The 57,671-nt window shown below is 65.0% G+C and carries 49 protein-coding genes and 1 tRNA gene (2 of these 50 only partly in view); 22 read left to right on the top strand and 28 right to left on the bottom strand.

Annotated elements, in window-relative coordinates; genetic code table 11:
- Positions 1-863: the 3' portion of a transglutaminase N-terminal domain-containing protein gene (locus tag HNS03_RS03945; protein WP_367193258.1), read on the top strand. It extends 7 nt beyond the left edge of the window; 863 of the gene's 870 nt are visible here — the last part of the coding sequence; its start codon lies off the left edge, out of view; the stop codon is at positions 861-863.
- Between the two features lie 41 nt (positions 864-904).
- On the opposite strand, the gene HNS03_RS03940 is transcribed toward HNS03_RS03945, so the two are convergent.
- From HNS03_RS03940 to HNS03_RS03925, 4 genes are all read right to left on the bottom strand, one after another.
- Entirely contained in the window at positions 905-3,208 is a 2,304-nt protein-coding gene (locus HNS03_RS03940; protein WP_367193257.1) for a 3-hydroxyacyl-CoA dehydrogenase/enoyl-CoA hydratase family protein, read from the bottom strand.
- Positions 3,208-4,344, bottom strand: coding sequence for an acetyl-CoA C-acyltransferase (locus HNS03_RS03935; RefSeq protein WP_367193256.1), 1,137 nt, complete (start codon positions 4,342-4,344; stop codon positions 3,208-3,210). Before HNS03_RS03935 ends, HNS03_RS03940 begins: the two co-directional genes overlap by 1 nt.
- Before the next feature lie 22 nt (positions 4,345-4,366).
- Positions 4,367-5,149 (bottom strand): enoyl-CoA hydratase/isomerase family protein, encoded by a 783-nt coding sequence (locus HNS03_RS03930; RefSeq protein WP_367193254.1) that lies wholly within the window; start codon positions 5,147-5,149, stop codon positions 4,367-4,369.
- Positions 5,150-5,255: 106 nt separating this feature from the next.
- The gene (locus HNS03_RS03925; RefSeq protein WP_367193252.1) at positions 5,256-5,894 is read right to left on the bottom strand and encodes a TetR/AcrR family transcriptional regulator; all 639 of its coding nucleotides are present in this window, start codon (positions 5,892-5,894) and stop codon (positions 5,256-5,258) included.
- 335 nt (positions 5,895-6,229) lie between these two features.
- Here HNS03_RS03925 and lexA point away from each other — a divergent pair, with 335 nt between their 5' ends.
- Positions 6,230-6,946, top strand: coding sequence for a transcriptional repressor LexA (gene lexA / locus HNS03_RS03920; RefSeq protein WP_367193250.1), 717 nt, complete (start codon positions 6,230-6,232; stop codon positions 6,944-6,946).
- 258 nt (positions 6,947-7,204) lie between these two features.
- Here the strand turns inward: lexA and HNS03_RS03915 are convergent, their stop codons facing one another.
- Positions 7,205-9,481, bottom strand: coding sequence for a ComEC/Rec2 family competence protein (locus HNS03_RS03915; protein WP_367193249.1), 2,277 nt, complete (start codon positions 9,479-9,481; stop codon positions 7,205-7,207).
- Positions 9,482-9,598: 117 nt separating this feature from the next.
- On the opposite strand from HNS03_RS03915, the gene gltX reads away from it, so the two are divergent.
- The 3 genes from gltX (at position 9,599) to mscL (ending at position 13,200) form a co-directional block, all read left to right on the top strand.
- Positions 9,599-11,032 (top strand): glutamate--tRNA ligase, encoded by a 1,434-nt coding sequence (gltX, locus tag HNS03_RS03910; RefSeq protein ID WP_367193247.1) that lies wholly within the window; start codon positions 9,599-9,601, stop codon positions 11,030-11,032.
- 271 nt (positions 11,033-11,303) lie between these two features.
- Entirely contained in the window at positions 11,304-12,599 is a 1,296-nt protein-coding gene (gene gltA / locus HNS03_RS03905) for a citrate synthase (protein WP_367193245.1), read from the top strand.
- A gap of 160 nt (positions 12,600-12,759) precedes the next feature.
- Positions 12,760-13,200 (top strand): large conductance mechanosensitive channel protein MscL, encoded by a 441-nt coding sequence (gene mscL / locus HNS03_RS03900; RefSeq protein WP_367193244.1) that lies wholly within the window; start codon positions 12,760-12,762, stop codon positions 13,198-13,200.
- A 28-nt stretch (positions 13,201-13,228) separates the two neighbouring features.
- Here the strand turns inward: mscL and lpxB are convergent, their stop codons facing one another.
- The 18 genes from lpxB to proS form a co-directional block, all read right to left on the bottom strand.
- Entirely contained in the window at positions 13,229-14,416 is a 1,188-nt protein-coding gene (gene lpxB, locus HNS03_RS03895; protein ID WP_367193243.1) for a lipid-A-disaccharide synthase, read from the bottom strand.
- Positions 14,417-14,509: 93 nt separating this feature from the next.
- A complete protein-coding gene (locus HNS03_RS03890; protein WP_367193241.1) occupies positions 14,510-15,385 on the bottom strand; it encodes an LpxI family protein in 876 nt (291 codons plus the stop codon).
- Positions 15,382-16,182, bottom strand: a complete 801-nt coding sequence (lpxA, locus tag HNS03_RS03885; RefSeq protein WP_367193240.1) for an acyl-ACP--UDP-N-acetylglucosamine O-acyltransferase — start codon at positions 16,180-16,182, stop codon at positions 15,382-15,384. The genes HNS03_RS03890 and lpxA overlap by 4 nt, the downstream gene beginning before the upstream one ends.
- 5 nt (positions 16,183-16,187) lie before the next feature.
- Complete coding sequence (gene fabZ / locus HNS03_RS03880; protein ID WP_367193238.1) at positions 16,188-16,652, bottom strand: 3-hydroxyacyl-ACP dehydratase FabZ; 465 nt, start codon at positions 16,650-16,652, stop codon at positions 16,188-16,190.
- The gene (gene lpxD / locus HNS03_RS03875) at positions 16,649-17,737 is read right to left on the bottom strand and encodes a UDP-3-O-(3-hydroxymyristoyl)glucosamine N-acyltransferase (RefSeq protein ID WP_367193236.1); all 1,089 of its coding nucleotides are present in this window, start codon (positions 17,735-17,737) and stop codon (positions 16,649-16,651) included. The genes fabZ and lpxD overlap by 4 nt, the downstream gene beginning before the upstream one ends.
- A gap of 192 nt (positions 17,738-17,929) precedes the next feature.
- A complete protein-coding gene (bamA, locus tag HNS03_RS03870; protein ID WP_367193235.1) occupies positions 17,930-20,290 on the bottom strand; it encodes an outer membrane protein assembly factor BamA in 2,361 nt (786 codons plus the stop codon).
- Between the two features lie 416 nt (positions 20,291-20,706).
- The gene (rseP, locus tag HNS03_RS03865) at positions 20,707-21,843 is read right to left on the bottom strand and encodes an RIP metalloprotease RseP (RefSeq protein ID WP_367193233.1); all 1,137 of its coding nucleotides are present in this window, start codon (positions 21,841-21,843) and stop codon (positions 20,707-20,709) included.
- A 192-nt stretch (positions 21,844-22,035) separates the two neighbouring features.
- Positions 22,036-23,223, bottom strand: coding sequence for a 1-deoxy-D-xylulose-5-phosphate reductoisomerase (locus HNS03_RS03860; RefSeq protein ID WP_367193231.1), 1,188 nt, complete (start codon positions 23,221-23,223; stop codon positions 22,036-22,038).
- On the bottom strand, positions 23,220-24,101 hold the full coding sequence (locus HNS03_RS03855; protein WP_367193229.1) for a phosphatidate cytidylyltransferase: 882 nt from the start codon (positions 24,099-24,101) through the stop codon (positions 23,220-23,222). Before HNS03_RS03855 ends, HNS03_RS03860 begins: the two co-directional genes overlap by 4 nt.
- Before the next feature lie 2 nt (positions 24,102-24,103).
- Positions 24,104-24,874: an isoprenyl transferase gene (locus HNS03_RS03850; protein WP_367193228.1), complete on the bottom strand. Its 771-nt coding sequence runs from the start codon at positions 24,872-24,874 to the stop codon at positions 24,104-24,106.
- A gap of 171 nt (positions 24,875-25,045) precedes the next feature.
- Complete coding sequence (gene frr, locus HNS03_RS03845) at positions 25,046-25,609, bottom strand: ribosome recycling factor (protein WP_367193226.1); 564 nt, start codon at positions 25,607-25,609, stop codon at positions 25,046-25,048.
- A 40-nt stretch (positions 25,610-25,649) separates the two neighbouring features.
- Entirely contained in the window at positions 25,650-26,387 is a 738-nt protein-coding gene (gene pyrH / locus HNS03_RS03840; RefSeq protein ID WP_367193225.1) for a UMP kinase, read from the bottom strand.
- A gap of 219 nt (positions 26,388-26,606) precedes the next feature.
- Positions 26,607-27,530 (bottom strand): translation elongation factor Ts, encoded by a 924-nt coding sequence (gene tsf / locus HNS03_RS03835; protein ID WP_367193223.1) that lies wholly within the window; start codon positions 27,528-27,530, stop codon positions 26,607-26,609.
- Positions 27,531-28,148: 618 nt separating this feature from the next.
- Positions 28,149-28,994 carry a 30S ribosomal protein S2 gene (gene rpsB / locus HNS03_RS03830; protein WP_367193222.1) on the bottom strand — a complete coding sequence of 282 codons (846 nt, stop codon included), beginning with the start codon at positions 28,992-28,994 and terminating at the stop codon, positions 28,149-28,151.
- Positions 28,995-29,411: 417 nt separating this feature from the next.
- Entirely contained in the window at positions 29,412-32,858 is a 3,447-nt protein-coding gene (dnaE, locus tag HNS03_RS03825) for a DNA polymerase III subunit alpha (protein ID WP_367193220.1), read from the bottom strand.
- 550 nt (positions 32,859-33,408) lie between these two features.
- A complete protein-coding gene (locus HNS03_RS03820; RefSeq protein WP_367193219.1) occupies positions 33,409-34,110 on the bottom strand; it encodes an ABC transporter ATP-binding protein in 702 nt (233 codons plus the stop codon).
- Positions 34,107-35,384 carry a lipoprotein-releasing ABC transporter permease subunit gene (locus HNS03_RS03815; protein WP_367193218.1) on the bottom strand — a complete coding sequence of 426 codons (1,278 nt, stop codon included), beginning with the start codon at positions 35,382-35,384 and terminating at the stop codon, positions 34,107-34,109. The genes HNS03_RS03820 and HNS03_RS03815 overlap by 4 nt, the downstream gene beginning before the upstream one ends.
- Positions 35,377-36,705 carry a proline--tRNA ligase gene (proS, locus tag HNS03_RS03810; protein ID WP_367193216.1) on the bottom strand — a complete coding sequence of 443 codons (1,329 nt, stop codon included), beginning with the start codon at positions 36,703-36,705 and terminating at the stop codon, positions 35,377-35,379. Before proS ends, HNS03_RS03815 begins: the two co-directional genes overlap by 8 nt.
- Before the next feature lie 489 nt (positions 36,706-37,194).
- Here proS and sfsA point away from each other — a divergent pair, with 489 nt between their 5' ends.
- The 7 genes from sfsA (at position 37,195) to HNS03_RS03775 (ending at position 44,108) form a co-directional block, all read left to right on the top strand.
- Positions 37,195-37,947 (top strand): DNA/RNA nuclease SfsA, encoded by a 753-nt coding sequence (gene sfsA / locus HNS03_RS03805; protein WP_367193214.1) that lies wholly within the window; start codon positions 37,195-37,197, stop codon positions 37,945-37,947.
- A 132-nt stretch (positions 37,948-38,079) separates the two neighbouring features.
- A complete protein-coding gene (gene map / locus HNS03_RS03800; protein WP_367193212.1) occupies positions 38,080-38,913 on the top strand; it encodes a type I methionyl aminopeptidase in 834 nt (277 codons plus the stop codon).
- A 16-nt stretch (positions 38,914-38,929) separates the two neighbouring features.
- Complete coding sequence (gene radC, locus HNS03_RS03795; protein ID WP_367193210.1) at positions 38,930-39,643, top strand: DNA repair protein RadC; 714 nt, start codon at positions 38,930-38,932, stop codon at positions 39,641-39,643.
- Between the two features lie 139 nt (positions 39,644-39,782).
- On the top strand, positions 39,783-41,315 hold the full coding sequence (locus HNS03_RS03790) for a circularly permuted type 2 ATP-grasp protein (protein ID WP_367193208.1): 1,533 nt from the start codon (positions 39,783-39,785) through the stop codon (positions 41,313-41,315).
- Positions 41,316-41,319: 4 nt separating this feature from the next.
- Positions 41,320-42,261 carry an alpha-E domain-containing protein gene (locus HNS03_RS03785; protein WP_367193278.1) on the top strand — a complete coding sequence of 314 codons (942 nt, stop codon included), beginning with the start codon at positions 41,320-41,322 and terminating at the stop codon, positions 42,259-42,261.
- A gap of 10 nt (positions 42,262-42,271) precedes the next feature.
- Positions 42,272-43,096 (top strand): transglutaminase N-terminal domain-containing protein, encoded by an 825-nt coding sequence (locus tag HNS03_RS03780; protein ID WP_367193207.1) that lies wholly within the window; start codon positions 42,272-42,274, stop codon positions 43,094-43,096.
- A 244-nt stretch (positions 43,097-43,340) separates the two neighbouring features.
- Complete coding sequence (locus HNS03_RS03775) at positions 43,341-44,108, top strand: peptidase (protein ID WP_367193205.1); 768 nt, start codon at positions 43,341-43,343, stop codon at positions 44,106-44,108.
- A gap of 151 nt (positions 44,109-44,259) precedes the next feature.
- On the opposite strand, the gene HNS03_RS03770 is transcribed toward HNS03_RS03775, so the two are convergent.
- Both HNS03_RS03770 and hemH read right to left on the bottom strand, forming a co-directional pair.
- Entirely contained in the window at positions 44,260-44,508 is a 249-nt protein-coding gene (locus tag HNS03_RS03770) for an NfeD family protein (RefSeq protein WP_367193204.1), read from the bottom strand.
- Between the two features lie 119 nt (positions 44,509-44,627).
- Positions 44,628-45,665 carry a ferrochelatase gene (gene hemH / locus HNS03_RS03765; protein ID WP_367193202.1) on the bottom strand — a complete coding sequence of 346 codons (1,038 nt, stop codon included), beginning with the start codon at positions 45,663-45,665 and terminating at the stop codon, positions 44,628-44,630.
- Between the two features lie 196 nt (positions 45,666-45,861).
- Here hemH and HNS03_RS03760 point away from each other — a divergent pair, with 196 nt between their 5' ends.
- Positions 45,862-47,388 (top strand): bifunctional UDP-sugar hydrolase/5'-nucleotidase, encoded by a 1,527-nt coding sequence (locus HNS03_RS03760; RefSeq protein ID WP_367193201.1) that lies wholly within the window; start codon positions 45,862-45,864, stop codon positions 47,386-47,388.
- A gap of 19 nt (positions 47,389-47,407) precedes the next feature.
- Positions 47,408-47,578 (top strand): hypothetical protein, encoded by a 171-nt coding sequence (locus HNS03_RS03755; RefSeq protein WP_367193200.1) that lies wholly within the window; start codon positions 47,408-47,410, stop codon positions 47,576-47,578.
- A gap of 8 nt (positions 47,579-47,586) precedes the next feature.
- Here HNS03_RS03755 and HNS03_RS03750 read toward each other — a convergent pair whose 3' ends face one another.
- The gene (locus tag HNS03_RS03750) at positions 47,587-48,066 is read right to left on the bottom strand and encodes an NUDIX domain-containing protein (RefSeq protein ID WP_367193198.1); all 480 of its coding nucleotides are present in this window, start codon (positions 48,064-48,066) and stop codon (positions 47,587-47,589) included.
- Between the two features lie 158 nt (positions 48,067-48,224).
- Here HNS03_RS03750 and HNS03_RS03745 point away from each other — a divergent pair, with 158 nt between their 5' ends.
- Both HNS03_RS03745 and HNS03_RS03740 read left to right on the top strand, forming a co-directional pair.
- Positions 48,225-49,181, top strand: a complete 957-nt coding sequence (locus HNS03_RS03745) for a metallophosphoesterase (protein WP_367193197.1) — start codon at positions 48,225-48,227, stop codon at positions 49,179-49,181.
- Positions 49,178-49,672 carry a YbaK/EbsC family protein gene (locus HNS03_RS03740; RefSeq protein ID WP_367193196.1) on the top strand — a complete coding sequence of 165 codons (495 nt, stop codon included), beginning with the start codon at positions 49,178-49,180 and terminating at the stop codon, positions 49,670-49,672. Before HNS03_RS03745 ends, HNS03_RS03740 begins: the two co-directional genes overlap by 4 nt.
- 25 nt (positions 49,673-49,697) lie before the next feature.
- Here the strand turns inward: HNS03_RS03740 and HNS03_RS03735 are convergent, their stop codons facing one another.
- Positions 49,698-49,973 carry a DUF1153 domain-containing protein gene (locus HNS03_RS03735; protein WP_306885350.1) on the bottom strand — a complete coding sequence of 92 codons (276 nt, stop codon included), beginning with the start codon at positions 49,971-49,973 and terminating at the stop codon, positions 49,698-49,700.
- A gap of 450 nt (positions 49,974-50,423) precedes the next feature.
- On the opposite strand from HNS03_RS03735, the gene mnmA reads away from it, so the two are divergent.
- The 4 genes from mnmA to HNS03_RS03715 all read left to right on the top strand — a co-directional run bounded on the left by mnmA (position 50,424) and on the right by HNS03_RS03715 (position 54,723).
- A complete protein-coding gene (gene mnmA / locus HNS03_RS03730; RefSeq protein ID WP_367193194.1) occupies positions 50,424-51,605 on the top strand; it encodes a tRNA 2-thiouridine(34) synthase MnmA in 1,182 nt (393 codons plus the stop codon).
- 76 nt (positions 51,606-51,681) lie between these two features.
- Entirely contained in the window at positions 51,682-52,374 is a 693-nt protein-coding gene (locus HNS03_RS03725; protein ID WP_367193192.1) for a class I SAM-dependent methyltransferase, read from the top strand.
- Between the two features lie 520 nt (positions 52,375-52,894).
- Positions 52,895-52,971 (top strand) — tRNA-Met (locus HNS03_RS03720).
- A gap of 684 nt (positions 52,972-53,655) precedes the next feature.
- The gene (locus HNS03_RS03715) at positions 53,656-54,723 is read left to right on the top strand and encodes a helix-turn-helix transcriptional regulator (RefSeq protein WP_367193190.1); all 1,068 of its coding nucleotides are present in this window, start codon (positions 53,656-53,658) and stop codon (positions 54,721-54,723) included.
- 122 nt (positions 54,724-54,845) lie between these two features.
- Here the strand turns inward: HNS03_RS03715 and HNS03_RS03710 are convergent, their stop codons facing one another.
- Positions 54,846-56,147, bottom strand: a complete 1,302-nt coding sequence (locus HNS03_RS03710) for an NtaA/DmoA family FMN-dependent monooxygenase (RefSeq protein WP_367193189.1) — start codon at positions 56,145-56,147, stop codon at positions 54,846-54,848.
- 127 nt (positions 56,148-56,274) lie between these two features.
- On the opposite strand from HNS03_RS03710, the gene HNS03_RS03705 reads away from it, so the two are divergent.
- Positions 56,275-57,063, top strand: a complete 789-nt coding sequence (locus HNS03_RS03705) for an ABC transporter ATP-binding protein (protein WP_367193187.1) — start codon at positions 56,275-56,277, stop codon at positions 57,061-57,063.
- Positions 57,060-57,671 carry the 5' portion of a FecCD family ABC transporter permease gene (locus HNS03_RS03700; RefSeq protein ID WP_367193185.1) on the top strand. 402 nt of this gene lie beyond the right edge of the window, so the window shows 612 of its 1,014 coding nt (coding positions 1-612); it begins with the start codon at positions 57,060-57,062; its stop codon lies beyond the right edge, outside the window. Before HNS03_RS03705 ends, HNS03_RS03700 begins: the two co-directional genes overlap by 4 nt.

Raw genomic sequence — 57,671 nt, 5'->3', positions numbered from 1 at the left:
CCCTCCGCATCCGCCACTTCACCCGCTACCGCTACGATCGGCCCGTGACGTTCGGCCGGCATCGATTGATGCTGAGACCGCGCGACGGTCACGACATGCGCCTGTTGGAATCGCGGCTGGTGGTGGAACCGACCGCCGATATCCGCTGGGCGTTCGACACCTTCGGCAACTCCATCGCGCTGCTGACCTTTCAGGAACCGGCCGACACACTGTCGATCGAAAGCGAACTCAAGATCGAGCGCTACGGGCTGGAGGAAGCCGTCCGCGAGTTCGAGCCCCACGCCGGCAGCTATCCGTTCAGCTACGACGAGGACGATCAGATCGATCTGGCGCCGATGCTGCGCATTCAGTGCCCGGACGACGAGACAACCGTTCGCACGTGGTTGGACGAAGCCCTTCCCGAACGGCCGGACGTTTCGCTCCACGTTCTCGATGCGCTGTCCAGCGCCATCCACGACAGCTTCGAATATCGCCGTCGCGACGAGGAAGGGGTGCAGTCTCCCGGCGAGACGATTCGCACGGCGAGCGGCACCTGTCGCGATTTCGCCTTCCTGTTCATGGAAGCCGCCCGCCAGCTCGGCTTCGCGAGCCGCTTCGTCACCGGCTATCTCTACGATCCGGCCGCCGACGGCGGGGATGGTCTTACCGGGGGCGGCGCCACCCACGCCTGGGCGGACGTGTTCGTTCCTGGCGTCGGCTGGATGGAATTCGACCCGACCAACGAGATCGTCGCCGGCCACGAGCTGATCCGGGTCGCGACGACCCGGACCCCGGCCCAGGCCCAACCGGTCAACGGCACCTTCTCCGGCGAGGGAACGCCACTCGGGATGGAGGTCGAAGTCACCGTGTCCGCCGAGAACTAAGGTCTGCCGAGGAGGCTGCCCCCGCTTTTTCACGCCCTTGCTCAGTTTCTGAGCGGTTTGCCGGTCTTCAGCATGTGGTCGATGCGCCCCCGCACGGCCGGCTCCTGCAGCAGGACCAGAAGCGTTTCGCGTTCCAGATCCATCAGCTCCCGATCCGCCATCGGACGTGACGGATCGCCATCCGGTCCGCCAGTCAGCACCGACGCCAGCGCCTCGGCCAACATGAAGTCGGTGTCCGTCATCCGACCGGCGGCATGGGCCGCGGTGACGGTGGACATCAGCCCCTTCGCCCCGGACGGTCCGGCCACCGTGACGAACACCGGCCCCGGCGGACGATGCCCGGCATCCCGGAGCGCAATCGCCCGCGCCTTCGCTTCCGGTAGGAGCAGCTCGCGGTGCATGACGATGCCGTCGGTTTCAGCAAGATAGCCGATCTCCTGGGCTTCGGCCGCCGACCGCGAAACCCGGCCCGGCAGAATAACCTCGAAACACTGGGCCGCCGCCGCCATCGGCCCTTTCGGACCCGACCGACCGGGCGCGCGGGCGAGCAGCCGCGTGCAGCCGCCCCAAGCCGGAATCAGACCGGCCTTGGTCTCCGGCAGGCCGATCGTCAGTTCCGCGTGCGCCACCACGCCCTGGGTGTGCAGCGCGATCTCGCAGGCGCCGCCGAGCGCCAAGCCATGGGCGGCTGTCACCACCGGCACCGGCGCCTGCAACACCCGGTGGAACACATCGTGGCCGCGGCGCAGATAGCCCTCCAGCGTGGCGTCCTCGCCGCTCTCCAAGAGGCTCAGAATGAACGACAGGTCCGCACCGGCAGAGAAGGTTCGCGGATCGTCGTTGCCGATCACCAGCGCGTCGAAATCGCGCCCGGCGCGGGCCAGCGTGTCTTCCAGGAGGTCGAACACCGCCGGCGCCAGCGTGTTCATCTTGGAGTGGACCTCGAAGCACGCCACCCCGTCGCCGATATCGCGCAGCGACGCCGCGTCGTTGCCGACAATCTCGCGCGCCTCGGAAAGCGAGGCCGGCCGCTGTCGCACCGTCATGCGCCCGTCGGCGGCCCGCACCTGGTCCGCAGCATAAAAGCCACCGTCCGCAGCCGCCTTGGCCAGCAACGCGGGAACCGGCCGGCCCATTGTCTCCAGGCTGGCGACGACAGTCGCCGGTCCGACCCTGTCGGCAAGCTTGAACGGCCCGGCGCGCCAGGAATAGCCGAGCTCGATCGCGATATCGACCGCACCGACATCGGCGGCGAGCTCCGGGGCGTGCTCGGCGGCGTAGGCGACCACCGTGGCCAGCATGCTGGCGGCATAGCGCCCCGCCGCCCCGTCGTCCGCCAGAAGCGCGGCCAGATCGCGACCGCCGCCGGGCAGATCCGCCGCCGCCACGGGCTCGGCCGGCCGATAGTCCCCCGTTTCGAGATCAAGTGCCTCGCGGCTGCCGTCGCCGGCCTTGCGATAGAAGCCGGCGCCGCTCTTGCGACCATAGCGGCCGGAGGCAACTAGCTCGGAAAACAGCGGGTCGGCCGGCAGGTCGAAGCGATGGAGATCATCCTGCTTCGGCAACGCCGACAGGAGGCTACCCCACACATGCGGGACGAGATCAATTCCGACCAGATCGAACAGGCCGAAAATGCCGGTGCGCGGGATTCCGAACGCCGCGTTGATGGCATCGGCGCGCTCCACGCTGAGCCCGAGCCGCTTTGCCTCCAGCGCGGCGACCGCCATCCAGAAGCACCCGATCCGATTGGCGATGAATCCTGGCGTATCGCGGCAATCGACCACGGTCTTGCCAAGTGCAGCCTTTGCCGCCGCCCGCACACGGTTCGCCACGCCGGGATCGGTCTCCGGCGCCGTGACCAGCTCCATGAGCTGCATCACCCGTGGCGGGTTGAAGAAATGAGTGATGACGAAGTCGGCCGCGAAACCGTCGCCCATGTCGGCGATCAGCGCGGCGCGCGGGATCGTCGACGTGTTCGACGACAGGATCGTGCCCGGGCGGCGGACTGTCTCGATCCGCTTGTAGAGATCGCGCTTGAGATCGAGGTCCTCGATGATCGCTTCCACGATCCAGTCGGCCTCGGCAAGCCAGCCGAGATCGTCCTCGACATTGCCGGTCCTGACCAGCTTCGGACCGCCGCTCGCCATAAAGCCCCCGGCCTTCAGCTGGCGGGCAACCCCACTTTCGGCCGGCGCGTTGCGCTTGCCCTCGCCGCCGGGAATGTCCAACAGGTCAACGGGGATGCCGGCGTTGGCGAACTGGGCGGCAATGCCCGATCCCATCGAGCCGGCCCCGATGACCGCGGCGCGGGCGACGCCGGTTCGCTCGGCTCCGAGCGCCGTCATCAAGCCGCCTCCAGGATCATTGCGATGCCCATGCCACCACCGATGCACTGGGTCGCGAGTGCCCGCTTCTTGCCCTCGCGCTTCAAGAGCGTAGCGGCCTTGCCGACCAGCCTGGTGCCGGTGGCGCCCAGCGGATGGCCGAGCGCGATGGCGCCGCCATCGATGTTCAGCTTGTCCGGATCGATTTCCAACGCCCGGCGGCAAGCCTCCGCCTGGGCCGCGAAGGCTTCGTTCATCTCCACGATATCGATATCGTCGATGGTCAGACCCGCCCGCTTCAATGCCTTGCGGGAGCTCTCGATCGGCCCGAGCCCCATGACGCCCGGCGCACAGCCGGACACGGCGAAGCTTTCCACCCGGGCAAGCGGCGTGAGCCCGTGGCGATCGCAGAACTCCTTCGAGCAGACCAGCACCGCGGTCGCGCCGTCGGTCATCGGCGAGGAGGACGCCGCCGTGACCGTGCCGTCTTCCAGAAACACCGTCTTCAGCTCCGCGAGCTTTTCCAGCGACGTCTCACGCACGCAGCCATCGAGCGCAACGTCGCCGGCGGCCGTCGCCACCGGCGCGATTTCGGCGCCGAGCCGACCGTCCTGCTGTGCCGCGCGCGCCTTGGAATGGCTGGCGTGGGCGAAGCGGTCCTGGTCCTCACGGGTGACATCGTGCTCGCTGGCGACACGCTCCGCCGTCAGGCCGACATTGATGTAGTCGTCGATGGCCTGCTTATCCCAACTCGGGTGCGGCAGCACGTTGAAGCCCATCATCGGAACCCGGGACATGGATTCCGTACCGCCTGCGACGAAAGCCTCCCCGGCGTTCATCATCAGCATGCCGGCCGCCATCTGCACCGCCTGGATCGAGGAGCCACACCAGCGGTTGACTGTCGTGCCCGCGCTCGTCTCCGGCAGGCCGGCCAGCAGCCCCACCACACGGCCGATATTCAGCCCCTGCTCGGCCTCCGGGAAGGCGCAGCCCCAGACAACGTCCTCGATTTCGTCCGCTGGCGCGCCAGTGCGCTCCAGAAGAGCCCGGATCACATGCGCACCCAGATCGTCCGGGCGCACGCCGGCAAGCGCGCCCTTGCGCGCGAAGGTGAAGGGCGAGCGCACATAGCCCGCAATGAAAGCGTCCTTGGTCATCGCTGTCCTACCCGATGGTCCGTCAGCGGCCGGAAAACTTTGCCGGCCGCTTGGTGAAGAAGGCTTCGAGCGCCTCCGAAAAATCGTCTGTCTTCGCACAATCGCGAAAGCGCTCGGCCTCGGCATCGAGCTGGGCCTCGAGTGGCGTATCGAGGGCGGCGCGAAGCAGTGCCTTGGTGTGGCCGAGCGCACGCGGCGGGCCGCCGGCAAGCCGGGCCGCCAGCTTGCGCGCTTCGGTCATGAGCGCATCCGCCGGCACCACCCGGTTGACCAGGCCGATCCGCTGCGCCTCGGCCGCATCGACGGTGTCGCACAGGAGCGCAATCTCCAGCGCCCGGCGCTGGCCGACCAGCCGCGGTAGCGCCCACGAGCCGCCGCAGTCCGGGCTCGCGCCCACTCGCGCGTAAGCGAGATTCAATGTGGCGCCTTCGGCAACGATCGCGAGATCGGTGCCGATCAACAGCGACACTCCCGCCCCCGCGATCGGCCCCTGCCCGACCGCCAGCGTCAGGACCGGGCTTGCCGCCAGGCGCTTCAGCCCGGCATGCGCCGGCTCGATCAGAGCACGCGCCACCGCCGGCTTATCTTCGCCCGCCCGGAACGCGGCCAGATCGCCACCGGCCATGAACGAACGTCCCGCACCGCTCATCAAAATCACGCGTACGGACGGCTCGGCGAGCACGGTCTCGACACAGGCTTGAAAGGCTTGCGCCATGGCCCCATCCAGCGCGTTCAGCTGGTCCGGGCGGTTGAACCGCATCTCCGCAACGCCGTCCGCAATGGTCAGCTTGATCGGTTCGCTCATGGCGCCCTCGCCCTCCCTCACACTCCGAGCCCCTTGTCCGGAACTTTCGTTCTTGCCGTCGACCTGAGATCCGGCAGGCTGACCTGTCGGCCCCTGCCCGCCGCGCTCAGACCGCTTCCCCGCGCGGGGCAAGGCCGTTGACCAACATCGACACCGCTCCGTCTGCGATCTCCGAGGCTGACATCGGTCCCTTCGGGTCGTACCAGCGCGCTACCCAGTTCAGCGAACCCGACAGGGTGAAGGTCATCAGGCGGGCGTCGCCTTGCGCGATGGAGCCGTCGCGCATGCCGTCTTCCACGACGCCGCGAATGGTCTCGTCGATCTCCCGTTTCAGGGCGCGAAATTTTAGCCGGCTTTCTTCCGCCAGTTCGGCATCGGCGGTCCGGGTCACGCAGATCCCGAAATCCTGGGTCATCACCAGCGCATATTCGCGCATCAGCGCGCGCAGGCGATCCATCCCGCTGCCGCCACGGGCCGCAGCCGCGTCGGCCGCCTCCCGCAGCGCCGAAAGCCCGCGTCCCACGCACTCGAACAGGATCTCATCCTTGTTGGAAAAGTAGTGATAGATCGTCGGCTTGGTGACGTTCAGCGCCGTCGCCACGTCGTCCAGCGAGGTCGCGTGGAAACCCTTCTGATTGAAGAACTGAACGGCGGTCGCAAGCACCGCCTCGCGCTTGCTCTCCCGTTCCCTCTCGCGCGCCTCGCGATTGGACCAGGGAGATTGGCGCGGCGAAAGGGTGGCCAAGGGGAATGCTCCGATGTCGCCTTCTTAAGCGTAAGCAATATACCCGCGAGTAAACAACAGTCAATCGATGCCGCCACAGCACGATTAGGCTGGCCGGCTGCTACGCGGTGACCGCCGACGCGGCCGACCCTTTGACAGCATCCGGGAAAAATGGTGCACAGTGTGCCACTAGCCGATCTCCAAAAGGCCCGGCTTTCGCCGCCACTTGTTCGCGCTTCGCCCCATCCATCGGAAACCGGACATTAACTCTTGCGGAACACATATGGAACGCGTACCTTACGTTCCTGATTTGTACGCGTCTTGGCTGGCTGCAAGCGAGGGGTGGGACCGACCTGATGCTGACCCGCAAGCAACATGAGCTCTTGATGTTCATTCATGAGCGGTTGAAGGAAACCGGGGTCCCGCCGTCGTTCGACGAAATGAAGGAGGCGTTGGCCCTCCGCTCCAAGTCCGGCATCCACCGTTTGATCACGGCCCTGGAAGAGCGCGGCTTCATTCGCCGCCTACCGAACCGGGCACGCGCGCTGGAAGTGATCCGGCTGCCGGAATCGGTTGGTCCTTCGCTGGCGGCCCCACGCAGCAAAGGCTTTTCCCCTGCCGTCATCGAAGGGTCGCGCGGCAAGGCACCGGCCTCCCCACCGCCGGCACCCGAGCCGAAAAGCACGGGCAACGGTCTGTCGATCCCGGTTATGGGCCGGATTGCCGCCGGTGTCCCGATCGAAGCGATCCAGCAGGAAAGCCATCAAATCACCGTGCCGTCCGATCTCGTGGGCGGCGGCGAGCATTTCGCGTTGGAAGTGCGCGGCGATTCCATGATCGAGGCCGGAATCCTGGATGGCGACACCGTCGTCATCAAGAAGTCCGACACGGCCGATAATGGCGACATCGTCGTGGCGCTGGTGGATGACGAAGAGGCGACCTTGAAGCGGCTGCGCCGGAAGGGCGCGTCGATCGCGCTGGAGGCTGCGAACCCGGCCTACGAGACGCGGATCTTCGGCCCCGACCAGGTGCGGATTCAAGGCCGGCTGGTGGCGCTGTTTCGCAGCTACTAGAGCATGTCCCGAATAAGGCGGAACCGGTGCTCGGCCTTCCCCTGCCCAAGACCTTCGGGACATACTCAAGCTATTGAATCTGGAGCGTTTCTTGTCGCTCGGATATGTCCATCCGAGCGGAGAGGTTCGAGAGCATTTCCAGGCGAAGTGGAAGCCGGTTCGCCATCCGGAAACGCGTTCGAACCGAACACTTGGAGCCGTTGGGGGTTCCGAGAAGAGCGCAATGATTCCAACGCGCGCTTGCCAAAGGCAAAAGCGCTACCGGCGCACCACGGGACGCGCATCCCAGGGGCGTGGCACCTTCGGACGGCCGCGCGTGAGGCGATAGAAGGGTGGATCGTCGATCCGCTTGAGCGCGAGCGCGCCGGTTTCGATCAACTTACGCCGATCGACCACCAAGAGTGGTCCAGTGCAATCGCGCGGCGCTGTGTGTCGCGTCACCAGGATCGTGGCGCGCTGGCAGTCCTCCAGGAAGGCCTGCGGCCGTTCCACGAAGGCGAGCTTGCCGTTCAGGATCCCCAAGCTGTGCGGGCTCTCTGTATTGACGGAGGACGCCGCCTCGGAGCCAGGCGGCCCGCGGACCAGCGGCAGCGTGCAGCCGAGCCCATCGCATAAAATGCCTGCCTTGACGCTCGGATCGTCCGCGGCGCGGGAATCGCCGTCGGCTTCCAGCCACATGCGCGCCACGAACGCACCGCCTTGCGCGACCGCGATGCGCAAACGCCCATCCGCCCCACGCACGGCGACCGTGCGGCCGTCATCGGCGATCAACACATCGGGGCGCGAAGCGAACGGCAAGAACGCGAGACCGGCGGCAATCGCACCGATTCCCAAAAACCGCCAGGATGTGGTCCACAAGGCCAGCCACAACAGGCCCGCTGCCATCGAGAGGACAGCCACAGCAGGAGTCCGGCCGACCGCCCCTGCCCCGGCGCTCAAATCCGCGACCATGTGAGCCACCGCGACGACCCCGTCGAGCCCCCAGCCCATCGCGGTGAGCGGAATCGGATCGAGGCCAAGCGGCATGAGCGCCACGGAGACGACGCCCGCCGGCATCACGACCAACGTCACCAGCGGCATCGCCAGGAGATTGCCCAGAAGTCCGAACGGCGCGATCCGGTGGAAGTGAAAGGCCCCGATCGGTCCGGTCGCAAGCCCCGCGATGAGAGAGGTGAGCGCCAGCCCGGCAATCCACAGTCCGCCCCAGCGGCCGATCCGCCGGATCCGTCCGGAATTTGCGGGCGGATCGCGGACGCGCTCCCGGCCGGCAAGCCACTCATAGGCCGCGACCAGAGCGATGACAGCCGCAAACGACATCTGAAAGCCCGGCTCGATTACCGCAGCGGGATCGATTGCCATGACGACCAGGGCCGCGACGGCCACCGAGCGCAGCGTCAGCGCCGGCCTGTCCGCCAGGATCGCCACCAAGGCGACCGCAAGCATGACGAAGGCTCTTAGCGTTGCGATCGCACCGCCCGACAGCACCAGATAGACGAAACCGGCCAGAAGAGCCGCCGCAGCAGCCCATTTGCGGATCGGATACGTCAGCGCGACCGAGGGCAGCGCGGCCAGGCCGAAGCGGATGAGCGTGAAGATGGTGCCGGCGACCAGCGCCATATGAAGCCCGGAAATCGCCAGGATGTGACCGAGGCCTGCCGCCCGGATCGCGTCCTGGGTGTCCTCCGGGATGCCGCCGCGGTCGCCCACCAGAAGCGTGGCGGCAAGCTCGCCGTTGCGGCCGGGAAGCGCCATCCGCAGCCGTTCGGCGATGTTCGCGCGCACATGCGCCACCGCCGCCACGACGCGAAGATCGAGCGGCGGCGATCCCAGGTTCGCGGGCTTCGGCAAGCCATAGGAAAACCCGCTGGCGCCGATCCCCTCGAAGAACAGACGCCGGGCGGAATTATAACCTCCAGGCGCGACGGGCCCGCGCGGCGGAGCAAGCCGCGCAATCGCGCGCACGCCATCCCCCACCTCCGGCCTATCTCCTCTGCCGCGCGCGGTCATCCGCACCCGATGCGGCATCCGCTCGCGCGTCAGCCCCTCCATCGAGACCACCCTCAGGACATAGCGCACCGCCCCGTCCGGTCTCGGCTCGCGCGTCTCGACGAACCCCCGCACCACGAAAGTGCCGTCATAAGGCACGACCGGCGCCTGCACCCGCGCCGTTTGTCCCGCAACGGCGGCCATGGCGAAAAGCACGGCGGCGCAAGTCGCCAGCGCCGCGAAGCCGAGCCGATGGCGCTGGCTGTAGACGGCGGCGAGCGAAACGGCGAGACCAAGGCCCGCAAGCGTCGGCCAGTGCGGTTCCCGCGGCAGCGCGAAATAAACCGCGATGCCAACCGCGGCGGCCACCGGCAACCAGAGAAAACCCCTGCCGCGATCGAGGTCGGTCTCCAGGCACTGCGCGACCCAATTGCGCACGCGGGACGGCAGCCCGCGCAGGCGCGCACTGCGCACCGATGCGCGAAACGGCAATGCGCGAAAGTGCGCAGCCCTGCGTCGAAGCCTCGACGTCGTCGTCGGCTCCTGCATTCCACCGCCCCAATGCTTTGGCGCGCCCCGCAGCCCATGCTAAACGAGCCGCGCCCGCCCCGGCGAAATCGTCCACCGGTAGCATGCGGGTTTTTTCGATAACCGAAAGAGGCATCCATGACGGCGCCCGTGGTCACGCGTTTCGCCCCCTCTCCGACCGGCTTCCTACACATCGGCGGCGCGCGCACCGCGCTCTTCAACTGGCTCTATGCCCGCCACACCGGCGGCAAGATGCTGCTCAGGATCGAGGATACCGACCGCGAACGCTCCACGGACGCGGCCATCGCGGCGATCCTGGACGGGCTCTCCTGGCTCGGCATCGATTGGGACGGCGAGCCGGTCTACCAGTTCTCCCGCGCCGAACGTCATGCGGAGATTGCACACGCGCTCTTGGAGTCCGGCGCGGCCTATCGTTGCTACGCGTCTGCCGAGGAGCTGACGGAAATGCGCGAGCGCGCCCGGGCGGAGGGACGGCCGCCGCTCTACGACCGGCGCTGGCGCGACCGCGATCCGTCCGAGGCACCGGAAGGCGTACCCCCCGTCATCCGCATCAAGACGCCGCTCGACGGCGAGACGATCGTGGAAGACCGGGTCCAGGGCCGCGTCTCGTTCGCCAACAAGGACCTGGACGACTTCATCATCCTGCGCTCCGACGGCACGCCCACCTACATGCTCGCCGTCGTGGTGGACGACCACGACATGGGCGTGACCCATGTGGTGCGCGGCGACGACCACCTGACCAACGCCGCCCGCCAGAGCGTCATCTATCAGGCGATGGGATGGGACGTGCCGAGCTGGTCCCACATCCCGCTGATCCACGGACCGGACGGGGCCAAGCTATCCAAGCGCCACGGCGCCCTGGGCGTGGAAGCCTACCGCGCCATGGGCTACCTGCCCGAGGCGCTTCGCAACTATCTGGTGCGGCTCGGTTGGAGCCACGGCGACACGGAGATCTTCTCCACCGAAGAGATGATCGAGTGGTTCGACCTCGACCAGATCGGCCGCTCGGCAGCCCGCTTCGACTTCGCCAAGCTGGAAAACCTGAACGGCCACTATATCCGCACCAGCAGCGACGAGCGGCTGATGGAAGCGATCGACACGCTGCTGCCGCACCTCGACAACAACGTCACGGTCGCAACAACGCTCACGCCCGAGATTCGCGCGCGCTTCGCACACGCCCTTCCGGGGCTGAAGGAGCGCGCGAAGACATTGGTCGAACTAATTGATTCGGCAGAATATATCTGGGCCAAACGCCCACTTTCTCTCGACGCAAAGGCCGCCGGCATACTAACCGACGAGGCTCGCAGCCATCTCGCCGCCATGGCGGAACGTCTCGCCAAGCTTCCCCAATGGAGCGCGGAAGCCACGGAAGCGGAAGTCCGCGCCTACGCCGAAGAGACCGGCTTGAAGCTCGGCAAGGTGGCGCAACCTCTACGTTGCGCGCTGACCGGCCGCACCACCTCCCCGCCGGTGTTCGATGTCTTGGAGACACTCGGCCGTGAGGAGAGCCTCGCACGTCTGAGCGATCAAGCATCCTCTCCAGCAGCCTGATCGCAAGAACGCTCACGCGGCGGCGGGGACATGCCACCGCGTGAGAACGACCGACCACACGCTTTCGGCGAGCCTCCTCGACCGGCAACCGCAGAAGGCGCGGCAGGTCGTCCGCAAAGTCCGGTGTTGCTTGCGAGGTGGGTTCAAATCGGCTACGCAGCAAGCGACAATCCACCCATCGCGAGGCACCGTCGTCGTACGGTGAAGGGGCGATCGGTGCCCTCCCGCACGGATCCACCCGCCTGCGATCTTGCTAGATTGGGGTGTGCTTATGGCAGATGGGAAGAATGCCAAACTAACGATCGGAGACGATAGCTGGGAGTTTCCGATCCACTCCGGCTCCGTTGGGCCGGATGTGGTCGACATCCAGTCGCTCTACAAGAATACCGGGCGCTTCACCTACGACCCCGGCTTCACTTCCACGGCCTCGTGTGAATCGAAGATCACCTTCATCGACGGCGACGAAGGCGTCCTTCTCTATCGCGGCTACCCGATCGACCAACTCGCCGAGCACGGCGACTTTCTCGAGACCTGCTACCTTCTCCTCTACGGAGAGCTGCCGACCACGGCGGAAAAGAACGATTTCGTTCAGCGGGTCACCTACCACACGATGATCCATGAGCAGATGAACCGGTTCTTCACCGGTTTCCGTCGCGATGCTCATCCGATGGCGGTCATGGTCGGTGTGGTCGGCGCGCTTGCCGCCTTCTATCACGACTCCACCGACATCACCGATCCGCAGCAGCGTATGATCGCCAGCCTGCGCATGATCGCCAAGATGCCGACCATCGCGGCTATGGCCTACAAGTACTCGATCGGCCAGCCGTTCATGTATCCCCGCAACGATCTCGACTATTCTGCGAACTTCCTGCAGATGTGTTTCGGGGTGCCGTGCGAGGACTACAAGTTCAACCCGGTTCTGTCCCGGGCGATGGACCGGATCTTCATCCTGCATGCCGACCACGAGCAGAACGCGTCGACGTCGACGGTGCGGCTCGCCGGTTCTTCGGGTGCCAACCCGTTCGCCTGCATCGCGGCCGGCATCGCCTGCCTGTGGGGTCCGGCACATGGCGGCGCCAACGAGGCGGCGCTCAACATGCTGCATCAGATCGGCTCGGTCGATCAGATCCCGGAATATGTCGCGCGCGCCAAGGACAAGAACGATCCGTTCCGTCTGATGGGCTTCGGCCACCGGGTCTACAAGAACTACGACCCGCGCGCCAAGATCATGCAGAAGACCTGCCACGAAGTGCTGGCCGAGCTCGGGATCAAGGACGATCCGGCGCTGGACGTCGCCATGGAGCTCGAAAAGATCGCGCTCAGCGACGAGTACTTCATCGAGAAGAAGCTCTATCCCAACATCGACTTCTACTCCGGCATCACGCTTCGCGCGCTGGGCTTCCCGACCACCATGTTCACCGTGCTGTTCGCGCTTGCGCGCACGGTCGGTTGGATCGCCCAGTGGAAGGAAATGGTGGAAGATCCGCACCAGAAGATCGGTCGCCCGCGCCAGCTCTACACCGGCGCCTCCCAGCGCGACTACGTGCCGATCACTCAGCGGAGCTAATCCGCTCCGTCCTTTGTGAGGACACGAATGAAAAGCCCGCGAAGAGCGATCTTCGCGGGCTTTTTTGGTTTTGACACCTGCCGGATCCGGATCAGAGTAGAGTCCGACAGCATCGGGTTTCAGTCTTCGCGCGTCTGCCGAAGCAGGGAGAAAGTCCGCCATGATCAAGGAGTTCCGCGACTTCGTCGCCAAAGGCAATGTCATCGACCTTGCCGTCGGCATCATCATCGGGGCGGCTTTCACTGCGATCGTCCAAAGCCTCGTGAACGACCTGATCAATCCCGTCATCGGACTGATCGTCGGCGGCATCGATTTCACGTCGATGTATGTCGTGCTGTCCGGCGACGTACCGCCGGGCTCCAGCCTGGACGCCGCGCGAGAAAGCGGCGCCGCCATTTTTGCCTATGGCGCCTTCCTCACGCGCTGCATCAACTTTCTGATCATCGCGCTGGTGGTGTTCATGCTGGTCAAGTTCGTCAACCGGATCCGCGCAATGGCGGAAAAGCCGGACGACGTCGTGCCGGAGGTGAAAACCGGCCCGTCCCAGCTCGATGTCCTGATCGAAATTCGCGACGAGTTGCGCGGAAAAGAGACGCCCTGAGCAGGCGCAGCGCCGACCGGACGACGCCCTATCCCGCCTTCGTCCGAACCATGTCGAGCACGGTTTCGGCCGCCCGTTCGCTCGGTAACGCCCCATCATGGAGCCGCATCAGCGCATCCAGCCGGGCGAAGGCAGCGATTTGCCGCCGACGCGTCGGCGTATCCGCCAGAAGGGGCACGACCGCATCGGCAAGCTTCTCCGGCGTCACGTCCTCCTCAAGGAAGTCGGGAATCGCGTGCTCTTCCAGGATGATGTTCGGCAGCACCATAGTGGTGTAATTCACGAACCGGAACACGCGATTGACCACGCGCAGCGCCCGCGCGACGGCATCGAGCTTATAGGCCACCGCCATCGGCACGCCGGCAACCGCCAGCTCGAGCGTCACGGTTCCCGACGCGGCGAGCGCGGCCCGCGCCTCGGCGAAGGCAGCGAGCTTCGCCTCCCGTCCGCGCACGACCTCCGCCTTGACCGGCCAATCGGCGACCTCCGCCTCGATCCTATCGGCAAGATGGGAGACGGCCGGCAAAACGGGGCGCACTCCCTCCACCCGCTCGGCAATCCGCGCCACGGCCTCGCCGAAAGTCGGCAGCAGCGCGGAAATCTCCGACGAGCGGCTGCCTGGCAGGATCAAGAGAACCGGCCGCTTTTCCGCCTCCACACCGTGGTCGCTTGCCGGCAACTCCGGCAACAGCGTTTCCAACACGGGATGGCCGACATAGGTGGTCGGCGGGCCGCCAAGCCGCGCATGCACGCCAGGCTCGAACGGCAGAACCGCCATCAGCCGATCGACATAGGCTGCCATCGCTTTCGCGCGGCCGGGACGCCAGACCCAAACCGTCGGACTGACATAGTCCACGATCGGGATTGAGGGATCCTGGCGGCGCACTTTGCGCGCGACACGGTGGGTAAAATCCGGCGCGTCGATGATCACGAGCACGTCCGGCTTCTGCGCCACCACAGCCGCCGCCGTTTGCCGGATACGGGCAAGAAGCTGAGGCAGCCGGCGGATGATCGCATCCGCACCCATGACCGTGATGTCGGAGAACGGAAACAGCGGCTCCAGCCCCTCCGCCTGCATGGCCTCCCCGCCCACGCCCGTAAAGGCAACGCGGCCGCCGGTCTTGGCCTTGAGCGCGGCCATCAGCGCGCCGCCCAGATGATCGCCACTGGTCTCGCCGGCGATCACGAACACGCTTAGAGCCGTTTCGCTCGTCATTGGGACGCTAACTCACTTTTTGGATGCGTTTGCGGGCGGCGGGCCGGCTTCGCCTTCGCCTGCAACGCTCGGGCGACCGATCCTCTTCGGGCCTCACGCCACCTGCTCCTCACCGGCAACGGCATGAAGGAACAGGCCCGCCGCGTCGGCGTCGGCGATCGTTTGCGGGCGATCGGCGACGATGGTGCGACCGGCTTCCAGCACGATGCCACCGAGCTTGGCGCCCGCCGCCGCGGCCACGGTGGCCGCACCGACGGTCGGCAGCTCGGTTCTCAGATCCTGTCCCGGCTTTGCCCGCTTCACCAGAATGCCGCCGCGGCCGCCGACGCGCCCCATCTCCCGGAGCTCCTTGACCCTTTGAAGCATGCGGTCGGTGCCTTCCGCCGCCTCGATCGCCACGATCCGCCCCCGGACCACGACCGCGGATTGCCCGACATCGAACGGCCCAAGGGTCGCCAACGCCCGCATCGCCAGCATGGCGTCCTCAAGATCTTCCGGTGTCGGCCGATGCCGGCCCAACGTCCCCTCCGACACCAGAAGCGCCGGCGCGACCTCTGCGATTCCCTTCACGCGAAATCCTTCCGCCTCGATCAGCGCCAGCACCTTGCGGACCACGCTGTCGTCCCCGCCCACGAGGGCCTTGACGATCTTGGGAACCCGACGCAGCGTCCCGATATCGAGCCGCATCGCCTTGAAATCCGGCCGGCGAGCAATCGCACCGACGAACACGACGTCGCGGACCCCCTTGGCGGCCATGAAATCGATCGCGCCGCCGACCTGACCCCACCGAAACGTGCGGGTTGCGGGATGGTCGAGTACAAGATCGGCCTCGCCGTCGATGCCGGCAATGATGACCCGCCGGCCGCTGGCTTCCACCGCCTCGGCCACTTCCAACGGAAGCCGGCCACCCCCGGCGACGATCCCGATCGGGCCCTCGCCGTCAGCCGGTGGCGCTTCCGCCCGGCTCAATTCTGGCCCTGCCCCCACGGCGTGCACAGCGCACGGTCTCCGCCCTGGCGAATGAAATCCAGGATCAGCTCGACCAGCGGTTCGCCGCCGAACATGTTCGCCACGTCCTCCATCCGCTCCTTCAAGGTACCCTCGTTGGAGAACAGGTAGCGATAGGCCCGACGCAGGGTGTGGATCTGCTCGCGGTCGAAGCCGCGCCGCTTCAGCCCGACCAGGTTGAGGCCGACCAACTTGGCGCGGTTTCCGAAGACGTTGCCGAACGGAATCACGTCGTCGCCGACACCGGTGACGCCGGAAACGAAGGCATGGCTGCCGATCCGGACCAGCTGGTGGACCGCGGCGCCACCTCCCATGATCACGTGGTCGCCGACCTTCACGTGGCCGCCGAGCATGACATTGTTGGACAGGATAACGTTGTTGCCGACCTGGCAGTCGTGAGCGACGTGAGAGGCAACCATCAGATAGCAGTCGTCGCCGACCGTCGTCAGAAGCCGGTCCTTCGCCGTGCCGGGATTGATCGTGACATGCTCACGCACGACGACATTCTTGCCGACGATGATCCGGTTGGCCTCGCCCTTGTAGCTCAGGTCCTGGGGCGGCGAACCGAGGCTCGCGAACGGGAAGATGCGGGTGCCGGCGCCAATCTCTGTGTGGCCGTCGACGACCACGTGGGAGCCGATCCAGACGCCATCGCCGATGACGGCTTGCGATCCGATAATCGAATAGGGGCCGACATGCACGTCGGCGCCAAGCACTGCGCCGTCGGAGACGATCGCCGTGGGATGAATGCTGGTCACGAGGCCTACTCGTCGATGATCATCGCGGAGATCTCAGCCTCCGCCACCTTGTTGCCGCCGACCAAGCCGACAGCGGCGAATTTCCAGATATTCTGCCGATTCTTGATCTTGGTGACGTGATATTCCAGGACATCGCCCGGAACCACGGGCTTGCGGAACTTCGCCCGATCGATCGTCATGAAGTAGACCACCTTCGGCTTCTTGTTGCCGCGCGCCGCCACGCACAGGCCGCCGGCCGTCTGCGCCATGCCTTCCACGATCAGAACGCCCGGCATCACCGGCTGCCCAGGAAAATGGCCCTGGAAATGTGGCTCATTGTAGGTGACGTTCTTGATTCCGATGCCGGACTCGTCACCCTTCATCTGGATGATGCGGTCCACCATCAAGAACGGATACCGGTGAGGCAGCATAGTGAGGACCCGCATGATGTCCGCGGCCTCCATCGTGGCCCCCTCACCCAACGCGTTCATCCAGACGTCTCCTCATCCTCATCGGACCCTTGGCGGTATCCTTCTCGTGTACCCGACCCACTCGCGTTGGCAAGCGCCCTGAGTGCTCTTTGTTCCCGTGTCCACTGCCGAACCGGGCGCGCGGGCGATCCGATCCAGCGCGCGCGTGGCGGGACATCGCTGTTCACCGCGCTCGTGCCGGCAATCTGCGCACCCGGGCCGATCACAATGTGCTCGCCAACCGACGCCTTGCCACCCAGGACAACATAGTCCCCGAGCTCGGCACTGCCGGAGATGCCGACTTCGGCGACGATCACACAGTGGCGCCCGATCTGCACGTTGTGCCCAATCTGAACCAGGTTGTCGATCTTGGTCCCTTCGCCGATCACCGTATCGCGCAAGGACCCGCGATCGACCGTCGTGTTCGCCCCGATCTCCACGTCGTCCTGAACGATCAGCCGTCCGAGTTGGGGAATCTTGATATGCTTGGCGCCCATGGAATAGCCGAAGCCGTCCTGGCCAAGCCGCACGCCGGGATGCAGGATCACACGATCCCCGATCAGGCTGTGCTGAACCGTGGCGCCGGCCCCGATGTGGCAACTCCGGCCAATCCGGCAATGACGCGCAACAACCGCGCCCGGGCCAATGACCGACCCGGCGCCAATTTCCACGTCCGGCCCGACGACCGCGCCGGGCTCCACGACCACTCCTTCCTCCAGCCGGGCAGAGGGATCCACATGGGCCGCAGGCGAGAGACCCTTCGTCTCCGTCATCGGCGGGAACATGACCGCGCCGGGGAAAAGGCGCGCGCCGATACCCGCGAAGGCCCGGTAAGGCGCCGCCACCACGAGCGCGGCCACGGACGCCGGCACATGGGCGAGGTCCGCTTGCCGACACAGCACGGCGCCGGCCGCCGTCTGACCGAGGCTCTCCCAATAGCGCTTGTTCTCGATGAAGGTGAGATCGGACGGACCAGCACGGTCCAGGGACGCAACACCGGCGATCGTTTGCGCCGGATCTCCCTGCGCGAGCTCCGCCTTTAATACTTCCGCGATCGCGCCAAGCGACAGCGGTTCCGGCGGAGCAAAAAACGTGGGTTCGGCCATCTGGACCTCAAGTCTCCGGCAAAACGTCGAACGGGCCGCGACTGCGGCCCGTTCCCAAAACACCGAACGCGCATCTGGATCGGAACGACCTCGGATCTCGCGTCCCGTCAGTGCCACGTCGCGACGTCTGACGAGAAGCCAATGACCGGATCACACCCCTCCGCGCACGGGGCCCGTTTGTCCGGCCCTCCGTTAGAAGCGGGTACCGCCACCGATCCGGAAGACCTGGGTCTCATCCGCGTCGTTCTTCACGATCGGCCAGGCGAAGTCGGCACGGAGCGGGCCAAGCGGCGAATTCCAGAGGATACCGAAGCCGGCCGTCCAGCGCAGGTCGAAGTCGTCCGACACCACGTTCACTCCGCTCGGCACGTCGTCCGGATCGACACCCCAGAGCGAACCAGCGTCACTGAACACCGCACCGGAGAAGCCGATCTCTTCCGGGATCAGCGGCAGCGGGAAGGTCGCCTCGACGCTACCGGCGATGTAGTAGCGGCCACCCAGCGCATCGCCGGTGTTGGCGTCGCGCGGACCGATACCGGAGGTGTCGAAGCCGCGGATAACCGAACCACCGATGAAGTACTGATCCTGAAGGTCCAGACCATCCTTCGTGGGCTCGATGATACCGCCCTGACCACGGACCGAGCCGACCACACCCCACGCCGGGACGATTTCCTTATAGAAACGCGCCTCGGCATTGGTCCGGGTGAAGTGGGTGTCCCCCCCCACGCCGGCGAATTCCTGCGTGAACTTGGCGTAGATGCCGTCCCGCGGGAAGTTCTGGTTGTCGAGCGTGTTGTAGATCAACGACGCACCGATCATCGACGTCAGCTTGGAGCCCTGCGACTGACAGACCGCATCCGAGATGTAGTTCTGGTTCTGGAAGCAGTTCTGCTCGGTCGTGAAATCCGGGATGTCGATGTCACGATTGTAGATCTTGTAGAAGGGCTGCAGCGTGGTGTCGTCGTTCAGCGGGAAGCCGAACCGCAAGGTGCCGCCCGTCAAGGTCTGGTCGTAGGACTGCGTGGAGTCGGCGTCGTCGGTCCGATTGTAGACATCGAAGCCCGCCGCGATCCGCCGGCCCAGGAAGAAGGGCTCGGTGAAGGAGAATTCGACGTTGGTCGAGTTCTCGCCGCCACCGACGAGGAACTTCACGTACTGGCCGCGGCCGAGGAAGTTGCGCTCCTCGATCGAGACGTCGCCAATGATGCCGTCGGAGCTGGAGTAGCCCACACCGAAGGAGACCTTACCGGTCGGCTTCTCTTCCACGTAGACATTGACGATCACGCGGTCGGGGGACGAGCCCTGCTCGGTCGCGATCCGCACCGTCTCGAAGAAACCGAGCTGATTGAGGCGGCGCTCGGCGCGATCCACCAGCACGCGGTTGTAGGCATCACCTTCGACGATGTCGAACTCACGCCGGATCACGTAGTCCCGGGTCGACGTGTTGCCGATGATGTTGATCCGCTCGATGTAGGCGCGCGGCCCCTCGTCGATCTGATAGCTGATCGAGATGGTGTGGTTCTCGAAATCGCGCTGACCGCGAGGACGGACCTGAGCGAACGGATAGCCCTTGCCGGAGGCGGCAATCGTCAGGTTCTCAAGCGACTTCTCGACCAGCTCGGAGGAGTAGACGCGGCCGGACCGGGTCTCCAAATCGCCCCGCATCTTTTCCGGGTCGAGCGAGCTCAGCGTGGTGTCGATGTCGATATCGCCGAACCGGTACTGCGGGCCCTCTTCGACCGTGTAGGTGATGAAGAAGGTGTTACGCTCGCGATCGAAGTCGGCAACCGAGGAGATGATGCGGAAGTCCGCATAGCCGTGGTTGTAATAGAAGCGGCGCAGCAGTTCCTGGTCGGCGGCGAACCGGTCCGGGTCGTAGGTGTCCGTGGTCCGGAGCCAGCCGAGATAGCCGGACTGACGCGTCTTGATCACATCACGCAAGCGACCGTCGGAGAAATGGTCGTTACCGATGAAGGTGATGCGCGCAACCTCGGTCTTGCCGCCCTCGTTGATCTCGAACACGAGGTCGACGCGGTTCTGCTGGAGATCGATGATCTTCGGCTCGACGCTGGCCTGATAGTTGCCGCGGCGACGGTAGGTCTCCAGGATCCGCTCGACGTCGGACTGCACCCGCGCGCGGGTCAGAACGGAGCGCTCCTTGGATTGCACCACACCGGCCAGCGTTTCATCCGAAAGGCCACGATTGCCCTCGAAATTCACGCGGTTAATGATCGGGTTTTCGCGAACGGTGACGACCAGGGTCGAACCGCGCTGCACAATCTGCACATCGGCGAACAGGCCGGTGGCAAACAGGCTTTCGATCGACTGGTCGATGTCGCTCGGCCCGAACGATTGACCGGGTTTGATCGTGAGGTAAGCCCGCACGGTCTCCGGATCGATCCGGGTATTGCCCTCAACATCGATGGAACGCACCACCGCCGCTTCAGCCGGCGTCGCGGAAACAAGCGAGCCCATGGGCGCGGCAACCGCCGCGATCACGAAAAGGGCGAGGGCGAGAGTGATCTTACGGATCAAGTCGGGAGTAGCGTGCATTGCGGGGGATTGGCCCTCTGTGCTCCGCATCTTCCGCCGACAGACAGCGGCATGCCTACGCGTTACGATCTGCGATGCGGTTGGTATTGCAGGCTTTTGGCGCCGAAGCAAGACGAGCCACCGGGTCACTCCCACGATTCCAGGGAAACCGTGGCCCGTTCGACACGCTTGCCCGAAGCGCCGGACAAGAGCGGGAGAAATGGCGGATTCTGGCCGCGTTCGGCAAGTGGGTTGCGCCGCAAAATGCGTTTATACCCCCTAAAAGTCAGGATTTTTCCGACTTTCCGGGGCAGCAGCGTTAATTCGGCCTTAACCCTGACGGATTATTTTTACGCGAGCACTGTTGATTGACACATCCTTAGGATGGCGCCTTCAGCGCGCTTCGCGCCACGGAAGAAATTACCCAAGTCGGATTCTCATGACCCTGCGATCTGGCGGATGTCGTTGAAGGTCGCGAAGATCATCAGCATCAGAACGAGCGCGAGCCCGATCCGAAATCCGATGTCCTGGGAGCGCTCCGACAGCGGACGACCGCGCGCGGCCTCGATGCCGTAGAAGACCAGATGCCCGCCATCGAGCATGGGAATCGGCAACAGATTGATCAGGCCGATCGAGACCGACAGCACGGCGGCGAGGTTGATCAGCGCCGTAATCCCGAGCGTTGCCACCTGGCTGGACACCTGGGCGACCCGAATCGGACCACCGAGCTGATCGGCCGATTCCCGCCCGACCACGACACCGGCGACATAGGACGCCGTCCGCTCCACGATGAACCAAGTCTCCCCCACCCCGGCCAGGAAGGCGGCCGGTAGCGAATAGGTCTTGGTCTCCACCGACGCCGCATCGGTCGCCCGGCTGATGCCGAGCACGCCGATTCGATGGGTGTTGCCGAAACCATCGGACACCTCGCGGAACTCCGGCGTCGCCGTCAGATCGACGTGCGTGCCGCCGCGGTTGACGGTGAAGGACAACGGCACCTCCGCACTTCCGGAGACCATTCGCTGCACGTCGGAGAAAGCTTCGATCTTGTGCCCGTCGATCGACACGATCACGTCGCCCGGCTCAAAGCCGGCGACCGCCGCCGGAGAGTCCGGCTGCACGGTATCGACCTGCGCAGCCGTCATCGGCCGGCCGAACGCCACGAACAAGACCGTGAAAATCACGATCGCCAACACGAAATTCGCCGCCGGCCCTGCGGCCACGACCGCCGCCCGCTGCCAGACCGGCTTCAGAAAGAAGCTGGTGGCGCGCTCCTGGTCGGACATGTGCGCGATGGCGTCATGGTCCGGAACGCTGGCGGCGTTCTCGTCTCCCTCGAAGCGGACATAGCCACCGAGCGGGACCAGCGCGACGCGCCAGCGCGTTCCGTGGCGGTCATTCCAGCCGAAGAGTTCCGGCCCAAAGCCGATGGAGAACGTCCGCACCGCGACGCCGCACCAGCGAGCCACCAGGAAGTGGCCCAGCTCGTGAAAGAAGACGACGATGGTCAGCACGAACAGAAAAGGCACAATATAAGAGAGGATCGTTGTGCCGTATCCGCTGATCAGGTCCATCGTCCGTCCGTCCTCGTCGCTAGAGCATGTCCCGTTCGAATTGAATCGATCTGAACGATAAGCACTTGCTCAAACAATTGAATTTGGAACCGTTTCTTGTCGCTCAGATGTTTCCATCAGAGCGGAAAGGCTCAAAGCGCGTCAAAAGCCCGTACCGCGGGGAAGCAAGTCGATGCGTGCGCCCGCCCGCGATCAAGCCCTTGCCAATTCCGAAATCGCTTCTTTCGCCGTCCGGCGCGCATAGGCATCAAGCGCCGCCACGTCGTCCAGCGACTTCGGTTCCGACACCATATGGGCACGTTCGGCGGAATTAAGAACCCGCTCCACGCACGCGGCGATATCCAGAAAGCCGATCCGCTTCTCCAAAAAGGCGAACACAGCCACCTCGTTCGCCGCATTGAGCAACGTCGGAGCCCCCTCCCCGCGACGAAGCGCCGCCATGGCGAGACCCAGACATTCGAAGCGGTCAAGATCCGGCGCTTCAAAGGTCAGGCTCCCGATCTCGACCAAATCAAGCGGCTTGACGCGCGTTGGCGCGCGATCCGGCCAATTCAGGCAGTTGGCGATCGGGGTGCGCATGTCCGGCGTCCCGAGCTGCGCCAGACAGGAGCCATCGGAGTAGCGCACGAGCCCGTGCACGATCGATTGCGGGTGCACCACAACGGAAAGCTGGTCGGGGCGGACCGGAAACAGATGGTATGCCTCGATCAGCTCCAGCCCCTTGTTCATCAAGGTAGCCGAATCGATGGTGATTTTCGCGCCCATCGACCAGTTGGGATGCTTCAAGGCCTGCTCGGGCCCGGCCGCAGCCATCTTCGCCCGGTCCCAGGTCCGGAATGGACCGCCCGACGCCGTCAGGATCACCTCTTCGATCGCGTCGAGCGCATTGTCCTCGAACACCTGGAAGATGGCGTTGTGCTCCGAATCGACGGGCAGGATGGTGGCGCCGGCGCGCTTCGCCTCCGCCATGACAAGCGAGCCTGCGGTCACCAGGCACTCTTTGTTGGCGATCGCCACCCGTGTTCCAGTGCGAATGGCGGCGAGCGTCGGCGCCAGTCCCGCCGCACCGCTGATCGCCGCCACGACGATATCCGCCGGCATCGCGCCGAGATCGGTCAGTGCCGCCAGGCCGGCCGCCGTCGCGATGCCGGTTCCCGCGAGCGCGTCGGCCAATGCGCCCTCTTGGCCTTCGTCGGCAATCACGACCCGCTCCGGCCGATGGCGTTTGGCGATGTCGGCAAGCGCATCGGCGTTGCGGTGCGCGGCGATCCCGACCAGCCGAAACCGGTCGGGCGCCTGAGACATCACGTCAAGCGTTGCCGTTCCGATCGAACCGGTGGCCCCGAGAACGACGACACGCAGGGGCAAGGATTGGCTCATCCGCCGGCTCCGATCACACTGAAAAATCCGGCCGAGGGCCCGCCCGGCGCATTGGCCGCCACGCCCACGATGAGCGCAAGCACGCCAGCGGCCAGGATGCCGTCGACACGATCCATGAGCCCACCGTGGCCCGGAATGAGACGCCCGGAATCCTTAAGGCCAAAGCGGCGCTTGGCGCCCGATTCCAAGAGGTCTCCAAGCTGAGCCACGATCGACAGCGCAAGAAACACAGCCACCCCAAGCGTCGATACCGATACCCCGGCCGCCCACATCAACAGCCAGCCGGCCACACCGCCGGCCGCGAGGCCGCCGATCGCTCCCGACCAGGTCTTCTTGGGCGAGACCGACGGCCAAAGCTTCGGGCCGCCGAATGTGCGTCCTACGAAAAAAGCGAGAATGTCGGTGGCCCAGCCCACCGCGAACAGAAGCAGGACCACCAGAAATCCACGCTCGCCCTGGCGAAGCGCCATGAACGCCACAACCCCGAAGCCGGCATAGGCGAGCCCGCCGGCCGTCCAGGCCCTGACGCCTCGCCGGGGCCGGCCCGCTGCCGTCACCGTGGTCACCGCGAGGCCCGTCATCGCCACCCCCGCCAGAAGCAGCGCGACAGCGGAGGCCACATCGCGGAAAAAGGTCACCAGCGCGGCGCCCGCCAGAGCCCCGACCGCCACCAGGAACGCAATCGAGCGCCACGGCACCGCGATCATGCGGAACCATTCCACCATCACCACCAGGCCGAGCAGGACGAGACCGAACGCGAAATAGCCATCCCCCGCCCAGGCGAGCAGCAACGCCGCCGGCGCCAGGACGGCCGACGACACCACCCGTCGGATCAGATCTGCGTCAATGTGCGGGCCGTTGCGAGAAGGGCGCGACACGGCTATCCGCCGGTGACGCCGGCCACCACCCCTCCGAACCGGCGGTTGCGGTTGCGGAACTCGCTCAATGCCGCTTCCAGAGCCGCTTCGTCGAAATCCGGCCAGAGCTCCGGCACGAACACGAACTCCGCGTAAGCCGCCTGCCACATGAGAAAGTTGGACAGCCGACTCTCGCCGCTGGTACGAATGATCAGATCGGGGTCCGGGATGCCGGCGGTATCGAGATACGACGCGATCAGCGTCTCATCGACCGCGTCGGCGGCAATCTCCCCGGCCGCAACACGCTCCGCCACGATCCGGCAAGCCCGGGCGATCTCGTCACGCCCGCCATAGTTGAACGCGACCAGAAGCGTCATGCCGGTGTTGGCACGCGTCGTCTCTTCCGCGTGCGTCAGCAACTCGTTGATTTCCTTGGAAAGATTGTCGCGGCGCCCGATCGGACGAACCCGAATGTTGTTCTGATCGAGCTCGCGCAAATCCTGCTCGATGAACCGTCGTAAAAGCCCCATGAGGCTCGCAACTTCCTGAGCCGGGCGCGACCAGTTCTCCGACGAAAAGCTGAACACGGTCAGATGGCGCACGCCGAGCTTAGCGGCGTGACGAACCGTGCGCCGCAGCGCATCGACGCCTTTGCGATGGCCGGCGACCCGCGGCAGCCCTCGCGCCTCGGCCCAGCGACCGTTGCCGTCCATGATGATGCCGATATGAACCGGCACGGTCGGTGCTTCCGTATCGAAATCCGGGCGCGCCGACACCCCTCCCAAGACGGACATTTTCAACGGCCTCACTGACCGGTAAGAACGGAAATCACGGACCTCAAAACCGTTTGGCAACGCTTTTGAAGATCCCGTCACGCCTTGCGGTTGCTTGCCGCTCGCCAAGGGCGTGACCGAAACGAATACGGGGGGCGCGGGCGCGGTTCTCGTCGCGGCCCGCAAACACAATCAGACCTGCGTGATTTCCTGTTCCTTCTGGCTCAGCACCTGATCGATCTCCGCCACGGAATCATCGGTCAGCTTCTGAACCCGCTCGGACAGGACACGGCTGTCGTCCTGGCTGATCTCGCCCTCTTTTTCCAAGAGCTTGATCTCTTCCATGCCGTCGCGGCGGACGTGACGAACGGACACCTTCGCCTGCTCGGCATATTTGTGCGCGACGCGCACCAGCTCCTGGCGACGCTCGGCATTCAACTCCGGGATCGGAATCCGCATCAACTGGCCTTCGACCACCGGATTGAGCCCGAGCGAGGACTCACGAATCGCGCGCTCCACCGCACCGACTGCTGACCGGTCCCAAACCTGAACTGAAATCATCCGCGCCTCCGGCACGGAGATGGTCGCAACCTGGTTCAGCGGCATGTGGCTGCCGTACATCTCAACCTGGATCGGATCGAGCATGCTGCTCGACGCCCGACCGGTCCGCAGCCCCGCCAGATCCTGGCGCAGAACGCTGATGGCCCCCTGCATGCGACGTTTGATATCTTCAAGATCGAGCGCGGTATCCGTCATTCTTGCCTCATTGGGATCGGTTGGCCTCGAAGCCCAGGACTCACCCCGAGTTGGCGTCTTCGACCGTGACCAACGTGGAGCGGCCTCCCCCAGCCGCAACCGCCACGAACGCACCAGGCTCGCCGATTGAGAACACGCTTACCGGAATCCGGTTGTCGCGAGCAAGGGCGATTGCGGTGGCGTCCATAACCGAAAGACCGCGCGCGAGCACTTCACGGTGCGTCAGACGATCGAATCGGCTCGCCGTCGGGTCGGTTTTGGGATCGGCACTATAGACCCCGTCGACCTGGGTGCCCTTCATCACCACCTCGCATCCCATCTCCACGGCGCGCAGCACCGCTCCGGTATCGGTCGTGAAAAAGGGGTTCCCCGTGCCGCCGGCGAACAACACCACGCGACCGGCCTGAAAGTGGCCGAGCGCGGCACGCTGGGTGAAGGAATCGCAAATCGTCGGAACGGCGATGGCCGACAGCACCCGGGCCGGCACGCCCCGCGAGGTCAGCGCCGCATTGAGTGCAAGCGCGTTCATGACCGTCGCCAGCATGCCCATATGGTCGCCGCTGACGCGATCGAGACCACTGGACGCGATCTGAGCGCCGCGAACGAAATTGCCGCCGCCGACCACGACGCCGACCTGGCCGCCGAGCTCGACAACCTGCTTGATTTCATCGGCGATGCGGCTGGTGACGGCAGGATCGATCCCGAAACCGCCCTTGCCGGTCAACGCCTCGCCCGAGAGCTTCAGAAGGATGCGTCGCCAACGCAGGTCGGTGGCCATATCGATGCTGCCTGTCTGGACGTTGGCGCAAGCGTCAGACTGCGCCGCCATTCGAAAGAAAGACCGATCGCGGATCGGTCCTGTCCCTTGTCCCCATTGCCACGTCCGCCATCGGAGCGACATCAGCCGACGAAGCGCAGCATCAGGGGCGCCGACCCCGACCGGGCTCGGCTCAGAAAAAAGCCCGCCGATCAATCCGACCGGCGGGCTCCGATATCGTCAGGAACCGGCTGCCGCCGCGACTTCCGCGGCGAAGTCCGAGCTTTCCTTCTCGATGCCCTCGCCCAACGCGAAGCGCACGAACGCAACGAGCTTGATCGGCGCACCGGCATCGGCCTGGGCCGCCTCGATAGCCTGCTCCACGGTCTTGTCCGGGTCGACCACGAAGCTCTGCTTCAGGAGCGCAACTTCCTCGAAGAACTTGCGCATCCGGCCGTCCACCATCTTCTCGATGATGTTCTCCGGCTTGCCCGACTGACGGGCCTGGTCGGCATAGACTTCCCGCTCGCGGGCCACCACGCCGGCATCCACCTCGTCCGGCGAGACGGCCAGCGGATTGACCGCCGCAACATGCATGGCGATGCGCTTGCCGAGGTCCTGCAGCACCTCAGGCTTGCCCTCCGATTCCAGGGCCACCAGAACGCCGAGCTTGCCGAGCCCATCGGCCACGGAGTTGTGGACGTAGGTCGCAACGATACCCGGCGAAACCGACAGCACGGCCACGCGGCGCAGCGTCATGTTCTCGCCGATGGTCGCGATCGCCTCGGTGATCTCCTCGCCAATGGAGTGCCCCGCGCCCGGCATCGCCGCCGCCAGCAGGGCATCACGATCACCGGCCGTCGCAAGCGCTTCGTTCGCGACGGTGCGCACGAGCGTCTGGAACTGCTCATTGCGAGCCACGAAGTCGGTCTCTGCGTTGACCTCGACCACGGCGGCCGAGCTATCGCCCTGGGCCACGCCGATCAGGCCTTCGGCCGCTACGCGGTCCGCCTTCTTCGCTGCCTTCGACAGGCCCTTCTTGCGCAGCCAATCGATCGCAACTTCCATGTCGCCGCCGCTCTCGGTCAGCGCCCGCTTGCAATCCATCATGCCGGCGCCGGTCTTCTCGCGGAGTTCTTTGACCTCTTGAGCCGAGATGCTCATCTTAAGTCCTCGCCTGAGTTCTATCCTGGTCGCTGCGGCCGCAAACGGGAGACACCGGCGAGGATTTCGTCGGGCCGTCCCGGACGGATCGGATCCGTCCACCTGCGGGCGCGAGTTACATGCGCGATCGGCGCGCGGAAGTCGAGAACCGATCGCGGTCGATCGCAGATCCGCTCCCGACCGGCGCATAGGCCAGCCCAAGAGCACGCGCTTCGGGCCATCACACACGACAGCCCCGCCAGAGCCACTTCCGATCAGCGAAAACACGCGAACGAAAACGGCTCCGATGCGATCAAAAAGCAGGCGCGCAGAACGCAAATGCAGCCTTCCGCGAGCCCCGCTTCACCCTTTCGAGCCAACCGCTCGGTGCGATTTAGGTCCCCGAGCAAGTCCCGTTCAAATTGAACCAATCTGAACGATAAGGACCCACTCGAGATCTTAAACCTGAAGCCATTTCTTGCCGCTCGGGTGTTTCCTTCCGAGCGGAAAAGGCTCCAGTGATCCCAAACCGGCACGTCGAACGCCGCTTCCGCTATCACTGGCGTGCGAAACGGCTCTCGGCGGTCATCTCACGCGTTTCGGGGCAGCGAACCGATGTTCGCGTCGCCCACAAACGCTTTAGCTCTTCTCGGTGGTCTCGGCCTCGACCGGCTGTTCGCCTTCCACGACCTCAGCCGGAACCGGCACTTCTTCCGGTCCAGTGTCGGCCGGCGTTTCGAGGCTGGTTTCCTCGTAGGGAGCCTCTTCCTCGCCGAGGTCGGCACCGAGCGAGCCCTGGGCCCGCGACAGGCCGTCGATCGCCGCCCGCGAGATCAGGTCGCAATAAAGCGTGATCGCACGTGCCGCGTCGTCGTTGCCCGGAACAGGATAGGTGATGCCGTCCGGATCACAGTTGGAATCGACGATCGCCGCCACCGGAATTCCGAGCCGGCGCGCTTCCTGAACCGCGATCTGCTCACGGTTGGTGTCGATCACGAACACCAGGTCGGGCACGCCGCCCATGTCCTTGATGCCACCGAGGTTGCGCTCGAGCTTCTCGCGCTCGCGATCCATGAACAGGCGCTCTTTCTTGGTGAGCCCCTGCGGATCGCTCGCGATCGTCTCCTCCAGGCGACGCAGACGTTGAATCGAGACCGAAATGGTCTTCCAGTTCGTCAGCATGCCGCCGAGCCAGCGCGCGTTGACATAATACTGGGCCGACCGGCGCGCCGATTCCGCGATCGCTTCCTGGGCCGCGCGCTTGGTGCCGACCATCAGAACGCGGCCGCCGCCAGCGACGGTATCGGAGACCGCCTTCAGCGCCTGATCCAGCATCGGCACGGTCTGCGCGAGATCGATGATATGGATGTTGTTGCGATCCCCGAAAATGAACGGGGCCATCTTCGGATTCCAGCGGTGGGTCTGGTGGCCGAAGTGCACGCCGGCTTCCAGAAGCTGGCGCATGGTAAAGCTGGGCAGAGCCATCTGCTGCCTCTCCTCTCGTATTCGATCCGGTTAAGCCTCCGCGGGGGGTTGCGCGCGATCGACTACGATCGCCCACACCGGATCCTCAGGACCACCGTAACCGGCTTCCTCAAGGAGACCCCCGCGTGTGGAATGAAACGCGATATAGGCACTTCCGGTCGGCAAGGCAAGCGTTTGCATTCGCTGCCCGTCATGATCGGGCCCAACGGCGGGACCAAGGGGCGTCCGACTGAGCGAACTGGCCCCCGAATACCCGGCTTCTCGGTAGTTCCCGCATTTACGGAGCCAGCGCACAACAGCCACTGTCTTCACGCGTTTCCGGAGGCAAAACCGGTTCCCACATTTCTTGGGATTTGGCTCTCTTCTCAACGCAAATCCCAGGCGGAAAACCGGTTCCCACTTTTCTTGGGATTTGCTCTACGCAAACTCCACCTGGACAACACCCGGAAGCTGTTTCAGCGCGCTCGCGACCGGCGGAGTCACCTGATAACGCCCGGGCAACTTCACCTCGACCTCGCGCTTGCCGTCGTCGACCAGAAGCACGAGCGACACGTCGGCATCGCCGGAGCGCGGAAGATGCCGCTTCAGCCCGTCCAGCGGCGCGGCATCGCGCAGGAACACCCGCAGCGAGCGCTTCAGCCTGAGAGCGGCCTCGTCGAGCGGTTCGACCGACTGGATGCGCGCCGACACCCCCTCCTCGCGCTCCTCCGCATGCACCATCAAGATGACGGACTGGCCGGGCTCCAGAAGATCGCGATACTGAGCCAGGCCATCGGAGAAGATCACCGCCTCGTACTGGCCGGTCGGGTCCGACATCCGCACGATGCCCATCCGGTTGCCCGAGCGCGTCCGGCGCTCCTGACGCTGGGTGACGGTGCCGACCAGCCGCGCCGCGGTTGCGCCGCGCTTCACCGCCTCCACGAAGGTCGCCCACATCTGGACCCGCATGCGCTCCAGGACTTGGCGATAGTCATCGAGCGGATGGGCCGACAGATAGAAACCGATGGCCGCATATTCCCGCTGCAGCGTTTCCGCCGGAACCCAGGGCAGAATATCGGGCAGCTCGACCGGCTGCGGCTCGCCCCCGAAGAAATCGTTCTGACCTGAGGCGCGCCCCTCGGCGTTGCGCTGGGCGATGCCTAGCACCCGGTCGAGCCCTTCCATCAGCCGGGCGCGGTTGGGCTGCAGCGTGTCGAAGGCGCCGGCCGCCACCAGACACTCCAGCCCGCGCTTGTTGGCGACCTTCGGATTGATCCTGTGCGCGAAATCGGTGATGTCGCGGAATGGCCGCTCCCGGCGCAGCTCCACCACATGGTCCACCAGCGGCCGCCCGACCCCCTTGATGGCGTTGAGCGCATAGACGATCGACCCGTCCGCCACCGAAAAAGTCGCCGCCGACTGGTTCACCGACGGCGGCAGCACCTTGATGTCGAGGCGCATCGCCTCGCGGCGGAAATCCGACAGCTTGTCGGTGTTGCCCATGTCGAGCGTCATGGTGGCGGCGAGGAACTCGACGGGGTAGTTCGCTTTCAGCCAGGCCGTGTGGTAGGCGACCAGGGCGTAGGCAGCGGCGTGCGACTTGTTGAAGCCGTAGTTGGCGAACTTCGCCACCAGGTCGAAAATCGTCGAGGCGTCGGATTTCTTGACGCCGCGCTCCACCGCGCCCTCCACGAAGCGGCCGCGCTGGACGTCCATCTCCGCCTTGATCTTCTTGCCCATGGCGCGGCGCAGAAGATCGGCGTCGCCGAGCGAGTAGCCGGAGAGAATCTGGGCAATCTGCATCACCTGCTCCTGGTAGATGATGATGCCGTAGGTCTCCTTCAGGATCGGCTCCAGGAGCGGATGCAGATAGTCGGGCTCCTCCTCGCCGTGCTTGCGGCGGTTGTAGCTCGGGATGTTGTCCATCGGACCCGGCCGATAGAGCGCCACGATGGCGATCAGATCCTCGAACCGGTCGGGCCGCATGCCGATCAGCGCCTTGCGCATCCCGGCACTTTCCAACTGGAACACGCCGACCGTCTCGCCACGAGCCAGCATTTCGTAGGTCGCCGCATCGTCGAGCGGCAGCGACGCGAGATCGATGTCGATGCCACGGTCCGCGATCAGCTTCACGGCGTGGTCGATCACGGTCAGCGTCTTCAAGCCGAGGAAGTCGAACTTCACCAGCCCCGCCTGCTCCACCCATTTCATGTTGAACTGGGTGACCGGCATGTCGGAGCGCGGGTCTCGGTACATCGGGACCAGCTCGTCCAGCGACCGATCGCCGATCACGATGCCGGCGGCATGGGTCGATGCGTGCCGGTAGAGACCTTCCAGCTTCATCGCCATGCGCAGCAAGGTGGCGACGACAGGCTCCTCCTCGCGCGCCTCCTGCAGCCGCGGCTCGCCGTCCACCGCCTCCTTCAGTGTCACCGGATTGGCCGGATTGGCCGGCACCAGCTTGCAGAGCTTGTCGACCTGGCCGTAGGGCAGCTCCAGCACGCGCCCGACATCGCGCAAGACCGCGCGCGCCTGCAGCGATCCGAAGGTGATGATCTGGCCGACCTGATCGTGCCCGTACTTCTGCTGGACGTAAGAGATCACCTCCTCGCGCCGCTCCTGGCAGAAGTCGATGTCGAAGTCCGGCATCGACACGCGCTCGGGGTTGAGGAAGCGTTCGAACAGAAGGCCGAAGCGAAGCGGATCGAGATCGGTGATCGTCAGCGCATAGGCGACGAGCGAGCCCGCACCCGAGCCACGACCCGGCCCGACGGGAATGTCCTCGCCCTTGGCCCACTGGATGAAGTCGGACACGATCAGGAAGTAGCCCGGATACTTCATCTTGATGATGATGGAGAGCTCGTGCTCGAGCCGGGCGTGATAGTCGGATTCCTCCGTCCCTGGTGCCGGCCCGTGGGCGGCGAGGCGGGCGGCCAGGCCATCCACCGCCAGCTTGCGCAGCGCCTCCGCCTCGGCGGCTTCCGCCGCCTCGTAGTCGACGTCGTCGCCGGTCGCAAAGCGCGGCAGAATCGGATTGTGCTTCCTGGGCCGGGTGACGCAGCGCCGGGCGATCTCCACCGTCGAGGCCAACGCCTCCGGCAGGTCGGCAAACAGCTCGACCATCTCCGCCCGGCTTTTGAAATAGTGTTCGGGCGTGAGCTGGCGGCGATTGTCCTCGTTGAGCCGGCGCCCTTCCGCGATACAAATCAGCGCGTCATGGGCCTCGAAGTCGTCCCGGGCCTGGAAGAAGACCTCGTTGGTGGCGACCAGCGGCACGCCCGCCTCATATGCGAAATCGAGGAACAGCGGCTCGCAGGTCGCCTCCTCCGCCAGTCCGTGGCGCTGAAGCTCGCAGTAGAATCGATCGCCGAAGGTGTCCGCCAGCCAATCGAATCGCTTGCGGGCGAGCACCTCGGTGCCGCGCAGGATCGCCTGACCGATCGGCCCGCCGGCACCGCCGGAGAGGCAGATCAGGCCCGAACAATGCTCGGCGAGAGCGTCGGCGGGAATGTGCGGCCGGGTGCCGGGGACCGGATCCAGGTGCGACCGGGAGACCAGCTTCACCAGGTTGGCGTAACCTTCGGCGGTGGCGGCGATCAGAACCAGGCTCGGCATCGCCGCGTCGGCCTGGCGTCGGTTGCCATCCTCCTCCAGGAACGAGACGGCGACCTGACAGCCCACGATCGGCTGCACCCCCTCGCCCGCCGCCTTTTCGGAAAACTCCAGCGCGCCGAACAGGTTGCCGCTGTCGGTGACGGCCACCGCCGGCTGGCGATCGGCCTTGGCAAGCTTGACCAGGTCCTTCAGGTGCAGCGCGCCTTCCAGCAGCGAAAAGGCGGAATGCACCCGCAGATGAATAAAGCCAGGCCCCTCGCTCGCGCTCATGTCGTCAAACCCCGTATCTGGCCGCAGGAGGCGGGCGGAAAGCCGACCCCACATCCCGCCCCGACTTTGCCGCCGCATCCTGTCCCGGTCGACCTTGCCGGATCATCCGTCCACAGCCGATCGGTCGCGGAGCCGGCAAACCGGCCCATCCAATTGGCGCAGATCGCGGCAAGTTTCCCGGTTTGTTCCCCAAAAAAACTAGTGAAATCGGGTCAGCGCATCGAGCCACACGAGCATAGTGGCCCCAAACAGCGTGAGAGCGACGAGGGTCGTCAGGTCATAAGCGAAGCGGATCATCAGTGCCTCCATTTCAGGTGGAACGCCGTAGGACCGGCGCCTCGTTCGTCCTTTGTTCCCTTCACTATGTTCTCACTTCGTTCCGCCCGTCAAGGCTCTCCGCCCGCCTCGATCCGGCGTCGTTAAGAATTGGTTTTCGCGAAGGACGAACGGACCGACCAAGCGCTGAGCACTCCAGCAGGTCACCGGAGGCTCAGCGCCGCATGTCAAAAGCGAACGAGAGATGCGGGCGGAAAACCGGTGCCCATCCCGCTCAGACCTGCTCGCAGCGCCCGTCTACCAAGGTGACGCGGCGGTCCATGCGGTCGGCAAGTTCATGGTTGTGGGTCGCCACCAGGGCCGCAAGGCCGGTGAAGCGCGCCAGCCGCACGAATGCGGAGAACACATGCTCCGCCGTTCCGGGATCGAGATTGCCGGTCGGCTCGTCGGCGAGCAGCAAGGCCGGGCGATTCGCCACCGCGCGGGCGATCGCCACGCGTTGACGCTCTCCGCCGGAGAGCTCGCCAGGCCGGTGGCTGGCACGCGGGGCAACGCCGAGCTCGTCGAGCAACTCATTGGCCGCGCGCTCGGCCTCTCGCTTGGAGACGCCCGCCAGCCGCAGCGGCATGCTCACATTCTCCAGCGCGGTGAAATCCGGCAGGAGGTGATGGAACTGATAGACCATGCCGATCGCGCCGCGGCGCAGATCCGTACGGGCACTATCGCCAAGCCCCGTGGTGTCGACGCCGGCGACTTCCACACGTCCGCTGTCGGGACGCTCCAGGAGGGCCGCGATGTGGAGCAGCGTCGACTTGCCAGCGCCCGACGGCGCCACCAGCGCGACCAGCTCCCCCGGCGCAAGCCTCAAGTCGACGCCGCGCAGGACCGCCAGCTCGCCCGCGCCTTCCCGGTAGCGACGCTCGACGGCCGACAGCACCAGCGCGTCGGCGCGTTCGGAGGGTTTGGTCCCACTCATTCGCTGCGCAACGCCTCGACCGGATCGACCGCCGCCGCCTTCCAGGCCGGATAAAGCGTCGCCAGGAAGGAAAGAATCAGCGCCATCAGCACCACCGCCATGGTCTCGCCGGTTTCCATGTCGGCCGGCAGCCGGCTGAGAAAATAGAGTTCGGGGGAGAACAGTTCCGTCCGCGTCACCCAGGAGATCGCCTGCCGGATCTCCTCGATATTCAGGCAGACCAGCGTGCCAAGGCCCAGGCCGGCGAGTGTCCCGATGGTGCCGATCGACAACCCCGCCAAGATGAACACCCGCAGCACCGTGCCGCGCGTCGCACCCATTGTTCGCAGAATCGCGATGTCACGGGCCTTGTCCTTCACCAGCATGGTCAGGCCGGAGATGATGTTCAGCACGGCGACCAGCACGATCAACGTCAGGATCAGGAACATCACATTGCGCTCCACCTCAAGGGCGGAAAAGAAGGTGGTGTTCCGCTGTCGCCAGTCGATCAGATACACTTGGCGCTCGGCGGCCGTCATGATCGGCTGGCGCAAGGCGTCGACCTGATCGGGATCGTCGACGAACACCTCGATCGCGGTCACCGTGCCGTCCGAATTGAAGAAATACTGCGCCTCCGACAGCGGCATGTAGATGATGGAGGAATCATACTCCGACATGCCGACCTCGAAGATAGCATCGATCGGATAGCTCTCGCTGCGCGGGGTGACGCCGAACGGGGTGACATCGCCGTCCTGGGTCAGAAGCCGGAGACTGTCGCCAACGGTGACGCCCAGGCTCGCCGCCAGCCGGGACCCGATGACGATCCCCTTGCCGTCGCCGAAGACGGACAAATCGCCCAGGATCAGATTGTCGGAGACGAGGTGCAGCGCGTCCAAGTCCGGCTTGGAAAGTCCGCGCACGAGGGCGCCGGTGGCACCGCCCGGCCCCGTCACGAACGCCTGGCCCTCGACATAGGGCATGGCGAGCCGCACGCCGGGGATGACCTCGATGCGATCTGCGACTCCTTCATAGTCCGTCAGATCGCTGCCGATCGGCTGGACCAGGAAATGGCCGTTCACGCCCAGGATCTTGGTGAAGAGCTCGTTGCGGAAGCCGTTCATCACCGCCATCACGATGATAAGGGTCGCCACCCCGAGCATGACGCCCAGAAAGGAGAAACCCGCGATCACCGAGATGAAGGTGTCGCGCCGGCGCGAGCGCAGATAGCGGCCGGCGATCAACCATTCCAGGGCGGAGAAGGCGCCGATGCCGCCGGCGCCCGAGGCCTCAGCCATGGCGGGCCTCGACGAGCCGGTTCACCGCGGCATCGAGGGAGAGCGTCCGGCGCTCACCGGTGGCGCGATGCTTCACCTCGACTTCGCCCTGGGCCAGCCCGCGCGGGCCAACGATCAGTTGCCAGGGCAACCCGATCAGGTCCATGGCCGCGAACTTGGCGCCGGCACGCTGGTCGACATCGTCATAGAGCACGCTCACGCCGGCCTTTTCCAATCGTTCGTAAAGCGCCTCGCAGGCCGTGTCGCTCTCTCCGTCGCCGGGCTTCAGATTGATCAGGCCGACGTCGAACGGGCTGAGCGACGCCGGCCAGATAATGCCGTCCTCGTCGTGGCTTGCCTCGATCACCGCCCCCACCAAGCGGGAGACCCCCACGCCATAGGAACCCATGTGTACCGGACGCTCTACACCATCGGGACCGGCCACCTTCGCGCCCATCGGTTCGGAATATTTGGTGCCGAAATAGAAGATGTGGCCGATCTCGATGCCGCGCGCGGCCACCTGCCGCGCCTCGGGCAACGCGTCAAAGGCGGCCGTGTCGTGCATGTCGTCGGTGGCGGCATATTTCGCCGTCCAGGAGTCGACGATCGGCGACAGATCGCTTTCGAAATCCGTGTCCTCAGCGGGAATCGGTAAATCCAGGAGATCCTTGTCGCAATAGACCGCGCTCTCGCCGGTCGACGCGAGAATGATGAACTCATGAGACAGGTCCCCGCCGATCGGGCCGGTCTCGGCGCGCATCGGGATCGCCGTCAATCCCATGCGGCTGAAGGTGCGCAAATAGGCGACGAACATCCGGTTGTAGGCCCGGCGTGCGCCTTCCTGGTCGATGTCGAAGGAATAGGCGTCCTTCATCAGGAATTCCCGCCCGCGCATGACCCCGAAGCGCGGGCGCACCTCGTCGCGGAACTTCCATTGGATATGGTAGAGGTTCAGGGGCAATTCGCGGTAGCTGCGCACGTACGACCGGAAGATGTCGGTGATCATCTCCTCGTTGGTCGGGCCGTAGAGCATCGGCCGCTCGTGGCGGTCGGTGATGCGCAGCATCTCCAGCCCGTAGTCGTCGTAGCGACCCGATTCCATCCAGAGGTCCGCCGACTGGATCGTCGGCATCAGCACTTCCTGGGCGCCGGCGCGATTCTGCTCCTCGCGGACGATCTGCTCGACCTTCTCCAGAACCGCGCGCCCGAACGGGAGCCACGAATAGATGCCAGCCGACTGCTGGCGAATCATACCCGCACGCAGCATCAGCCGGTGCGAGACGATCTCCGCCTCTTTCGGCGTTTCCTTGAGAATCGGCAGGAAGTAGCGGGACAGGCGCATCTCTGAGGGTGCTTTCTTTGAAACGATCGGCGTCGGCGAGCGGAGTGAAACCCTCCGCAACGCAAATGACAAGGGCAGAGTGCCGTGCAGCGGCGGCACCGGAATGCCCGCGTTTTCGCGCCATTTGCAACACGAATCGCACGGTTCAAGTTTCGCTGCAGCGCAGCAAATTATAAAACAAGCAAAAAAGTTGGGCGGCAGTTGCACAAAATGATGACAGACCGAAATTCACTTGCTATGGTTTTGACATAACGCAACGACATCGACTTGAGTATCGGTGTCGAAGGCTTCGCGGTCTGAGTCTTGGGAGGAAGCCTCTCTGGCGCAGTATCAATCTGCTGCCGCGCATGGTCGGAAACCGACTTAAGCGCACAGAGAGGACGGACGCGGAACTAAAAGCAGCAAGGCGAAAGCCTTGCTCTTTTTTTTTGCGCGCAGCTACCTTCGCGAAGCCTCCCTTCCTTGGGTTTTCATGCGTCGAACCTCGTCATGCAGCTTCCCTCGCCTCTTGTGTCCGCGCGGTTGCTTCGCCGCTACAAGCGTTTTCTGGCCGATGTCCGACTGGATGATGGCTCCATCATCACGGTCCACTGCCCGAATCCGGGCGCAATGACAGGCCTGGACGCGCCGGAGAGCCCGGTCTGGCTGTCGGTGTCGTCTAACCCCAAGCGCAAGCTTCCCCATACACTCGAGCTGGTCGAAGTCGATGGGGACCTGGTGGGAATCAACACCGCCCACCCCAACCGCATCGCGGCCGAAGCGATTTCGCAGGATCGGATCGCGCCGCTTTCAGGCTACGATCGAATCCGCCGTGAGGTCCGCTACGGCAAGGCAAGCAGGGTGGATCTCGTCCTGGAGGGCGACGGTCGGCCGCCCTGCTATGTCGAGATCAAGAACGTTCACCTGATGCGCCAGACCGGCCTGGCGGAATTTCCCGATTCGGTGACCACGCGCGGCGCGCGCCATCTGGACGAACTTGCCGCCATGGTGGCCGATGGCTGCCGCGCGGTGATGCTGTACGTCGTTCAGCGTACCGACTGCGACCGGTTTTCGCTGGCTGCCGATATCGACCCCGGCTACGCGGCCGCCTTCCTTAAGGCGCAGGAGGCCGGCGTCGAAGCCTATGTCTATCGCTGCGCCATCACCATGGATGCGATTCGGCTTACGGATCCAATCGCGTTCGCTACAGTGCCAAGCGAAAAAGCGGGTCCCGGTCTTTCGTCAGAACCGGCGCGTCCGTAACGCAGGACCAGAACATCAGGCTATACGGATCGTCCACACGATCCGATTGACGCAGCACCGCTGAAATCGCGGTCGAGTGCTGCTATGTAAGAGGGTAGGAACCCGTCCGAGGGGTCGCCCACGGAGCACAGAATGATCGAATATGTCGACGCCGCCCTCGCCCCGATGAAGAACACGGGGCAGGTTCGGCTTTATGATGACGACGGTTTCACCGCCATGCGCAAGGCGAGCCAGATCACCGCGGAATGCCTCGACCGTCTTGCCGACATCGTCGTGCCCGGCGTTTCGACCGAGGAGATCGACCGGTTCGTCTACGAATTCGGCGCGGCCCACAACGCATTGCCGGCGACGCTCTATTATCGCGGCTATCGCAAGTCGACCTGCACCTCGATCAATCATGTGGTCTGCCACGGCATCCCTTCGCCCAAGCCGCTGCGCGAAGGCGACATCGTCAACATCGACGTGACCTACGTGGTCGACGGCTGGTACGGCGATTCCAGCCGCATGTACGCGGTCGGCCAGGTGAAGCGCGCCGCCGAGCGGCTGATGGAGGTGACCTATCAGTCGCTCCTGCGCGGCATCGAGGCGGTCAAGCCCGGCGCCACCACCGGCGACATCGGCGCCGCTATCCAGACCTACGTGGAGGGCGAGCGCTGCTCCGTGGTGCGCGATTTCTGCGGCCACGGCGTCGGGCGCCTGTTCCACGATACGCCGAACATCCTGCACTACGGCCGCCCCGGCGAAGGCGTCACGCTGCAGCCCGGCATGATCTTCACCATCGAGCCGATGGTGAATCTCGGCCGCCCCCACGTGAAAATCCTGTCGGACGGGTGGACCGCGGTGACCCGCGACCGCTCGCTGTCGGCTCAGTACGAACATTCGATCGGCGTTACCGAAACCGGCCGGGAGATCTTCACCCTCTCGCCGGGCGGCTTCGACGCCCCCTCGCTCGCCGTGCGGACCTGACCGTTCGAGGGACCAGATGGCCGACGATGTCGATGGCTGTTCCGATGCCGGCCGCGTACCGGGGGTGGAAGGTCATCGCCAACGTCTGAAGGAGCGCTTCGAGCAAGCGGGCGCGGATGCGCTCGCCGACTATGAGCTGCTCGAGCTTTTGTTGTTCCGCTCGATTCCGCGCCGCGACACCAAGCCGATTGCCAAGCGGCTGCTCGCCCGTTTCGGTTCATTCGCCGATGTGCTCTCCGCCCCGCCCCGGCGGTTGATCGAGGTGGAAGGCGTCGGCCCCGGCGTGGTCCAGGACCTCAAGGTGGTGCATGCCGCCGTGCAGCGCTTCGCGCGCGGTCAGGTCAAGCGCAAGACCGTGCTGTCGTCGTGGAGCGAGGTGCTGGACTACTGCCGCACGGCGATGGCGTTTTCCGAGCGCGAGCAGTTCCGCATCCTGTTTCTGGACAAGAAGAACGCGCTGATCGCCGACGAGCTGCAGCAAACCGGCACCGTCGACCACACGCCGGTCTATCCGCGCGAAATCGTCAAGCGCGCGCTGGAGGTGTCGGCGAGCGCCGTCATCCTGGTTCATAATCACCCGTCCGGGGATCCAACTCCTTCGCGCGCCGACATCCAGATGACGCGCCAGATCGTGGAAATTGCCGCCCCGCTCGGGATCTCCGTGCACGACCACATTATCGTCGGACGCCAAGGCCACGCGAGCTTTCGCGGCCTGAAGCTGATCGATTGACCTGGCTCGACACCAATCGTGCCGCGATTTTAGGCATTTCCAGAAAATCAGATATTCTTGCCCGCAAGATGATCACACGGCTTGCGGAACCGGCATCCGTCGCGATTAAATCGGGCTGTCGATCCAACCAGGTGCGTTCATGGTCACAACTCCCTTCGACGAGATGACGATTGCCGGCGACGGTTGCCGGCCCGCCTACAACCTTGTCAAAGCTTGGCTGGAAGAAAACGACCTGGACACGCTGAGGCACCGCTCGCACGAGGCGGAACTTCTCTTCCGCCGCATCGGGATCACCTTCGCCGTCTATGGGCAGGCGGAGGCAGAGGAACGGATCATTCCGTTCGACGTGGTGCCGCGCGTGCTGACGTCCGGCGAATGGCATCGCCTGTCCCAGGGGCTGACCCAGCGCGTGCGGGCGCTCAACGCGTTCCTGGCCGACATTTACGGCAAGGGAGAGATCCTCCGTGCCGGCGTCGTGCCGGAAGACCTAGTCTATCAGAACCCCTATTTCCGGCCGGAAATGATCGGGCTGAAAGTGCCCCGTTCCATCTACGTGCCGATCTCCGGCATCGACATCGTTCGCGTCGACGCGGAGACCTTCTACGTGCTGGAGGACAACGCGCGCACCCCGTCCGGCGTCTCCTACATGCTGGAGAACCGGGAGGTCATGATGCGGCTGTTCCCGGACCTGTTCTCCGAGCACCGCATCGCGCCGGTGGAGAACTATCCCGACGAGCTTCTTCAGACGCTGCAGTCGCTGGCGCCGGACTCCACCCGCGGCGAGCCGAACGTCGTGCTCTTGACGCCGGGCCAGTTCAACAGCGCGTATTACGAACACTCCTTCCTCGCCGATCGGCTGGGCGTGGAGCTGGTGGAAGGGCGCGACCTGTTCGTGCGCGACGCCACCGTTTTCATGCGCACCACCCAGGGGCCGAAACGGGTCGATGTGATCTATCGCCGCCTCGACGACGAATTCCTGGACCCGCTGGTATTCCGGCCCGATTCGATCCTGGGCGTGCCGGGATTGATGTCGGCCTACCGCGCCGGCAACGTCGCGCTGGCCAACGCTGTCGGCACCGGCGTCGCTGACGACAAAGCGATCTACACCTACATGCCGGAGATCGTGCGCTTCTATTTCGGCGAGGAACCGATCCTGAAGAACGTACCTACCTGGCGCTGCCGCGAACCCGAGGCGCTGGCCTACGTGCTCGACCATCTGGACGAGCTCGTGGTCAAGGAGGTCTCCGGGTCCGGCGGCTACGGCATGCTGGTGGGTCCCAAGGCCGACAAGGAGACGATCGAAACCTTCCGCGCCAAGCTGAAGGCCAAGCCGGACGAATTCATCGCCCAGCCCACGCTTGCCCTCTCCACCTGCCCGACCTTCGTCGGCGACGGCATCGCGCCGCGCCACGTCGATCTAAGGCCCTTCGTGCTCACCGGCGCCGACCGGGTACGGATCGTGCCCGGCGGGCTGACGCGCGTCGCCATGCGGGAAGGATCGCTGGTGGTGAATTCCAGCCAGGGCGGCGGCACCAAGGACACGTGGGTGTTGGACGCGCCGGACGATACCGGCGCAACACCGTCGTCCGCTCCTGTGGATGCCGGCGCATCCCAGAGCCAGCCCCAGGCGCAGACCACCGCCAGTCAAAGCCAAAGCCAGGGCCAGAACTGACATGCTGCTCGCGCGTACCGCAGACAATTTGTTCTGGCTCGCCCGCTATGTGGAGCGCGCCGAAAACACCGCCCGCATCCTCGATGCCGCCACCCGCCTGTCCTCGCTACCCGCCGGCTATGGCGGCTCCTCCAACGAGTGGATGTCGGCGGTGGCCGCAACCGGCGGCCTCGCCCGCTATAAGGAGCTCTACGACGACGAGAGCCATCGCTCCGTCATCGATTTTCTAGCGTTCTCGCCCAACAATCCATCGAGCATCCGCACCTGTATCGAGATCGCTCGCTCCAATGCGCGTGCCGTGCGCACGGCGATCACGGCGGAGATGTGGGATTCCATCAACGGTGCCTGGCTGGAGCTCAAGCAGTTTCCTTCCGACGGCATGACGCGGCCGCGGCTGAACGAGCTTTTGACCTTCGTGAAGGAAGCCTCGCTGCGGTTCGACGGCAGCGCCTACCGGACGATGCTGCGCAACGACGCCTACTATTTCGCCCGGCTCGGCAGTTATCTGGAGCGCGCCGACGCCACGTCGCGCATACTGGACGTAAAATACCATGTGCTTCTGCCAGAGGGAGAACCGGTGGGCGGCAGCCTGGACTATTTCCAATGGTCCTCGATCCTGCGATCGGTGTCGGCTCTGACGGCCTATCACTGGGTTTATCGGCAGAATCTGCGGCCCTGGCTGGTCGCCGATCTCCTCATCCTGCGTCGGGAAATGCCGCGCTCGCTGACGAGCTGCTACGAAAATCTTACCCGATTCCTGGACGAGATCGCGCGCGACTACGGGCAGCAGGGCAAGAGCCAGCGACAGGCCCGCGCAACCTTCGCGCGATTGGAAAATACCGATATCAACGCGGTGTTCGCCGGCGGCATGCATGAGTTTCTGCTCTCCATCATCGCGGAGAACAATCGGCTCGGCGCGGCGATCGCCGATCAATATCTGACCTGACGAGGGTCTTTTGAGAATCAGCATCAACCACCAGACCCACTACCGTTACGAAGTCCCGGCGAGCCTGGTAATCCAGGTGCTTCGGCTGACCCCGCGCGGCCACGCCGGACAGTTCGTGTCGGACTGGCGGATCGAGCTGTCCTGCGACGCCCGGCTACAGAAGACCGAGGACGCGTTCGGCAACATCGTCCACACCTTCACCGCCGACGGGCCGATCGAGGAATTGTCGGTGGTGGCGGCGGGCGTTGTGGAAACAGAAGAAACCCATGGCGTGATCGACGGCGCCGTCGATCGCCTGCCCCTCGGCTTGTTCCTGCGCGAAAGCGATCTCACCGACCCGACAGCGGAGATGAAAGCGTTCGCGCGCGAGGCGTCGGGCGACGGCACGGTGCTAGACCAGCTCCATGCCCTCAACGGGGCGATCCACCAGCAGCTCCGTTTCGACACCGAGGCGACCGACGTTGCGACCCCGGCTGCCACCGCCTTCGCCGAAGGCCACGGCGTCTGCCAGGATCTCGCCCACGTCTTCCTTGCCACCGCCCGCAGCCTCGGCCACCCCTGCCGATATGTCGGCGGCTATCTCTACCGCTCCGACGGCGAGACCGAGCAAGCTGCCGGTCACGCCTGGGTGGAGGCCCATGTGCCGGACCTGGGATGGGTCGGGTTCGACCCCGCCCATGGAATCGCAGCCACCGAAGCCCATGTGCGGGTCGCGACCGGACTCGACTATCTGGGCGCCGCGCCGGTGCGCGGAACCCGCTATGGCGGCGTCGCGGAGACGCTGGACGTCGCCGTTCGCGTGGAGGCGCTCAGAGGTAGCGGTGGAATCCTGTGAACTCTCCGGCCGACGCGCTGTCGTCTCTTGATCGCCACGCCCACCCGATGCACCAGAATAGACCCGAACGGTCGAACCGATCGCGCCTCGACAGACAAGCTGGCCATGTGCCGCGCTTTCGCGTCGGGCGCGGCCGACGCGATCCGGCCGGCGGCGCGGTCCGCTCCGTCCGACCAACAATGACAGATCCCTTCTTCGCGCCCGCGCGCCAAGCCGCGGGCCGATGCGGACGGAGGCTCCGGCGATGACCTACTGTTGCGGAATCCTGGTTCGCAACGGTCTCGTGATGATCGGCGACACGCGCACCAATGCCGGTCTCGACAACATTGCCACCTACCGCAAGCTCCACGTGTTCGAGCAGCCCGGCGAGCGGATCGTCGCGATCGCCGCAGCCGGCAACCTCGCCGTCACCCAGGCGGTGCTCAGCTTTCTGTCGGAGGGCGTGGAGGACGAGGAAACCGGCGAGATCCAGACGATCATGGACATGCCGTCGATGTTCAAGACGGCTCAGTTCGTCGGCGAGGCGGTGCGCAAAGTGCGCCAGATCGACGGCCCTTCGCTGGAGCTGAGTGCATCGGGCTTCGACGTCTCGATGCTGCTCGGCGGCCAGATCAAAGGCGGGCGTCTGCGGCTGTTCATGGTCTACCGCGCCGGCAATTTCATCGAAGCGACCGAGGACACTCCCTATCTCCAGATCGGCGAACATAAATACGGCAAGCCGATCCTCGACCGCGCCGTGACCTTCGACACCGAACTGCTCGACGCGCTCAAGCTCGGCTTGATTTCCATGGATTCCACCATGCGCTCCAACCTGGGCGTCGGGCTTCCGATCGACATTCTGACGGTTAAGCGCGATACCCTCCGGGCCGATCGCAACATGCGCATCGAGGCCGAGGAGCCCTATTTCCACAATCTCCGGGAACAGTGGTCGACAGCGCTGCGCCAGGCCCATCTGGCGATCGCGCGGCCGCCCTATCCGCCGGCAGTGGAAGCTGCGGACGCGGAGGGGTAGAGCGTTTCCAGGCCGGGTGGAAACCGATTGGCCGTCCGGAAACGCGTCGAAACAATAACTTAAATCCGCGCCATGATTCCGGGAAAAACGGAACGGGCCGAGCGCCCTTCCAATGGAGGAATCACCGGATCGGAAATGGCTTTCCGTCGGGTCACGCCTTTCGGCCGCGCCTCACGAACACGTCCAAAAGCACCGCCAAACACGACAGCGTCAGGAACAGCACGATCTGGATCTGCCAGCTCACGGCTGTGACGAATAGAGCCACCACGCCGACAACGACGGCAGCGAGAGCGAACCAGAGAAAAAAGATCCCCGGCAGCAGGACCTCCACGGCGATCAGACACAGGCCGAGGATCAGCCAGGACCAGGGACCGATCGTGTCATAGAGCGATGCGATCATGGCGCGGCGGCCTGCGTCCCGTTTTGTCTGCCGTTTGGGCCAATTCTAAATTCATTCACTACGCACCGGCGCGGCCGCTGGCAACATTGCCGCCGCTCCGATTGGCTTTCGCGACAGCGTCAGATCCAGCCCTGCAGCTCGCGCGCGACCACCGTCTTCAGCACATTCATCCCTTCCGGGGTGTCGTTCAGACAAGGAATAGCGGTGAATTGTTCGCCGCCGGCCTCCCTGAAGAACTCGCCGTTCTGAATGGCGATCTCCTCCAACGTCTCCAGACAGTCGGCCACGAATCCCGGCGTCATGATCGCCAGCCGCTTCACCCCGTCGCGCGCCAGCGCCTTCACCGTCTCGTCCGTGTAGGGCTGCAGCCAGACCTCCTTGCCGAAGCGAGACTGAAAGGTCACGCGCAGCTTGTCCTCCGGCCAGCCCAGCCGCGCGCGCAGGAGCCGCGTCGTCTTGTGACACTGGCAATGATAGGGATCGCCTTTCTTAAGGTAGGATTCCGGCAGGCCGTGATAGGAGGTCAACACCACCTCCGGCTCGAAATCGAGGGTGGCGAGGTGGTTGGTCAGCGAGGTGGCGAGCGCCTCGATATAGGCCGGGTCGTCGTGCCAAGGTGCTGCGGTCCGCAGCGCCGGCTGCCAGCGCATGCGCATCAAGGCCTCAAACGCCTTGTCGTTCACGGTCGCCGTGGTCGAGGCGGAATATTGCGGATAGAGCGGCACCACGAGGATCTTCTCGCACCCCGCCGCCTGCAGCGCCTCGATCCGCTCGCCAATGGCGGGCTTGCCGTAGCGCATCGCCCAGTCGACCTCGATCTGCGGCATCTCGCGATAGACGGCCGCGATCTGATCCGCCTGGCTGCGCGTGATCGTCTTCAGCGGGCTTTCGTTGCGCTCGGTGTTCCAGATCGTCTCGTATGCGTGGCCGGATTTCTGCGGCCGAGTCGACAGCACGATCAGATTCAGGATCGGCCACCAGATCAACCGAGGCACCTCGATCACGCGCCGGTCCGACAGGAACTCCTTCAAATAGCGCCGCATCGACCAGTAATCCGTCGCCTCCGGCGTACCCAGGTTCACCAGGAGGACGCCGATCCGGCCGAATCGGACCGGCGGATGGTCGGCAGGCAAAGAAGTCGCGGCGGAATCGGTCATGGCGGGTCGAAACACTCGCTGAAATCTGAGACGCACAAGGATCAAGAGCGGTTCTAATGCAATCCGCTTCCCCGTCCACCCGCTGCCGCACCCTGTCGCAGGCAAGTCGCTCTCGCTTTCGCCTCGCCTCCAAGACGCGATGATGGCAATGTCGTGGCGAACCCGATCGGATCGACCGGAGGACGAGGCAACCGAGATGCGCACAGCACTTCCTCGGACACTCTTTAAAGCCCTTGGGGCATTGAGCGTCTGGATTGCCACCTCGCTTGTCGTCGCGCCGGCAGGCGCCGAGCCCGCCGGAAAGCTTACCGTGCTCGTGATCAACGACGCCGATCAGATGACCACCGCCAGCGGGCGTGGCGGGCTGGACCGGATTGCCGGCGCCATCGCGGCCGAACGCGCGGCTCATGACCGGGTTCTGGTGGTGCATGCCGGGGACACGATCTCCCCCTCGCTGATGTCGAGCATCGATCAGGGCGCGCACATCGTCGACCTTCTGAACACGATCGGTTTCGACATCTTCGTGCCCGGCAACCACGAATTCGACTTCGGCAAGGAGGTGTTTCTGGAACGCATGCGGGCGCTGGACGCAACCAAGCTCGCCGCCAACCTGCGTGGCGCGGACGGCAAGCTCGTCGCCGGCTTCCAGGACCGCGTCATCCTCGATTTCGATGGCATCAAGCTCGGCATTCTGGGGGTGATCGGGGACCGGGCTGCCGTCGTCTCCTCCCCCGGCGACCTGCAGTTTCAGCCCACGCTCCAGACCGCTTTCGAGCAGGCGAAACTGTTGCGCAACGAAGGCGCGGAGTTGGTGGTCGCCGTGGTCCACGACAATGTCTCCCGCGACATGCTGCTTGCCCGCTCCGGTGCGTTCGATCTCGTGCTGTCGGGTGACGACCATGTCCTGACCGTGGTCTATGACGGGCGGACCGTGCTGATGGAATCCCGCGAACAAGGCGATCTGATCGCGGTCGTCGATCTCAGCCTCGACGTGCGGCAACGCGACGACGGGCGGGTCGTGAACTGGAGTCCGTCCTTCCGCGTTATCGACACCTCGACCGTGTCCCCAAGCCCGGAGATCGCCGCGAAAGTCGCGTCCTATTCGTCCCGGTTGACGGAGGCCCTCGACGAACCGATCGCAACGCTTGAGACCGACCTTGACACCCGCCGCACGATCGTGCGCAAGCAGGAGGCCGCGTTCGGAAATCTGGTGGCCGATGCGATGCGGACAGCAAGCGGCGCCGACGTCGCGATCATGAACGGCGGCGGCATTCGCGGAAACACCGTGCATCGGGCTGGAACGACGTTGACGCGGCGCGATATCCTCACCGAGTTGCCGTTCGGCAATCAGACCGTGCTCTTAGAGATCACCGGAACCGATATCGTGCGCGCGCTGGAGAACGGATTTTCTCTCGTGGAAACGGGGGCTGGGCGCTACCCACAGATTTCCGGCATGATCGTCACGGCAGATACGACGCTTCCTCCGGGCTCGCGCGTGGTTTCGGTGGAAATCGACGGCAAGCCGCTCGATCCGGGCCAACGCTACCGGCTCGCCACGAACGATTTCATGGCGCGCGGTGGCGATGGCTACACCGCGTTGCGCAATGCCCAACCGATTATCGATGCGAAGGACGGCGCCCTGCTGACCAGCAACGTGGTCGACTATATCGCCACGCTCTCGCCCTTCGCGCCGGCCACAGACGGCCGCATCCGCCAGAAATGAAACAGCGAGCGTCCAAGCCGTGATTGCGATCGGTTGCCTCCTGCCGTTGATTCTCGCCGTGGTCGGCGGTCTCCTGGCCCACTGGTTCGGAGGCATGTCGGCCCTGCCATGGGGCTTTTTCGGCGGCCTGGCCATCGGAAGCTGCATCCTCGGCGTCGTCGCATGGGTGACGGCGAAAATGAAATCGTAAGCGCGACGCTACCAGGTTTCGCTCACCGCCTCGCCATCCAGGACCTCCGCAAGCCGCCGGCGCGTTGCCAGCGTGGTGGTCTCCGGCAGCCGGTCGAGCGGATGGAAGCCGGCTTCGAGAATCTCCGCATTGGGAACTTGAGGCGGGCCGACGGGGCGCACGTCGCGGGCCACGTAAAGAAGCACATGGTCGCGCCGGTCGAGCCCGACATTGAAATAGACGCCGAACAGCTCGGCCGGACCGGACAGGCGAAGATTGCCTTCTTCGTAAAGCTCGCGAGCAAGCGCGTCATGGCTGCTTTCGCCGGGATCGACACCCCCGCCAGGCAGATGGAAGCCCGGCAAATAGCTGTGCCTCACCAGAAACACCTCGCCCGCCGGCGACAGCGCAAGGCCCTTCACGCCCAGCGAGACGCCACGGCGGAAACGATGGCGAAGCCGGAGTACGCTCTTGCCGAGCGCGGCGTGGAGCTGTTGGCGCCTCGTCATCGACGTCCCTCACACCTCTTCAGAAAGTCCATTTGCGCGTGATACCGACGCGCTCACCCTCGAAACTCGCAGCGACGAGCGCTATCATTATGCGTCCCGCGGCGTCATCGGCGAAGTGACCAAGCTGCCCCCTGCCCCCTCATCCTACTGAATTTAAGATGTACACCCTCGCCCACCTTTCCGATCCTCACCTCGGCCCTCTGCCGCAACCCAAGCTGCGCGAGCTCGCATCCAAGCGGGTGATCGGCTACGTCAATTGGCGCCGCAACCGGGTGAGCCTGCATCTGGAAGAGCCCCTGGCACGGCTCGTGGACGATATGCTGTCCACCACGCCCGACCACATCGCCGTCACCGGAGATCTGGTCAATCTGGCGCTCAAAGCCGAGATCGAGACCGCGCGCCAATGGCTTGGCGCACTGGGTCCGGCGCGCGACGTCTCCGTGATCCCCGGCAATCACGACGCCTATGTCCCCGGTGCGCTCGGTCACGCCTGGCGGAGTTGGGCCGATCACATGACCGACGACGCCAAGCCGCTTTCGGCCGCCGGCGAGCGCTTTCCGTTCATCCGCCGGCGCGGCCCGATCGCGGTCGTCGGCACGTCGAGCGCGGTCGCGACCGGTCCGTTCATGGCGACCGGCTCGTTCGGGCCCGGCCAGGCGCAGCGGCTGACAGACTGTCTGCGCGGCCTCGGCAAGGAAGGGCTGTTTCGCGTGGTGATGGTCCACCATCCGCCGCTTTCCGGCGCGACCGGCTGGTACAAGCGCCTGGTCGGTGGCTCCCGCTTCCGCGCCGCGGTGCGCGAAGCAGGCGCCGAACTCGTTCTGCATGGCCACACCCATCGCCGTTCCATCGGCTGGATCGGTCATGTCCCGGTTATCGGCGTTCCTGCGGCATCGAACGCGGGCCATGCCCATGGCGCCGGCTACAATTTGTTCCGAATCGGGGGCGAGCCGAACGCTTGGCAGGTCGAGATGATCGAGCGGGGCCTCTCCGGCCCCTCCGCACCCGTGATCGAGATGGACCGTCGGCACCTCTATCGCGACGGGCGAATCGTGAACGAAGCGACCCGTGACGCGGCCGGCCAGGCAGCGCCAGACCTGAGAGAGGCCCGATGAGTACCGACCTGCCCCAAGCCGCAAATCGCGTCGCGGAGGCCGCCCAGGCCGCCGGGCTCGACATCGCGGTCATGGTCATGCCCGCTTCCACCCGCACCGCGGAAGAAGCCGCAGCGGCGTGCGGAACCGGCGTGGGACAGATCGTGAAATCGCTGGTGTTTCGCGGCAAGGAGAGCGGCCGCCCGGTCCTGCTGCTCGTATCCGGCGTGAACCGGGTCGACGAGAAGCGGGTGGGCCGGCGGATCGGAGAGGCGCTGTCGCGCCCCGACGCCGATTTCGTCCGCTCCGAAACCGGCTACGCCATCGGCGGGATTCCACCGATCGGACACCCCAAGGATAAGGGGATCGCCGTCTACATGGATCGCGACCTTCTCGCCCACGAAGTGGTCTGGGCCGCTGCGGGAACGCCGAATGCGGTGTTCTCCGTCGATCCGGCGGCGCTCGAAAAGGCAACGGGCGCCACCGTCCTGTCCGTGACGCGGGAGGAATGACGCCGGAAACCGGCGCCCTTTCACCTCACACGCGATAGTCCTGGACTTTGGTCGCTCGAAGGCCCGCAAGGCCGTGACGATCGATCAACGAGTTCCAGGACAGGAACTCCTCCACCGTCAAGGTGTAGCGTTCACAAGCTTCTTCCAGCGACAGAAGTCCGCCGCGCACGGCGGCAACCACTTCGGCCTTGCGCCGGATAACCCAGCGCTTGGTATCGGGCGGCGGAAGGTCTGCCAAAGTCAGCGGCGTTCCGTCCGGCCCGATAACATATCGATAACGCGGCGACACGTGTTCGGTCATTCGACTCTCATACTCGCAACACACCTGACCCAACTGAGTGTCGATATGCCCGATAGGGCTTTAAAAATACGCTAAGCTCGGGCTAAGAAATAAGTAACGATAATCAATACTTACCGGCAGGGTCGGAGATCGGGGTGAAAGCCGGCGCTTCAGGCGGTCACCACCGGACGGCCCAAGGGGAGTTGTCGAGCGGGATCGGATCGCCTACGTCACAGGATCAATTGACGTGCCGACCGAGACAGATCGGCACAGGCAAGTAAGACTCCATGGCCGCGCCACATTCATTGCCGAACAAGGCGTTCTGGCGCAGGATTGAAACTGTTTCGGCCGTGGACAGTTCACGTGTCACGAGGGCTGTTCAGGAGCAGCGGGAGCCGGTCACTCCCCACCTCCTGAGCCGAATGGATGAGATCGATCACGCCTGATGGCCAGAAGCGACGGGCTCGCGCAATGACGAACAGCTTGGATCTACCGGGACGCCCAGAGGACACCCGCATCGTGGTCGCGATGTCGGGCGGCGTCGATTCGTCGGTGGTCGCCGGCCTGCTCGCCCGCGAGGGCTACGATGTCGTCGGCGTGACCTTGCAGCTCTACGACCACGGCGCCGCCACCCATCGCAAGGGCGCGTGTTGCGCCGGCCAGGACATTCACGACGCGCGCCGGGTCGCGGAGACCCTGGGCATCCCGCATTATGTGCTGAACTACGAGGATCGTTTCCGCGAAAGCGTAATCGAGCAGTTCGCCGAGTCCTATCTGCATGGCGAGACGCCGGTGCCTTGCGTCGCCTGCAACCAGACCGTCAAGTTCTCCGATCTTCTCGACACCGCGCGCACGCTGGGCGCCGATGCACTGGCGACCGGTCACTATGTCTCCAGCCACACCGCCGGCAACCATCGTGCGATGTTCCGCCCGGCCGACGCCGAGCGCGACCAGAGCTATTTTCTATATGCGACCACCCAGGAGCAGCTCGATTTTCTACGCTTTCCGCTGGGCGGGATGACCAAGGCGGAGACGCGCCTTTTGGCCGGCGAGCTGGGCCTGCCGGTGGCCGACAAATCCGACAGCCAGGACATCTGCTTCGTGCCGACCGGGCGCTATGCCGACGTGATCGAGCGGCTGCGTCCCGGCGCCGTCGAGCCCGGCGAGATCGTACACATCGACGGGCGAGTGCTCGGCCGCCATGACGGCATCATCCACTACACCGTCGGCCAGCGCCGCGGCCTTGGCCTCGCCGTCGGCGAGCCTCTTTACGTGGTCGCGCTGGACGCCGACCGCCACCGCGTCATGGTGGGGCCGCGCGAGGCGCTAGAGACACGCCGGGTGACCTTGCGCGACCTGAACTGGCTCGGCGACGTGCCCCTGGCGGAGATCGACCAGGACGGTCGGGAGCTGTTCGCCCGGGTGCGCTCCACGCGCCCGCCCGTGCCGGCGCTGCTGACCCGTGAAGGCGACCGTTATGTCGTCGAGCTTCTGTCGCCGGAAACCGGCGTCGCCCCCGGCCAGGCCTGCGTGTTCTACGATGCGCCGGACGGACCGGCGCGGGTGCTCGGCGGCGGCGTGATCGATCGCACCCCTGCTCGCGACGCCCTCATCGCAGGCAATCCGCGACCGGGTTACGCGCTGACGCCCTAGCGCGCTGTGCCGCAGCCCACGCGCTCCGCTTTTCGCTGTTTCTTCCCACCTACTCCTTTTCCCAAAGAGGCTTTTGATGACCGACCCCCATCGCCAGCGTGCGCAGGCTAGAGCGGGCGCTCCCGTCGCCGCCGGTGCCGGCGGCGGAGACGTCTCGATCGATGGAGACATGGTGCGCAGCGCCTATGCGCGTTGGGCACCCGTTTACACCCTGCTTGCCGCTCCGACGGCGCTCGGGCGCAAGGCTGCGGTCGCCAAGGTCAACTCCATCGGCGGCCACTTTCTCGAAGCCGGCGTGGGCACCGGCCTCGCGCTGCCGGACTACACCTCCAATGTGACGGTCACCGGCGTCGACCTCTCCCACGACATGCTGAAACGCGCGAACGAGAAAATTGCCAAGGAGCGCTTGCGCAACGTGACCGGCGTCCACGAGATGGACCTGTCGCAGCTCGCATTCGCCGACGGCGCCTTCGACGGCGCAGTGTGCATGTTTACCATCACCGCCGTGCCCGATGCCGCCCAGGTGATGGACGAGCTCGCTCGCGTGGTGCGTCCGGGTGGCCATGTGGTGATCTGCAGCCACTTCCGCGCGGAAAAGTTTCCCTGGACGATCTCCGACCGGGTTCTGCGGCCGTTTGCCACCCGCCTGGGCTGGAACCCGTCCATGAAGATCGACGGCGTGCTCGGCTGCCAGACGCTGGAGCTGATCTCCCGGGAAGACGCCAAGCCCAGCGGATTGTTCGACCTCCTCACCTTCCGCAAGCGGTAGTAAGCATTTCCAGGCGAAGTGGGAACCGGTTCGCCGTCCGGAAATGCGCGCAAAAACGGGGCTTGTCGCCGGGTTCGGAAACAACGGACCTGCCCTGGCCACGCCGGGCGAAAAAGGGAGAGCCGGTTTTTCGCGTCGGCCGGCGCGCCACCGAAAGCCCGCGCGTTCCCAGGCGAAGGAGCCCCCGGGTCGCCAACTGGAGCCACGTGACAGAAAGCGGGAGATGGTCGGCAGCGTTCCGATAGCTGGACCGCCCTGGCTGCGCCGGACGCATTCGTTCCCCTTCTCCGTCCCGAGCCGAGATTTTGGGCCCATGGGAGCCCCGATCGCCCCACCCTCGCCCGCCTTGCACGGCCGTCCACAGACGGCGCCACCTGCGCCTTGACAACCGGGGGCACGATCGCCTTATTAGCGCCTCGCACGATCCGCTCCGTTCGGAGTTGAATCGGTGCCCCACCCGCCAGATGCGGGCCGCACGGCCCCGAAACCGGCGGATGCGGTGGCCAGCAGCCGCGCCTGGGGCGGAGTAGCTCAGTTGGTTAGAGCAGCGGAATCATAATCCGCGTGTCGGGGGTTCAAGTCCCTCCTCCGCTACCAAATTTCTCGTTATATTGCAGTTAGTTAGGCAAATTTCTCTGCTCGCGACTTTCTGCGAAGTCGAGCCCGGGTTCCATTTGGGTGTCGGCAGGCACGCAGCGATAACGCGCAACTTCGGTTGGCACTGAGGGCAATTAGGGGGATTTACCGGGATTACGCGGGATCTCGCGAAAACGAGCTGAAAATCAGAGGGATAAGCGGGGTCGGTGGCGCACTCTCATTCGCCGACCAATTGGACAGGAGTGCCAACCAAACTTGCACGCCCCGCCTAGAGCGGCCTGCACGATCAATATATCCTAAAAGCCCCGCTTCATCGGCCTCCCCGATATAGGTCGCTCGATAATGTGCCGCCCGCGGAAGCATGGCACGTCTTCTCTTTGGCAGATCGGGTTCACCGCTTCCACGGCTTGCGGCTGATATCCACCAGCCGGCGGATTTCCGCGCCCAGCTCCTCGTCTGACACGGATTCGGGAAGCTCGGTGGGCTCGACGCCTAGGAGACCACTGAAACCGCCCCGCCCCTCATACTTCATTGGCCTCAGGCTGGCTTGCTGCCGGTTTTTCGGATGCGCAGTTGGGGGCAGGACCCATAAATCCGGAGGTCACGGACTTGGAATGAAAGCTGTGTTGGTGAGAGAAGGTCGGATAACAGCAGGAAGGTGATCCGATGCATGGGTGATGCCTTATGGACCGAACCGACATCGACTTCCGCGACCGCGGGCATGCTGACGATGACGTCGCCCCACCGACGAGCGAGCGAGCGTTCGGCCGCAATTCGGTGCTCTCCGGTCGCGAGTTGAGCCAAGCCGCCAGCCACGGCAGCCCGGACTACGCCATTCTGAGTCCGAATGTCGGCCCAAACGACGATGCACTGGCCGGACGCTATCTCCTGTCGGACCTTCGGCCGGGGCTGACCTTGCACGCCACCGACACGGTCGAACTTCACGACCTAACCACGCAAGTCACCCAAGAGCCGGGGCTGACCTGCCATCTGATTCTGGAAGGCGAGGTCGATTTTCAGCTCGACGGCCACCTTTTCAGCCTGACCGGAACCGGCGGCCCCCGCCCTGCCCCCCAAGGCCAGCTCATCTTCCAGCCCGAGCCTGCCGACTTTGTTCGCCGCTCCAGACGGGACACGCACATCCGCAAGGTCTGCGTGACGGCCACGGTCGACTGGCTGGAGACATCTGACGCGGAGCTTTCCGCGCTGCTGGACCGCGTCGCCGACACCGGTCTTGCCCACGCGATATGGACGCCCTCCGCCCACGCCGTCGCGCTGGCCGAGCAGATCCTAAATCCACCCGGCCTCGACGGTTTTCTGGGCCGGCTCTACCTGGAATGCCGCGCGACCTCCCTTCTTCTGGAAGCCCTGAAGAGCCTGACGGAGGCCGGTCACGAGACGCCCGCCGCGCTGCGTCCGCGCGATCGCCGTCGGGTCCAGTCCGCCTGCGACTATCTGGAAGCGCACCTTTCCGATCCGATATCGTTGCCGGCGCTCGCGCGGCAAGTCGGAGCAAGCGTTTCCACGCTGCAGCGACTGTTCCAGTCGGTCTACGGAATGTCGGTCTTCGGCTATCTGCGCGAACGCCGGCTCCTGAAGGCCCGCTTCGCGCTGGAAATCGGCGAGGCAAATGTTGCCCAGGCAGCCACTTTGGCCGGGTACACGAGCCCCGCCAACTTCGCCACCGCCTTCAAGCGGCGCTTTGGAACGACGCCTTCGGAAATGCGCGGAGCGCCGGTCGAGACGGGCTGAGGATAGAGCCTTTTCCGATCAAGATGGAATCATCTGATCGGCGAGAAATGGATTCAGATTCAATAACTTGAGCAATTCCTTTTCGTTCAGATCGCACCGGTCAGAACGGGAATTGTTCTGGATCATCTTTCCCGCAAATGAGACGACAGGGTCGCGCCGCTGTACTCTCGACGGAAGAGACCAGCCTGCGCCAGTCGAGGAACGAGTTCGTCGAGGAACAGATCCAGCGACCGCGGTGATCCGCCCGGCAGCGCGATGAAGCCGTCGGCAGCTCCGGCCTCTGCCCAGGCGCGGATCTCTCGATACGCATCGTCGACCGTCCCGACCACCAGCCAGTGGGCGGAACCGATCACTTCGGGCCGTTCGAGCAGGTCGCGGACCGTCGGCGCTGTCCTGGCGATGTAGCGACGCAGCAGATCGGCATGGGTGCGGCTGCGCACGTCAGCACGCAGCGCCGGTAGGCTCTCGATCGTCACGCGTTGGTCGGGCGAGGCCTCGGCTAGGTCCACGCCGATCAACGCCTCGATGGCCTTGAACCGTCTCGCCGGGTCCTGTCGGGCATGGGTGGCCGCAAACAGGGCTTCCGCCTCCGCCTTGGTGTCCGCAAGGTAGAGGCTCAATCCGGGCAGAACCAGTGGCGCTTCCTCGCCGCGGCCATGCGCGACCGCGCGTTCCCGGAGGTCCTGCCGCAATTCGGCACCGGCCTCGGGATCCGGTGCAGCGGCGAAGACCGCGTCGGCGATCCCCGCCGCGAAGTCGCGCCCCGTCGGGGAGGCGCCCGCCTGAAAGAGCGGGATTTCGGCGCCCGCCGACGGGACGTTGAGCGGCCCGGCCACGGAGAAGTGCGCACCCTTGTGGTTCACCGGCCGCACCCGCGACACGTCGGCGAATCGTCCCGCCTCACGATCGATGGACAACGCTTCGTTCGGATAGCTCTGCCACAGCTTGCGAACCAGATCGACGAACTCGTCGGCACGCGCGTAGCGCTCCTCGGCCGGCGGCATGGCTTCGACCCCGAAATTCTGCTGTCCGTCGAGCGAGGTGACGACGTTCCATCCGACCCGCCCGCCGCTGATCCAGTTAAGGGATTGAAGCTGTCGGGCGACGACGAAGGGCGGATTGAATGTGGTCGAAGCCGTGGACACGAGGCCGATGAACTCTGTCTCCCTGGCGACGGCGGCCAGCAGGACCGTCGGATCGAGGCTGGAAAAGCCGGGCGAGACGGCCACGGTCTCGGGCGCCAGAAACAGCGTGTCGGGACGGAACAGAAAGTCGAGCTTCGCCTTTTCCGCCCGTTTCGCCAGGTCGACATAAAACTCGCTGGAAAAGATGCCCTCTACACCGCTCTCGGGCCGACGCCATGCATCGTTGGTCAGCCAGGTGACGGCGATCGACAATCCGATGTGAAGCGTCCCGTTTGTCACCGCCTTAATCTCCCCTTTTCCCCGACATCGGCCTCCGCCGGCGCACCTTAGGCCCGCACGTGATTGTCGACTGTTTTGGTCTGGATTATGGTCGCTGCCAACCGCAATTATCCCAGCCGTCCCCTTCATGCTCGCCGCCACCGACCTCACCGTCTCCTACGGGAAGACGCCCGTTCTGAGCGGACTGTCCGCGGCGTTCGTCCCCGGCCGGCTGACGGCGCTCGTCGGGCCGAACGGTTGCGGTAAATCGACCCTCCTGAAGACGCTGCTGGGGCTGATGCGGGCGGATACCGGGTCGGTGACCCTGGACGGAACGCCCATCGACCGAATCGGCCGCCGGGCGCTGGCCAGACGAATTGCCTATCTCCCCCAGGAGACCCACTGCCCCGACTACATGACCGTCGGCGAACTCGTGGAGCTGGGAGGTCACTCCCGCTATGCCCTCATGGGCGGCCCCGATGCCCGCGACCGGAACCTGTTCCGCTCGGCGCTGGAAACGGTCGGCTTGACGGACCAGGCGCACCGTCGTGTCAGCAGGCTATCCGGTGGGCAGCGCCAGCGCGCCTGGATCGCCATGGTGCTGACCCAAGATTCCGACATCCTCTTGATGGACGAGCCGGTCAATCATCTCGACATGCCCTACCAGTACACCGTGCTCGACCTCGTCCGCTCGCTCACGCGCGGACACGGCAAGACGGTCGTCTGCGTTCTGCACGACCTGAACCTCGCGGCTGCCTTTGCCGACGAAATGGTGATGCTGCGAGAAGGCCGGACGATTGCCGCAGGGCCCACGTCGGACACGATCACGCCGGAGACGGTGAGGGACGTGTTTTCCTTCGAGGCCGACATCTTCCGACGTCACGATCGGCTGGTCTGTCTACCGCATCGCGATGACGCGGGATCACCCGCACCATGAGGGGACGAGGTCTCGTCGTTCTCGTCGCGGCCGTGGCGCTTTCCGCCGCGTTTCTCGCCAACCTCTCGCTGGGAGCGAGTTCCATTCCGGCCGGCAAGATCGTTGCGGCCCTGACCCAGTTCGACGACACCGACTACGATCACGTCGTGGTCGCCTATCAGCGGCTGCCGCCGGCGCTGATCGCCATCTTCGTGGGCGCGGTCATGGCCTGCGGCGGTTGCGTGCTGCAGGGTCTGACCCGCAACCCGCTCGCCGCCCCTTCGGTGCTCGGCGTCACCGCCGGCGCCACGCTCTTCGTCGTTGCCGGCGCATCCGTCTTCGGCATTGGGGAGGCATGGCAGGGCCTTGCGGCGATCGGCGGCGGCCTGTTCGGCTTTGCCAGCACCCTCGTCGTGGCACGCATGGCAGGGCTTTCCCGGGATCCCCGTGGCCTGGCATTGATCCTGTCCGGTGCCGTGGTCTCCATGCTCTACGCCAGCATCGCGACCGCACTGCTTCTGGCAAGCCCTTCCCGACGCAGCGATTTTCTCGGCTGGGTGACCGGCAACATCAACCACGTCTACGCCGAACGGCTGTTCGACTTCTGGTGGATCGGGGCGGCCGGCTTG

Origin of the sequence: Amorphus sp. 3PC139-8, assembly GCF_040750475.1 — a bacterium.
Classification (GTDB): Bacteria; Pseudomonadota; Alphaproteobacteria; order Rhizobiales; family Amorphaceae; genus Amorphus.
This window is presented reverse-complemented; position numbering and strand designations above follow the sequence as displayed.

What these genes read in the sequence shown, in the direction of transcription:
- HNS03_RS03940 (WP_367193257.1), bottom strand. Translation starts at nt 3,208, where the DNA reads ATGACGGCGCTCGGAGCCGAGCGAACCGGCGTCGCCCGCGCCGCGGTC.
- HNS03_RS03935 (WP_367193256.1), bottom strand. Translation starts at nt 4,344, where the DNA reads ATGACCAAGGACGCTTTCATTGCGGGCTATGTGCGCTCGCCCTTCACC.
- HNS03_RS03930 (WP_367193254.1), bottom strand. Translation starts at nt 5,149, where the DNA reads ATGAGCGAACCGATCAAGCTGACCATTGCGGACGGCGTTGCGGAGATG.
- lexA (WP_367193250.1), top strand. Translation starts at nt 6,230, where the DNA reads ATGCTGACCCGCAAGCAACATGAGCTCTTGATGTTCATTCATGAGCGG.
- HNS03_RS03915 (WP_367193249.1), bottom strand. Translation starts at nt 9,481, where the DNA reads ATGCAGGAGCCGACGACGACGTCGAGGCTTCGACGCAGGGCTGCGCAC.
- gltX (WP_367193247.1), top strand. Translation starts at nt 9,599, where the DNA reads ATGACGGCGCCCGTGGTCACGCGTTTCGCCCCCTCTCCGACCGGCTTC.
- gltA (WP_367193245.1), top strand. Translation starts at nt 11,304, where the DNA reads ATGGCAGATGGGAAGAATGCCAAACTAACGATCGGAGACGATAGCTGG.
- mscL (WP_367193244.1), top strand. Translation starts at nt 12,760, where the DNA reads ATGATCAAGGAGTTCCGCGACTTCGTCGCCAAAGGCAATGTCATCGAC.
- lpxB (WP_367193243.1), bottom strand. Translation starts at nt 14,416, where the DNA reads ATGACGAGCGAAACGGCTCTAAGCGTGTTCGTGATCGCCGGCGAGACC.
- fabZ (WP_367193238.1), bottom strand. Translation starts at nt 16,652, where the DNA reads ATGAACGCGTTGGGTGAGGGGGCCACGATGGAGGCCGCGGACATCATG.
- lpxD (WP_367193236.1), bottom strand. Translation starts at nt 17,737, where the DNA reads ATGGCCGAACCCACGTTTTTTGCTCCGCCGGAACCGCTGTCGCTTGGC.
- bamA (WP_367193235.1), bottom strand. Translation starts at nt 20,290, where the DNA reads ATGCACGCTACTCCCGACTTGATCCGTAAGATCACTCTCGCCCTCGCC.
- rseP (WP_367193233.1), bottom strand. Translation starts at nt 21,843, where the DNA reads ATGGACCTGATCAGCGGATACGGCACAACGATCCTCTCTTATATTGTG.
- HNS03_RS03860 (WP_367193231.1), bottom strand. Translation starts at nt 23,223, where the DNA reads ATGAGCCAATCCTTGCCCCTGCGTGTCGTCGTTCTCGGGGCCACCGGT.
- HNS03_RS03850 (WP_367193228.1), bottom strand. Translation starts at nt 24,874, where the DNA reads ATGTCCGTCTTGGGAGGGGTGTCGGCGCGCCCGGATTTCGATACGGAA.
- frr (WP_367193226.1), bottom strand. Translation starts at nt 25,609, where the DNA reads ATGACGGATACCGCGCTCGATCTTGAAGATATCAAACGTCGCATGCAG.
- pyrH (WP_367193225.1), bottom strand. Translation starts at nt 26,387, where the DNA reads ATGGCCACCGACCTGCGTTGGCGACGCATCCTTCTGAAGCTCTCGGGC.
- tsf (WP_367193223.1), bottom strand. Translation starts at nt 27,530, where the DNA reads ATGAGCATCTCGGCTCAAGAGGTCAAAGAACTCCGCGAGAAGACCGGC.
- rpsB (WP_367193222.1), bottom strand. Translation starts at nt 28,994, where the DNA reads ATGGCTCTGCCCAGCTTTACCATGCGCCAGCTTCTGGAAGCCGGCGTG.
- dnaE (WP_367193220.1), bottom strand. Translation starts at nt 32,858, where the DNA reads ATGAGCGCGAGCGAGGGGCCTGGCTTTATTCATCTGCGGGTGCATTCC.
- HNS03_RS03820 (WP_367193219.1), bottom strand. Translation starts at nt 34,110, where the DNA reads ATGAGTGGGACCAAACCCTCCGAACGCGCCGACGCGCTGGTGCTGTCG.
- HNS03_RS03815 (WP_367193218.1), bottom strand. Translation starts at nt 35,384, where the DNA reads ATGGCTGAGGCCTCGGGCGCCGGCGGCATCGGCGCCTTCTCCGCCCTG.
- proS (WP_367193216.1), bottom strand. Translation starts at nt 36,705, where the DNA reads ATGCGCCTGTCCCGCTACTTCCTGCCGATTCTCAAGGAAACGCCGAAA.
- sfsA (WP_367193214.1), top strand. Translation starts at nt 37,195, where the DNA reads ATGCAGCTTCCCTCGCCTCTTGTGTCCGCGCGGTTGCTTCGCCGCTAC.
- map (WP_367193212.1), top strand. Translation starts at nt 38,080, where the DNA reads ATGATCGAATATGTCGACGCCGCCCTCGCCCCGATGAAGAACACGGGG.
- radC (WP_367193210.1), top strand. Translation starts at nt 38,930, where the DNA reads ATGGCCGACGATGTCGATGGCTGTTCCGATGCCGGCCGCGTACCGGGG.
- HNS03_RS03790 (WP_367193208.1), top strand. Translation starts at nt 39,783, where the DNA reads ATGGTCACAACTCCCTTCGACGAGATGACGATTGCCGGCGACGGTTGC.
- HNS03_RS03775 (WP_367193205.1), top strand. Translation starts at nt 43,341, where the DNA reads ATGACCTACTGTTGCGGAATCCTGGTTCGCAACGGTCTCGTGATGATC.
- HNS03_RS03770 (WP_367193204.1), bottom strand. Translation starts at nt 44,508, where the DNA reads ATGATCGCATCGCTCTATGACACGATCGGTCCCTGGTCCTGGCTGATC.
- hemH (WP_367193202.1), bottom strand. Translation starts at nt 45,665, where the DNA reads ATGACCGATTCCGCCGCGACTTCTTTGCCTGCCGACCATCCGCCGGTC.
- HNS03_RS03760 (WP_367193201.1), top strand. Translation starts at nt 45,862, where the DNA reads ATGCGCACAGCACTTCCTCGGACACTCTTTAAAGCCCTTGGGGCATTG.
- HNS03_RS03750 (WP_367193198.1), bottom strand. Translation starts at nt 48,066, where the DNA reads ATGACGAGGCGCCAACAGCTCCACGCCGCGCTCGGCAAGAGCGTACTC.
- HNS03_RS03745 (WP_367193197.1), top strand. Translation starts at nt 48,225, where the DNA reads ATGTACACCCTCGCCCACCTTTCCGATCCTCACCTCGGCCCTCTGCCG.
- HNS03_RS03740 (WP_367193196.1), top strand. Translation starts at nt 49,178, where the DNA reads ATGAGTACCGACCTGCCCCAAGCCGCAAATCGCGTCGCGGAGGCCGCC.
- HNS03_RS03735 (WP_306885350.1), bottom strand. Translation starts at nt 49,973, where the DNA reads ATGACCGAACACGTGTCGCCGCGTTATCGATATGTTATCGGGCCGGAC.
- mnmA (WP_367193194.1), top strand. Translation starts at nt 50,424, where the DNA reads ATGACGAACAGCTTGGATCTACCGGGACGCCCAGAGGACACCCGCATC.
- HNS03_RS03725 (WP_367193192.1), top strand. Translation starts at nt 51,682, where the DNA reads ATGACCGACCCCCATCGCCAGCGTGCGCAGGCTAGAGCGGGCGCTCCC.
- HNS03_RS03715 (WP_367193190.1), top strand. Translation starts at nt 53,656, where the DNA reads ATGGACCGAACCGACATCGACTTCCGCGACCGCGGGCATGCTGACGAT.
- HNS03_RS03705 (WP_367193187.1), top strand. Translation starts at nt 56,275, where the DNA reads ATGCTCGCCGCCACCGACCTCACCGTCTCCTACGGGAAGACGCCCGTT.